Source organism: Synergistes jonesii (assembly GCF_000712295.1).
GTDB lineage: Bacteria > Synergistota > Synergistia > Synergistales > Synergistaceae > Synergistes > Synergistes jonesii.
The window spans coordinates 1-42,438 of the sequence record NZ_JMKI01000060.1; the positions used below are offsets into that span (position 1 = coordinate 1).

Annotated in this window: 59 protein-coding genes; 44 read left to right on the forward strand and 15 right to left on the reverse strand. The window is 52.0% G+C overall.

All coding sequences use genetic code 11. The features are described 5' to 3' along the window. Positions 1–75: 75 nt before the first annotated feature. The 3 genes from EH55_RS12915 to EH55_RS14035 form a co-directional block, all read right to left on the reverse strand. Positions 76–687 (reverse strand): IS256 family transposase, encoded by a 612-nt coding sequence (locus EH55_RS12915; RefSeq protein ID WP_051682928.1) that lies wholly within the window; start codon positions 685–687, stop codon positions 76–78. 108 nt (positions 688–795) lie between these two features. After that, on the reverse strand, positions 796–1,194 hold the full coding sequence (locus EH55_RS12920; protein WP_037978693.1) for a type II toxin-antitoxin system HicB family antitoxin: 399 nt from the start codon (positions 1,192–1,194) through the stop codon (positions 796–798). A 40-nt stretch (positions 1,195–1,234) separates the two neighbouring features. Beyond that, positions 1,235–1,366: a type II toxin-antitoxin system HicA family toxin gene (locus tag EH55_RS14035; RefSeq protein ID WP_236617147.1), complete on the reverse strand. Its 132-nt coding sequence runs from the start codon at positions 1,364–1,366 to the stop codon at positions 1,235–1,237. A gap of 425 nt (positions 1,367–1,791) precedes the next feature. Between EH55_RS14035 and EH55_RS12925 the strand changes: the two genes are divergently transcribed. Beyond that, a complete protein-coding gene (locus EH55_RS12925; protein WP_037978695.1) occupies positions 1,792–2,979 on the forward strand; it encodes a site-specific integrase in 1,188 nt (395 codons plus the stop codon). Between the two features lie 236 nt (positions 2,980–3,215). Here EH55_RS12925 and EH55_RS12930 read toward each other — a convergent pair whose 3' ends face one another. From EH55_RS12930 to EH55_RS13695, 7 genes are all read right to left on the reverse strand, one after another. Continuing rightward, the gene (locus EH55_RS12930; protein WP_160170755.1) at positions 3,216–4,853 is read right to left on the reverse strand and encodes a DUF2326 domain-containing protein; all 1,638 of its coding nucleotides are present in this window, start codon (positions 4,851–4,853) and stop codon (positions 3,216–3,218) included. A 52-nt stretch (positions 4,854–4,905) separates the two neighbouring features. Beyond that, positions 4,906–5,190 (reverse strand): ABC-three component system middle component 6, encoded by a 285-nt coding sequence (locus EH55_RS14925; protein WP_354378706.1) that lies wholly within the window; start codon positions 5,188–5,190, stop codon positions 4,906–4,908. Then, positions 5,153–6,109, reverse strand: coding sequence for an ABC-three component system protein (locus EH55_RS13685; RefSeq protein WP_051682929.1), 957 nt, complete (start codon positions 6,107–6,109; stop codon positions 5,153–5,155). The genes EH55_RS14925 and EH55_RS13685 overlap by 38 nt, the downstream gene beginning before the upstream one ends. Positions 6,110–6,170: 61 nt before the next feature. Next, positions 6,171–7,205 (reverse strand): FRG domain-containing protein, encoded by a 1,035-nt coding sequence (locus EH55_RS13690; RefSeq protein WP_051682930.1) that lies wholly within the window; start codon positions 7,203–7,205, stop codon positions 6,171–6,173. A gap of 315 nt (positions 7,206–7,520) precedes the next feature. After that, entirely contained in the window at positions 7,521–8,615 is a 1,095-nt protein-coding gene (locus EH55_RS12945; protein ID WP_037978700.1) for a Fic family protein, read from the reverse strand. 60 nt (positions 8,616–8,675) lie between these two features. After that, a complete protein-coding gene (locus tag EH55_RS12950; protein WP_037978702.1) occupies positions 8,676–9,767 on the reverse strand; it encodes a type I restriction endonuclease in 1,092 nt (363 codons plus the stop codon). Between the two features lie 28 nt (positions 9,768–9,795). Continuing rightward, positions 9,796–10,512, reverse strand: coding sequence for an XRE family transcriptional regulator (locus EH55_RS13695; RefSeq protein ID WP_051682931.1), 717 nt, complete (start codon positions 10,510–10,512; stop codon positions 9,796–9,798). Positions 10,513–10,670: 158 nt separating this feature from the next. On the opposite strand from EH55_RS13695, the gene EH55_RS12960 reads away from it, so the two are divergent. Both EH55_RS12960 and EH55_RS14930 read left to right on the forward strand, forming a co-directional pair. After that, complete coding sequence (locus EH55_RS12960; protein ID WP_037978703.1) at positions 10,671–10,904, forward strand: helix-turn-helix domain-containing protein; 234 nt, start codon at positions 10,671–10,673, stop codon at positions 10,902–10,904. A gap of 219 nt (positions 10,905–11,123) precedes the next feature. Further along, positions 11,124–11,306, forward strand: a complete 183-nt coding sequence (locus EH55_RS14930; protein ID WP_081839605.1) for a ribbon-helix-helix protein, CopG family — start codon at positions 11,124–11,126, stop codon at positions 11,304–11,306. Here the strand turns inward: EH55_RS14930 and EH55_RS14535 are convergent. After that, entirely contained in the window at positions 11,227–11,400 is a 174-nt protein-coding gene (locus EH55_RS14535; protein WP_169738450.1) for a ribbon-helix-helix domain-containing protein, read from the reverse strand. The genes EH55_RS14930 and EH55_RS14535 overlap by 80 nt on opposite strands. A gap of 130 nt (positions 11,401–11,530) precedes the next feature. Between EH55_RS14535 and EH55_RS12965 the strand changes: the two genes are divergently transcribed. Further along, a complete protein-coding gene (locus EH55_RS12965) occupies positions 11,531–11,677 on the forward strand; it encodes an Arc family DNA-binding protein (protein ID WP_037978705.1) in 147 nt (48 codons plus the stop codon). A gap of 425 nt (positions 11,678–12,102) precedes the next feature. On the opposite strand, the gene EH55_RS12970 is transcribed toward EH55_RS12965, so the two are convergent. Then, positions 12,103–12,471, reverse strand: a complete 369-nt coding sequence (locus tag EH55_RS12970; RefSeq protein WP_037978706.1) for a hypothetical protein — start codon at positions 12,469–12,471, stop codon at positions 12,103–12,105. 212 nt (positions 12,472–12,683) lie between these two features. Then, on the reverse strand, positions 12,684–12,863 hold the full coding sequence (locus EH55_RS12975) for a hypothetical protein (RefSeq protein ID WP_070110203.1): 180 nt from the start codon (positions 12,861–12,863) through the stop codon (positions 12,684–12,686). Between the two features lie 128 nt (positions 12,864–12,991). On the opposite strand from EH55_RS12975, the gene EH55_RS12980 reads away from it, so the two are divergent. The 26 genes from EH55_RS12980 (at position 12,992) to EH55_RS13090 (ending at position 28,297) form a co-directional block, all read left to right on the forward strand. Then, complete coding sequence (locus EH55_RS12980; RefSeq protein WP_037978710.1) at positions 12,992–13,252, forward strand: helix-turn-helix transcriptional regulator; 261 nt, start codon at positions 12,992–12,994, stop codon at positions 13,250–13,252. Further along, positions 13,253–13,441, forward strand: a complete 189-nt coding sequence (locus tag EH55_RS12985) for a hypothetical protein (RefSeq protein ID WP_037978712.1) — start codon at positions 13,253–13,255, stop codon at positions 13,439–13,441. It abuts the gene before it with no gap. After that, positions 13,425–13,643 (forward strand): hypothetical protein, encoded by a 219-nt coding sequence (locus EH55_RS14290; RefSeq protein ID WP_141730571.1) that lies wholly within the window; start codon positions 13,425–13,427, stop codon positions 13,641–13,643. The genes EH55_RS12985 and EH55_RS14290 overlap by 17 nt, the downstream gene beginning before the upstream one ends. 89 nt (positions 13,644–13,732) lie before the next feature. Further along, the gene (locus tag EH55_RS12990) at positions 13,733–14,062 is read left to right on the forward strand and encodes a hypothetical protein (protein WP_037978713.1); all 330 of its coding nucleotides are present in this window, start codon (positions 13,733–13,735) and stop codon (positions 14,060–14,062) included. Positions 14,063–14,378: 316 nt separating this feature from the next. Beyond that, positions 14,379–14,621 (forward strand): Clp protease/crotonase-like domain-containing protein, encoded by a 243-nt coding sequence (locus EH55_RS12995; RefSeq protein ID WP_037978715.1) that lies wholly within the window; start codon positions 14,379–14,381, stop codon positions 14,619–14,621. Next, positions 14,618–14,797, forward strand: a complete 180-nt coding sequence (locus tag EH55_RS14295; protein ID WP_141730572.1) for a hypothetical protein — start codon at positions 14,618–14,620, stop codon at positions 14,795–14,797. Before EH55_RS12995 ends, EH55_RS14295 begins: the two co-directional genes overlap by 4 nt. After that, positions 14,769–15,020, forward strand: coding sequence for a DUF3850 domain-containing protein (locus EH55_RS13700; protein WP_051682932.1), 252 nt, complete (start codon positions 14,769–14,771; stop codon positions 15,018–15,020). Before EH55_RS14295 ends, EH55_RS13700 begins: the two co-directional genes overlap by 29 nt. A gap of 324 nt (positions 15,021–15,344) precedes the next feature. Next, positions 15,345–15,764: a hypothetical protein gene (locus EH55_RS13005; protein ID WP_201769385.1), complete on the forward strand. Its 420-nt coding sequence runs from the start codon at positions 15,345–15,347 to the stop codon at positions 15,762–15,764. Beyond that, on the forward strand, positions 15,736–15,942 hold the full coding sequence (locus EH55_RS14300) for a hypothetical protein (RefSeq protein ID WP_141730573.1): 207 nt from the start codon (positions 15,736–15,738) through the stop codon (positions 15,940–15,942). The genes EH55_RS13005 and EH55_RS14300 overlap by 29 nt, the downstream gene beginning before the upstream one ends. Then, entirely contained in the window at positions 15,935–16,819 is an 885-nt protein-coding gene (locus EH55_RS13010) for a helix-turn-helix domain-containing protein (RefSeq protein ID WP_037978719.1), read from the forward strand. The genes EH55_RS14300 and EH55_RS13010 overlap by 8 nt, the downstream gene beginning before the upstream one ends. Next, the gene (locus EH55_RS13705) at positions 16,812–17,672 is read left to right on the forward strand and encodes an ATP-binding protein (RefSeq protein ID WP_051682933.1); all 861 of its coding nucleotides are present in this window, start codon (positions 16,812–16,814) and stop codon (positions 17,670–17,672) included. The genes EH55_RS13010 and EH55_RS13705 overlap by 8 nt, the downstream gene beginning before the upstream one ends. Positions 17,673–17,690: 18 nt before the next feature. Further along, on the forward strand, positions 17,691–18,224 hold the full coding sequence (locus tag EH55_RS13020) for a hypothetical protein (RefSeq protein WP_037978721.1): 534 nt from the start codon (positions 17,691–17,693) through the stop codon (positions 18,222–18,224). 193 nt (positions 18,225–18,417) lie between these two features. Next, complete coding sequence (locus EH55_RS13025; RefSeq protein WP_037978723.1) at positions 18,418–19,017, forward strand: tyrosine-type recombinase/integrase; 600 nt, start codon at positions 18,418–18,420, stop codon at positions 19,015–19,017. A gap of 210 nt (positions 19,018–19,227) precedes the next feature. After that, entirely contained in the window at positions 19,228–19,608 is a 381-nt protein-coding gene (locus tag EH55_RS13030; RefSeq protein ID WP_037978725.1) for an HNH endonuclease, read from the forward strand. 161 nt (positions 19,609–19,769) lie between these two features. Next, positions 19,770–20,243: a phage terminase small subunit P27 family gene (locus tag EH55_RS13035; protein WP_037978726.1), complete on the forward strand. Its 474-nt coding sequence runs from the start codon at positions 19,770–19,772 to the stop codon at positions 20,241–20,243. Beyond that, complete coding sequence (locus tag EH55_RS13040) at positions 20,212–21,909, forward strand: terminase large subunit (RefSeq protein WP_051682934.1); 1,698 nt, start codon at positions 20,212–20,214, stop codon at positions 21,907–21,909. Before EH55_RS13035 ends, EH55_RS13040 begins: the two co-directional genes overlap by 32 nt. A 15-nt stretch (positions 21,910–21,924) precedes the next feature. Beyond that, entirely contained in the window at positions 21,925–23,175 is a 1,251-nt protein-coding gene (locus tag EH55_RS13045) for a phage portal protein (RefSeq protein WP_141730574.1), read from the forward strand. Then, positions 23,172–23,921 carry an ATP-dependent Clp protease proteolytic subunit gene (locus EH55_RS13050; protein WP_037978727.1) on the forward strand — a complete coding sequence of 250 codons (750 nt, stop codon included), beginning with the start codon at positions 23,172–23,174 and terminating at the stop codon, positions 23,919–23,921. Before EH55_RS13045 ends, EH55_RS13050 begins: the two co-directional genes overlap by 4 nt. Continuing rightward, positions 23,922–25,226: a phage major capsid protein gene (locus EH55_RS13710; RefSeq protein WP_051682936.1), complete on the forward strand. Its 1,305-nt coding sequence runs from the start codon at positions 23,922–23,924 to the stop codon at positions 25,224–25,226. It abuts the gene before it with no gap. A 12-nt stretch (positions 25,227–25,238) separates the two neighbouring features. Beyond that, on the forward strand, positions 25,239–25,721 hold the full coding sequence (locus EH55_RS13060) for a hypothetical protein (protein ID WP_037978728.1): 483 nt from the start codon (positions 25,239–25,241) through the stop codon (positions 25,719–25,721). Positions 25,722–25,768: 47 nt separating this feature from the next. Next, on the forward strand, positions 25,769–26,092 hold the full coding sequence (locus EH55_RS13065; protein ID WP_037978730.1) for a head-tail connector protein: 324 nt from the start codon (positions 25,769–25,771) through the stop codon (positions 26,090–26,092). Further along, complete coding sequence (locus tag EH55_RS13070) at positions 26,089–26,409, forward strand: head-tail adaptor protein (RefSeq protein ID WP_037978731.1); 321 nt, start codon at positions 26,089–26,091, stop codon at positions 26,407–26,409. The genes EH55_RS13065 and EH55_RS13070 overlap by 4 nt, the downstream gene beginning before the upstream one ends. Next, positions 26,399–26,848, forward strand: coding sequence for an HK97 gp10 family phage protein (locus EH55_RS13075; protein WP_037978733.1), 450 nt, complete (start codon positions 26,399–26,401; stop codon positions 26,846–26,848). Before EH55_RS13070 ends, EH55_RS13075 begins: the two co-directional genes overlap by 11 nt. A gap of 1 nt (position 26,849) precedes the next feature. Next, on the forward strand, positions 26,850–27,266 hold the full coding sequence (locus tag EH55_RS13080) for a DUF3168 domain-containing protein (RefSeq protein ID WP_037978734.1): 417 nt from the start codon (positions 26,850–26,852) through the stop codon (positions 27,264–27,266). An 8-nt stretch (positions 27,267–27,274) separates the two neighbouring features. Next, positions 27,275–27,838 (forward strand): phage tail tube protein, encoded by a 564-nt coding sequence (locus EH55_RS13085; RefSeq protein WP_070110205.1) that lies wholly within the window; start codon positions 27,275–27,277, stop codon positions 27,836–27,838. A 15-nt stretch (positions 27,839–27,853) separates the two neighbouring features. Then, entirely contained in the window at positions 27,854–28,297 is a 444-nt protein-coding gene (locus tag EH55_RS13090) for a phage tail tube protein (RefSeq protein ID WP_037978735.1), read from the forward strand. Positions 28,298–28,323: 26 nt separating this feature from the next. Here EH55_RS13090 and EH55_RS13095 read toward each other — a convergent pair whose 3' ends face one another. Beyond that, complete coding sequence (locus EH55_RS13095) at positions 28,324–28,722, reverse strand: type II toxin-antitoxin system HicB family antitoxin (RefSeq protein WP_037978736.1); 399 nt, start codon at positions 28,720–28,722, stop codon at positions 28,324–28,326. A 40-nt stretch (positions 28,723–28,762) separates the two neighbouring features. Next, positions 28,763–28,942 (reverse strand): type II toxin-antitoxin system HicA family toxin, encoded by a 180-nt coding sequence (locus tag EH55_RS13100; protein ID WP_037978737.1) that lies wholly within the window; start codon positions 28,940–28,942, stop codon positions 28,763–28,765. Positions 28,943–29,035: 93 nt separating this feature from the next. On the opposite strand from EH55_RS13100, the gene EH55_RS13105 reads away from it, so the two are divergent. The 14 genes from EH55_RS13105 to EH55_RS13170 form a co-directional block, all read left to right on the forward strand. After that, positions 29,036–29,404, forward strand: a complete 369-nt coding sequence (locus EH55_RS13105; RefSeq protein WP_051682937.1) for a hypothetical protein — start codon at positions 29,036–29,038, stop codon at positions 29,402–29,404. Between the two features lie 17 nt (positions 29,405–29,421). Continuing rightward, a complete protein-coding gene (locus tag EH55_RS13110) occupies positions 29,422–29,775 on the forward strand; it encodes a hypothetical protein (protein WP_037978738.1) in 354 nt (117 codons plus the stop codon). Further along, entirely contained in the window at positions 29,768–33,406 is a 3,639-nt protein-coding gene (locus tag EH55_RS13115; protein WP_037978740.1) for a tape measure protein, read from the forward strand. Before EH55_RS13110 ends, EH55_RS13115 begins: the two co-directional genes overlap by 8 nt. Next, on the forward strand, positions 33,406–34,155 hold the full coding sequence (locus tag EH55_RS13120; protein WP_037978742.1) for a phage distal tail protein: 750 nt from the start codon (positions 33,406–33,408) through the stop codon (positions 34,153–34,155). The genes EH55_RS13115 and EH55_RS13120 overlap by 1 nt, the downstream gene beginning before the upstream one ends. Further along, entirely contained in the window at positions 34,155–35,375 is a 1,221-nt protein-coding gene (locus tag EH55_RS13125; RefSeq protein WP_037978743.1) for a hypothetical protein, read from the forward strand. The genes EH55_RS13120 and EH55_RS13125 overlap by 1 nt, the downstream gene beginning before the upstream one ends. 13 nt (positions 35,376–35,388) lie before the next feature. Beyond that, positions 35,389–36,198, forward strand: a complete 810-nt coding sequence (locus tag EH55_RS13715; RefSeq protein ID WP_051682938.1) for a glycine-rich domain-containing protein — start codon at positions 35,389–35,391, stop codon at positions 36,196–36,198. Between the two features lie 30 nt (positions 36,199–36,228). Further along, complete coding sequence (locus EH55_RS13135) at positions 36,229–36,657, forward strand: phage tail tube protein (RefSeq protein WP_037978744.1); 429 nt, start codon at positions 36,229–36,231, stop codon at positions 36,655–36,657. Positions 36,658–36,669: 12 nt separating this feature from the next. Next, positions 36,670–37,686: a hypothetical protein gene (locus tag EH55_RS14515; protein ID WP_037978745.1), complete on the forward strand. Its 1,017-nt coding sequence runs from the start codon at positions 36,670–36,672 to the stop codon at positions 37,684–37,686. A 20-nt stretch (positions 37,687–37,706) separates the two neighbouring features. Beyond that, positions 37,707–38,285: a DUF4376 domain-containing protein gene (locus EH55_RS13720; RefSeq protein WP_051682939.1), complete on the forward strand. Its 579-nt coding sequence runs from the start codon at positions 37,707–37,709 to the stop codon at positions 38,283–38,285. Positions 38,286–38,334: 49 nt separating this feature from the next. Then, positions 38,335–40,242: an NlpC/P60 family protein gene (locus tag EH55_RS13150; protein WP_037978747.1), complete on the forward strand. Its 1,908-nt coding sequence runs from the start codon at positions 38,335–38,337 to the stop codon at positions 40,240–40,242. Between the two features lie 235 nt (positions 40,243–40,477). Continuing rightward, positions 40,478–40,729, forward strand: a complete 252-nt coding sequence (locus EH55_RS13155; protein WP_037978749.1) for a hypothetical protein — start codon at positions 40,478–40,480, stop codon at positions 40,727–40,729. 1 nt (position 40,730) lies between these two features. After that, positions 40,731–41,054 carry a hypothetical protein gene (locus EH55_RS13160; RefSeq protein ID WP_037978750.1) on the forward strand — a complete coding sequence of 108 codons (324 nt, stop codon included), beginning with the start codon at positions 40,731–40,733 and terminating at the stop codon, positions 41,052–41,054. Further along, a complete protein-coding gene (locus EH55_RS13725) occupies positions 41,051–41,593 on the forward strand; it encodes a glycoside hydrolase family 108 protein (protein ID WP_051682940.1) in 543 nt (180 codons plus the stop codon). Before EH55_RS13160 ends, EH55_RS13725 begins: the two co-directional genes overlap by 4 nt. A gap of 174 nt (positions 41,594–41,767) precedes the next feature. Beyond that, the coding region (locus tag EH55_RS13170) for a hypothetical protein (RefSeq protein ID WP_037978751.1) at positions 41,768–42,438 on the forward strand (671 nt) is incomplete at its 3' end.

Sequence of the window (42,438 nt, forward strand, 5' to 3'; positions counted from 1 at the left end):
CCGCGATTACGGATCTCGTTAAGGACACCGACCCAGTACTTGGCGCTCTCATTCCGCCGACCACAGGCCAAGGACTCACGATGCCGTCCAGTCTTGTCCCAATAGCAACATAAACGGCTTTCTTGACGGTTCGGCCGTCTGCCTCACATTGAAATGCACGGCGTCCATAAAGACGACTGCATACTTTTTGGCCAGCGGCCGGTTCTGCCATTCTTTGGCAATCGGCAGAATTCGATCCGTCATTCGCGAAATCATTTCAGCAGAGGCATCCACACCGTAGATAGACTGCAGGTGAGCCGAGATATCCCGGGTCGTCATGCCTTTTGCATACATGGACAGGACCTGATCCTCTATATTTGAGATATCGGTCTGGTTCTTTTTGACTGACTGCGGTTCGAAGTCACCCTTGCGGTCTCTGGGGACGTCGATCGGGATATCTCCGGCCGAAGAGGTGACTGTTTTAGGGCTGTAGCCGTTGCGGCTGTCATCTGTATGCTTGTTCTTGTAGTCATATTTGCTGTAACCGAGATGGTCATCCATCTCGGCTTCCAGCATCTGCTGGATCGTATCTCCGAGAAGATCCCTCAGCATAGCCTGTACGTCCTGGGCGTCTTCCGGTTTGTAGTGGGAAAGGAGACTCTGAATAAGCGCTTTTCTTTCCGGTGTCAGTTTTCTCTGTCTTGCCATAAAAATATCCTCCTGGATTGAATTTATCTTAACACCAATCCAGGAGGCTTGCTTTCTTCTCTATGGAGTTTACACAGAATTTGTTATACTCTCGAGCCGGCTGCTTGATTACGAGCCGATTCTCTCTTCTAAAGCTTCCTGCAGGACCTGTGAGAAGTTGATATTCCGCGCTTCGGCTCTCGCATTCAGCCACGCGGGAATGGTCAGATTTTTTCGCACCGCCTTATTGCCGTACTTGGCGGCGTAGCCGTCCATGTCGAGGACGATAAGGTTTACGAAGCCGCCTTCCTTCGGCGCGACGTCCGACATTTTGCTGGGAGCCGGCGCGGCTTTTCCGTCTTCGAGTTCGTCCAGCACCCAGCCGGACGCGGCGTCCGTAGCCATCAGAATGGCGTCTGCGAGAGAATCGCCCTGTGTCACGCATCCCGGAAGGTCGGGCACTTCAACGGTGTAAGCGCCTTTCGTTTCTTCGCAGGGGTAGAAACAGGCCGGATAGATTAATTTCATAATAAACAGCCTCCTTTTATCGGCGGACGGCGCGGGGCTTCTAAAGCCCCGCCTGTTCCAATATCGACCTTACTGTTCTTTGGTCGAGATCCCCAGTGTGTCTCAGGATTGTGATTTTGCCGTTTTTTGTGGGGTGGATGTATCGATAATGGAAACCTTTGACGTTTTTCAACCTCCATCATCCATCCTTCAAAAGGATTTTTTCAATTTCCCGAAACCTCACATCCCTACCCCCTTGTGATTATATTATACGCATAACTGTCAAGAATATATAAAACTTTTTGACTGAAATGAAAAACGCGCCTTTTGAAATATTGGGGTAAATCGAGAATTTTCATAGATAAAACAAAAAGAGGCTTCCGTAAGGGAGCCCCTGTATTCACAAATGGCGCGCCGGACAAGATTTGAACTCGTAACCTTCGGATCCGTAGTTATTTTTTTTACGTTTTAGACTAATTTTAAACAATTGTAAAAGTTAATTTTTCTGTTGCTAATACTGAATTAACACACTTCCATTATTTTTTGAGCTTGCTATAATATTGCTCAAACGATATAGCTCGTGAGTACCCGGCGAGTACCGGAGGTGCGATTTTTTCAATGGCAAATATCAACCTTACAATCAATTACGTCGAAAAGCTCAAGCCTTCCGACAAGAAGTTCAACGTACGCGATAAACTCATAAATGAACTTATCCTGCGCGTTTCGCCCTCCGGCACTAAAACCTATTACCTTGATGTCAAGCTTCCAAATCGCCGCACGATGAAGAAGATCGGCGATGCAGTCGTGCTCACTCCACAGATGGCGCGAGAAAGAGCCAAAGAGATGCTGCTTCAAATTCAAGCCGGCGAAACCTTCAAACCGAAGCTCACTCTTAGAAAACTGCTCGATAAATATTATACTACTCATGAGCTGGAAAATTATAAAACCGGACAATACACCATCGATTGTATCAAAAAACATTTCACGTGGCTGTTCGACCGGCCTGTTGAAAGCATCACCTTCATCGAAATCGAACAATGGCGTTCGAAGCGGATAAAAACAGTTACGGCCGCGACGGCCAACAGGAACGTCGATATGCTCAAAGGCGCGCTGACATATGCATATAAGCACAAACTTATTGACAGCAACCCGCTGAAAGGCTTCCCAAGGCTTCCGGAGGCCGACAGCGAGGAGAAAGTCCGCTATCTTACAGATGAAGAATACGCAGCGCTCATGGTTGCGCTCGACGAACGCGAGGACGAACTGCGCGCCAAGCGCGCCCGTACTCGCGCCCACGCCAAAGGGCAGCATCTGCCGGATACCAGCGCCACAGTCTATGCCGATTATTTCAAGCCGCTGATACTTACGGCGCTCGGCACCGGCATTCGCCGTAACGCGATATTCCATCTGCTTTGGAGCGACATTGATTTTGACAACGACACTATCACGCTGCGCGCTTCATGGGCTAAGAATAAGAAGACGGCGATTATCCCGATGAGCAGGAAGGTCAAAGCCGTTTTAGAGGCATGGCGCAAGGAGTGCCCTGGCGAAATCGTATTCCCTTCGCCGAAAGACGGCGGTTATCTGGATAACGCAGATCAGTCTTTCGCGGTAGTTCTTAAAAAGGCCGGCATCAAAAATTTCCGTTGGCACGACATGAGGCACGACTTCGCCTCGCGCCTCGCCATGGCCGGCGTGGACTTGAACACTATCCGCGAACTGATGACGCACAGCGACATATCCACCACCATGCGCTACGCGCACCTGTCGCCGAATGTAAAGAAAAAGGCTGTTGATATGATATAAAGTCTATATGCCTATTTACATAATTCGATAAAATCATATAATAACCTTAAAGTTAACTTGTGAGGGATATAGGCTGGGTTCCCGAATGGGAGTAGGCGCTTGGCGCCAAGAATTCCCTTGCCCCCGGGGTTAACTTTTTTGTTTGCTTTTTATTTTCGCTATTATGTCAGGGGCTTTCTTGTATTCTTCCACGTTTTCAGATAGAACGATTTTATCCTGTGTAGGCCACATTCATTTTATTTATCATCGAAATAAATGCCTAATAACTTGTCTGTATCCTTTTCTCCAGATAACTTCATAATCACGCGTTCTTGTAATTTTTGCAGTATATCTTCTGACCAGTAAGGAGAGCTTTTTTCAAAATTCTCTGAGTTGATAGACATAATATACTGTTTCCCTGTATCAATGCTATTTTGATAAATAAATTCCATCCATTTTGCGCGATGTCCGGCGTCTATATCGGCAAATAGTGCATTATCATGCCAGACAAAGCCAAGATCATGGTTACTGCCATGGGTCAACAGCAGCCAGTCGTATGCTAAGGTCATCTCGTGCGTGATGCCGGTCGATTTGCCTGATTGAGCAGACACCTTTAAGTCGAATTGTATCTGGTTATTACCACCATTAGCCGTAATGGATATGCCAGCAGGTATATCCTCCCCGAACTGTAACATCAGCCGTTGAAAGAGTCCTGACTGACAATCGAGCGGAGAGCTCGCTACATACTTAGTCGCCTCGAAATTATCGTTTGCAATAATACTCCGTATTTTTGCCTGCTGCTGCTCCAGTGCCGCGATCTCCTTCTGAACTACTCCAAGCCGCTCTATTTCAAGCTCATGCATATTTTTTTCTTGTAGCAAAGCCTGATATTCATTTTCAGAGTGCCTATTCTTTAATTGTGCCTCCAACCGTTTCGCGGATTCCTTTAAATGCAAATATTCATTATTTAATCTTTCATTTTCTGCCTGTATCTGTTGCTTATCACATTCAAGCCTATGTGTCCTGTTTTCTGCCATTTGCTTATGAAAAACCTCTACTTTATCGAAATGCTCTAACGCACTTTCTTTGAAAAGCTTTTTCAATCCCTCATAGAGACCTTTTAGCTCATCTGCCGTCATATCTGGGGTGTAATCCAGGGCTTTGTTTATGGAAGCTAATTGATAATTATTTATCGAGATTTTCTGAAATAATGTTTCTATCTTTTCTTCTTTGTCTTTTATTTCTCTCCGAATATCATCAAAAGCTTCAAATATGTTCATATTCTCAAGCTGCGCCTTCAGTCTCTCTAATCGTTGCTTATGAGAAGCCAGATCTGCATCTATGCCCAGCTCGTTATTTCTGGAGTTTTTCTTTATCTCTTTATATTGTTTAATTTGATTTCTGATGTTATTCAGTTTTACAGCATTTAGTTTCTTTCGTTCTGCCAGAAGGTAGGCTGCACCCAACAAATAGAGAGAACGAATAGTTGCGTCACTGGGCTTCTGATCGCTGCTGACAGGATAAATTTCATCTGAAATATCCTCACGTCTGTGCCTCATGAAGCGAGTGATGAGACTTCTGAATGATAGACCGCTTACATTTTTATCAATTAAGAATGGTCCGTTTCCATCAAAAAATTTTTGTAGCCGAGCAAGCTTTATAGCCTTGTCATCCAAAGCAAGCGTATTATTACCGACTGAGCGTTCAATCCGATGATTTTGTCCATTTAACTCAAACTCAAGAAAGAACGACCATTCTTTTGGGATTTTCTTTAAACCTTCGTTGCTATTCGCAGCTAGACAGAAATTTACCAGGCGCAGCGCCGTAGTTTTACCTACGCCATTACAATTCCCCTTAAGAGAAGCATTTTCGCCGGATTGAGATGTCTCTCCCATAATGATAGACAGCCCAGTCGGATTGAACTGTATATCGTGGAACGATGGGTTGTTAGAATAAAGTTTTAACAGTTTCATGTTCTATCACACATACTCTGTCGTATGACGTAAAGTCGATTTTTTTTATTGCATACAGAGTGTCCAGTGCCAATATGATATAGTCCATCGATGGCTTAAACCTCCAACCGGAGCCCTCTGAATTCAAAGCCGCGTACAGTTCGTCCGCTGTCTTAGGCGTGTCAAGCATGGTAAGACAATGTCCAGCCAAAGCTAAGATTGACTGGTCTATCCTTACATGCTTATTGGGAATCAGGGCTAAATGGCGGTTCAAAAACATCACAGCTTTCAAAGTATTTTGTAAAAATTATCTCGGCTGCATAGTAATAGCTTTTCTGTGTTTCAAGATCCATATCTTTAACATCTGATGGCAACATAGAACGTATCATTTCATGATAACGTATGTCCGGCGCGTTAGCAGAATAGTCATGCACTTCGTCTATTACTTTGCAATATATTCGCCTTAATAAAGCTGCTATTTTTTGTTCTTCATCTGGTGAAGAGACAAAATAATCCTCCACATCACTAACATATTTGCTATTTTCCAATATTCTATCACGAATTTTTTGAGTGAGTCCATTGCTCCTAATTTTTTCTTCTAACTTTGGAGATACTAAAGGGCTATCAACATTTGAGCGGTGTTGCATATTTAGGAAATGAGTGAGTATATTTTTTAAATATTCATGATTAGGAATCCCGCTTCCATCAAGTGGGATATACTCTATAATTAGCATTTGCTTGTCTTGCTGAAGCTGGGAGAACATTTTGTACAAACGATCCATACCGATCGGATCGGCTGTTTGCAGATTAGGGTCCGAATCTTTTATTTTTGTAAGCTGCAAGACAACATTCGGATCGATTCCTCTCATATGATCGTTTAAAACAAAGTGGAAATGCTCGACTGGTCCCCAATGTTTTTTCAGCTTATTGTAGTCTGTGTTTAACTTTTGCACTGCGTATTGCGATACTGTTTGTTGGGACGTTGAAGGAGCTGGAGCGTATACTTGATAATATCGTTTTTCTTCTGTAATACACCCGTCATTACCGCCATCGCCTCGGTAGCTGGCAATTTTTATGAACCTTGAATCTATGGCTATCATTATATCTGAAAAAAATTCTTGAAATTCCACGCCGGATTTCTGATGCACACGCAGTTCAAAATAATCTCGTATCTGTCGTTCCATGATATGGGTTGACACTTTACATCCTCCTTGTTCCGAGCCAGTCCGCGTGCCCTGAAAAACGAAGTTCTATCTCTCTTTAGCTTACGTGTTGTTCTGTCTTGTTTTTGATTGGCATTATATCGTCCATTTGTACCTTTCTATAAGATGTCACCTTAGGTTGTAAGGGCTCAGTCTTGTATTTTAATTTTATTTCTTCTATGAGTTCCTGCATTTCTGGGAAAAGTGTTGATTTTGTAATATTCATACTTCCCAATTCTTCAAGCATTGTTTCTTTAACAGTATTTTTTATTTCATATAATTTAATGTCTACCCTTCTACATTTGTGCTCTTTTGAAGAGCGATAGTCTCTTGCTCCGAATAAGAGAAAACCTCCCGACTGAGCTTTTATACGCGGATTATTTATTTTAGCACTTACACAAATGCCCCCATTTAAATCTTTGTTGATATTTTTTACGTAATAGGAATTACTACAACTTGACCTTTCTTTATTTATCAGAGACATTAAATCCTTAACAGCCTCTTCTTGTTTTTTCTTTTCATCTTCACGCATTTTATATTCCATTTTTGAATTAAATTCGTCATTCAGTTTTTCAGTAAGTTCTTCTCCCATAGCAGGCACAATAAGACCCTTTTCTTTCATATCCGTGTTAAGCATGGCAAGATTTGCATACATTGATACAAGATAGTCATCAGGCGAAAATACTTTTGAAGCGTTTATGACAAAAAATTCTCCATTATTGTCTTTGTGTTTTTCTTCTATACAAGCGAAGTAAAGAGCAACATAAGGATTTAATGTTATGTCCAGTAATCTTGTCGGTAATCCGTAATGTTGAAGTTTTACCAAACTATCAAAAGTTGTTTTGTCTTCCTCTAAAAAATATGCATATTTAGAAAATGCATCTCTAACCATATTAGATTCGTTTTGTATATATCCATCATCTCTAAATAACGACGGAATAAGTTCATTATAATGCTTATTTTGCCCTCTAAAAAGCAAAGTCGAGTTACTTTTTTTTGAACAATTCTCCTTTTTGATTACGTCCTGAAATTCTTTAAAAGTCCCTATTTCTCCTACAAATTGTATATTCTTGTATTTTTCATTGTTTTTCATGAACAGTTGCCTCTCCTTCTTAATGACTTCAATTCGGTTTGCATCTCGTACTTTCAGTTTCCTGGCTATGGCTTGTGCTTCGGGTTTTTTACTTTTTCACCGTTACGGTTTTTCTCTCGCCCGGCGCGCTTCTGACGTCATTGCGAGGCTGGAAACGGCTGAGCATTTGGGAGCAGGGGGCCGTGGTGTAAAATAAATCCCGATGATCGTCTTTTTCCTTGCTTTTTTCTGGGTTGCTAATCATCTGCAATAAGCAAAAGATTTTGCTAATCGTAAAACGTAAAATACGCGTAGCAAAAAGTTTATAAAAGTAATTTATTTTTTTACGATATCCAATAAACTATGGAAACAGTATACGCTTGGCGATCTTCCTTTTCCAGTTTTGAGTTCTTTCACGATGTCATGCTTTTTTAATTTGCGTATGATTGTGGTTACCGTGGCTCTGGGGACATTGGCATTTTTGGCAAATTCTATAACATTAAATACCGGACTCCAGAAAAGACTGTCCAGTACCGCGACAGTAAATCGCGAGTGTGTTATGGACTGTATTCTACCTTTCATTTCCTCGTACAAAGCCATGATTTGACCTGCTTTCCGCACATTTGCCACAGCCTGCTCCGTAACGGCGTTTAAGAAAAATTCAAGCCATTCATTCCATTCTTTGTTGCTTGAGATATTGCGCAGTCTTAAGTAATACTCGTCTCTGTGTCCTTCGAGATATGAGCTTAAATAGAACATCGGCCGCGAGATAACTTTTTTCTGATATAAGAATAATGGGATAAGTATGCGCCCCAAACGGCCATTGCCGTCTTTAAATGGATGAAGCATCTCAAATTGGGCATGTAGAACTCCCGCTTGGATGATTGCGTCTTTCTCGTTTGCGCGGGCATATTGCTCCCAATTCTCCAGGAAACCAGAGAGCTGCATTGGGTCAGGTGGGATAAAACTTGCGTTTTCCATAGAACATCCAGCTGGACCAATCCAGTTTTGCTCGTTTCGCACTTCGCCGGGAGATTTATTTTGGCCTCGTACACTGTCCAGCAGAATACGGTGCATTTCCCGAATGAGATACATAGAAACGGGTTTGTCTTCGAGGTGTTTCTGTGCCGAGAGCAATGCCTTACGGTAATTAATGATTTCCTTGATATCTTCGTGGTTGCTTTTAGGGCTGACAAGACCGGCCTCATGCTCCAGAACTTCATCTACCGTTGCTTGTGTGCCCTCTATCCTGGAGGATAAAACAGCTTCTTCGTTCATTAGCGGCGAGAGCATTATTGTCGGATTTACAATACCGCAAAGTAACCCGTCATAACGCCCTAACATCATATTTGCCCGGGCGACAAATGTAAGTAAACGTTCGCAATCTATGATGCCCTTAAGTGGAAGCATTTCTGGAATATACGGTTCCATCAAAAATCCTCCTAAAAGTTCCTCCTACCTTGCAAATTCATAATGTCGCCCTCCTACTTGCTATTTATCATTACGGTCATTAAAATATTTTTCTGTTACTTTAACTAATTGTTCTGTATAATTATATAAATCACCTATATTCTCTAACGGATACCTTGTTTCTTTTTTTACTTCATCGAATATACCGACAGAAGCACCTTTAGTGTTGAAATATAGTCTGCAAATAGGTAGCCTGTTATTGTCATCGAAAATAATTCCGCAATAACTCTGCGTGTCGCGCATTGCCACACGGTCTATAGGGACAATCCGGCATAAGATTGCGCGGATTATATTAAAGGCGTCAATTTCTTCTTGGGTAGTTATAATTTTGCCTTTTTCATTCTCTTCTGCTGTTGGTGTTTCTGAAACCGTCTCTGGCGGCATCGAAGCAGAGGCTTTTTCTTCTTGTAGGGCAGAGGCGAGACGGTCGCTCACCCTATCGCTTATAAACTGCGAAAGAGCTTTTTTGGTGATTGCCTTAAATTTTTCTAAAGATGGAGCGGTAAGCCTTCTATCATACACCTGCTTCGTAAGCAACTTCGTAAAGTCCTCATCCGGATCGGCAAGCATATCTGCAAGATAGTTTTTCATCTCATTTGTATATTTTAATTCCTCAGCTGCGGGAATAATTGCATCAATGCTGAATGCATTTTTACTGTATTTTTTAAGCTCTCGAAGTGCTGTTTCATTCACATCGTTGATATTGAATTTCAAAAAAGGTTTATTATCCAATTGCTTTGATTCGTCAAGGTCTGCATAAAACTCATATTCTACGCCATTTGTAAGAATGCCGATCCTTGCGGGCACCACCATGAAGTAACGCGCAAGCTGTACACGATGGTCCTGTGTAAGATCACCACCGCTCCACTTACACTCAATTAACATTATGGGCTCATTGTTTTTCATAATTGCATAGTCAATTTTTTCGCCCTTGCGGTCAACAATATCAGCCACGAATTCAGGAACGACCTCTGCAGGGTTAAATACATCATATCCAAGTGCTTGGATAAAAGGCATCACAAGGGCGGTTTTTGTTGCTTCTTCAGTCTGAATACTCGCCCCCATGTTCTTATTGCGTTGAACAATAACTTTTATTGCGTCAATAAGCTCCATGATATATCCTCCTCTGAAATTATTTACTTTAAATCACTGGTTTCGGTTTTGAAACTCGGATTATTCGCAAGACCCTCCCATAGACTAAAAAGAACGAATCCACGTTGACTTGGATGTCCATGTAGTCCCTATTGGTAGAGCGAAGAATCGGCGGTTTGCCTTCTCCCTGGCTGACCATACCCTTCACCATGAGCCGCCCGTCCAAGCAGACGACCATGACATTGCCGCTCACCCAATCATGGCTGTGGTTGAACACGACGATGTCGCCGTCATGTATCTGCGGCTCCATGCTGTCACCCTCTACCGTCATGCAGCTGAGCGATTTGTCAGAATAAAATGCGGACAGCTCTGCGTCGAATACCGGCCACGTGCCGACGAATTCAAGCTCTGGCGCGTCGACGTCGTAGTTATTGCCGTTACCCGCCGAAAGGCGTATTTCTGGCGATACCATAGGCACCATCAGGATATTCTCAGGCGGTATGGGGCGCACGTTAGATTGAAGCTCCAGATCCGGCGTGCCCACACGGGACGCCTGCGGCGGCGTTGGATCGTCGGTCTCACCCATCAGATAGGCGACGCTGGTGTTGAGGGCGGAGGCGAGGCGCTGTTTTGTCTCATCGTCCGGCTCGTTTATGTTATTCTTCCAACGCGATAAGGTAGCCCCCGTAACATTAATAATGTCCAACAATTCATTAGTTTTTATTCTTATTTCCTTTTGTCTGAGAGAAATCCTTTCGCCTATCAAGCTCAACCCTCCTTTGTAATTATAAGGATACGAAAAGCGTAATATTTTGGCAATCGCGTTTCTTGTAATTGCATATTACATAAAACGAAATATGGGCTTTTAGACCTATTGAATTATTACATATTGCGTAATATTATGTAATGCAAGGAGGTGAGAAAATGAATTTAGACAGGATTATGAAAGATAAAAAAATTACGAATATCGTAATAGCAAAACGCTTTAATACAACAACTGCAACTGTATCACGCTGGCGCAATGGCGTAAATAATCCAGATCCAAGCATTCTGCCCGAGCTTTGTGATTATCTCGGCTGCACGTTGGACGAACTTCTGCGCGACGACGTAAACCCTACGTCGTCCCCGTCTGCGAAAACGGGCGGGGAGACGGCATAGCTGAGGCGCGGGAACTTTCCGAGGCGTATGCGGGATTTTATTTCGGCATCGAGGAAGCACTCGACCTTGGAGCAGACGGCCGCATCGACGAACCGGGAACTCGCGGCTCGGCTGAGCGGCTGATGAACGCACTATCCGCCGCGCTGGCGTAATTGGAAGGTGCACCATGACAATCGAATACCGGGCGAAACAAAAACTTCATGAAAGAGGGGTGGAGACGTGGAGAAAAAACAGAGCACGGTAATCAACATAAGGCTTGACGACGATACCGTGCGTAGGGTTGACGAGTGCGCGGCACGGGTGGATAGGAGCCGGTCAAATCTTATTCGGCATTTGATTTTAACAGGGCTGGATGCGCTTCAAGATAACGCTCGATTGCGTCCTTCAGCAACCAGCTCATAGTATTGCTAATGCTTCGGTCTTCGGCAGAGGCAATCAGCAGTAGTTTTTCGTCAACAGTATCATCGATTCTCATGTTCCTGACTTTTGTCGTCATTGTTACCACCTCCGGCTACAGAATATCATAAATAGTTGTGGTAATTGGTGGTAATATGTGGTTGCTTTTATCATATGTTTATGATATTATTTGTGGTAGAAACAACCACGACAGCATGGGAGGTGAGCCGATGGAACTGATAATCAGCCAGATACGATGGCCGGCGGAGGTCTACAGGCAGGTTAAGGAGCGCGCCTATCAGGAGCGCAAGAGCGTGAACAAGATGGTGGTCGAGCTGGTGCTAGAAGCGCTGGCTAAAGACAAGAAAGTGAGGTAATCACTGTGAATTACAGCGGAGAAGTTGAAATTATTTGTTACCCGGGCGGCAGCTGCCGTGTACGTATCAACATTCCGTTAGATTTTAGGCTAACCGAGGATGAAGCCGCGGAGAAGATGCGCTCGATTTGGGCAGAGTACGTTACCCCGCGGCAGAAAGGGCTCCCGCTCCCGCCAGAGCGAAAGCTGCCTTTTAAGACCGCTTGATTATTTTGTCAAAGCAGCCGCTGAGTGGGCGACAAAGCACCATGACAATCGAATACCGGGCATATTAAATTTAAGGGGGTGTGATATTGGAATCTACGCTTATTGCTGCAATAGAAAATATGACAGAACAGATTAAGCTGCTCCGTCAAGATTTTCAAGAATTCGAACATATAAATATAGAAATCGGAAATCCATCATTAACAAAAGAGCAAGAGAGAGCTATTGGCAATCAACTTCAACGTCTCCTGACAAGGTAAGGCCGACAATCTCATCAGTGAATAGTATTAGGCTGCCAATGTTGATTTCCCTAGAGCCGGTGATGATTTTTACATCTTTAAGGATTATATACTTGCCTTTAATACTTTCCTGAAGTTCCAATTCTTCTATCTTTTGATGAGTCTGTTCGACAACCGCCCTAATGCACTCCTCTTGCAGATTAGAGCTTCCTTTGTTAGATGAGGGTATTCCTGAAATCAATCCGGCAGAAGTAAGAAAGTTTAACCTCATATTTTTAAGAGGCGGCTCTTCTGCCCCAAACAGAGTAGAGAATGCACCAGTAAATGTTTCTTTACAAGTTAAATCTTTCAAAATGGGGCTCCTTTCATTTCTATAACCCCTATAAAAAACAAGCCCGGTATTCGATTGTCATGGTGCATATAGCACAGCGCAAAAGCTTGGAGGTGAGGATGTGGAGAATATAAAAAGCATATTGCATACGCAGCTACGGATAGATCCAAGCTTATGGAAAACGGTCAAGCACGAAGCCGTTGATAATAGCGTATCCACAAATCAAATGGCTATTATCTTGATTTCAGAGGCTCTGGAAGCGCGCCATGCTCATTCTCATAACGTTCTACCTCGGACTGGATGATCCTTGATGCGAAGGCGTTAAACGATTCGTCGTAAACAGCGGCTAAAATTTTAGCTTTTGCAAAGAGCCGATTATCAATTCTCAACTGAGTGGCAACAATGTCTGACAACTGCATAACCCCCTATGTAATATGATACTAAACAACCTATTGCATAGTAAAATAAGTTGTGCTAATATTCCAGATGTAATGTTGCTAATACACCTATTAAATTTAAGCTACAGAAAGGAGACAAAAAAATGACAGAGATTGAAACAAAGCTCGATTACCTGATCGAGCTGCTTGAAAAGGAGCAGCGGGGGCTGCGGCGTTTTCTTACGCGCGACGAGGCGGCGGAGTATATGGGTATGAGCGGCTATACGCTGGACGAATATCAGCGCAAAGGCACGCTGCAGATCCCGTCGGTGAAGATCGGCAAAATGGTGCGGTACGACCTGAAGGATATCGACCGCTACGCCGACGGACTGCCGAGAAGGGAGCGTGTGAAAGGGGAAAGGTAAATGATCATCACAGGCGGCGAACCCGGCCGCTGCGTATGCGGCAACAGACTGGTATCGGTGATATGCGCTAACAACAAGGTAACCGTGCTCTGCCCGCAATGTTACAGGCAGACGACGCGCCGGACGCGCAAAGAAGCGGCCGCGGCGTGGGACGAAAGAAGGAGGAAAGCGGATGTTAAAAATTTTTAGGAGATTATTCGCGGCGAAGAAAGGCGTGTTTCTGTCCTGCTCCTGCGGGACGAAAGAAAAACGCATCGGCAACGCGGACGGCATGGCGCGCTATACGGCGAAAGGCGCCCAGCTGCGAAATATGGACTGTTACGGCTGTCAGAGGCTCGGGCGCGGCTGCTGGGGGCCGAGGGTGGAAGTAAGAGGGCAAAGGGATGTCTGATATAAAGACGAGACGGTATATCTACCATGGCAGGGTGAGGCCCCTTGGCGTTTTTGCCCAAAAGAAAAGTTTGAAGGAGGCATCCTAAGATGCCGGAATTCGACGTCCCGGGGCTTGGCCGGGCGCGTATGGCTTTGACCGAGCTGGCGCGCAACCCGCGCGCTTCATACGGGCAGAAGCAGCTGAAGACGCAGCTCATCGAGTCCCTTTATACCGAGATACGCGCCGCGCGTATGGCCGGGCATACGTGGAAAAAAATCATGGAGTCTATCCGGAAGAGCGGCGTAGTTATAAGGTTTTCGTTGGTTTTTCTCCAGAAAAGCTTTGCCGAGATAGACAAACGGTACGAAAAAGAGACCGGTGTGAAGGCTCTGCCGCCGGCTACGTGCAGGCGAGAAAAGAAGAGCCCCTCGGCGTAAGCCAAGGGGGAGTGCGAAAAACAATTTGCAAATGAAATGGAAGCTACAACTTCCATTTCCAATTATATCACAATTGGGAGGCATACAAGATGTCGGCAAAAGCGGATACGGAATTTGATTATGAGATAGTGAATGATAAGATACGGCCCATTGCTGAAAAGCTCATTCAAAAATACGACAAGAATTCGTTCCAAAGACGAACTCTGCACCCTGTTTGCAGAAAATTTATATCTATCGGCCACGCGTGGGGCTCCAGATGAAGGGGGCAGTGTTGCCGCACGCCCCGGATTGTGTTTATGAAGGGAGACGAATAAAAATGAAACGCTACATAATAACTGAGAAGCAGCTCGACGAGCTGAAAAAGCTGCTGGAAAGGTACGAGGAGGGGTTGCCGACAAGGTATTGCGGTGGGAGCGCTGTTGATGACCTTGAGGCGGCGCAGGATTTGATCGACGAGATGGAGGAGTCTGTCGAAAAGGATTGGAACAGTCTTTTTGAGACGTGGCGCGATCTTAAATTCTTGATCGAGGACGTCGAGGGGCAGGAGGAAAGAAAATGAAAGCGCGAAAAGGCAAAATCGTAGAATGCACCGAGTCTGAGCTGTACGCATACTACCTTCGCCACGGCTGGGATGAACTCTACCCGTTCGACGAATACAAACGGAGATGCGAAGCCAACGGAACGAGAATTTTAGGGAGGAATAATGATGCAGCAGACACATCACTTGAAGCTTGATAAATACTACTGGGACGCAGTCAAGAGCGGCGACAAGCCTTTTGAGGTGCGCAAGAACGACAGAGGCTTTCAGAAAGGCGACGTCTTGTGCTTCCACAAATACGACTGTTCTGAGCCGAACAATGCCCGGCATTTGACTTTTATGATTGGAGGCGGCGATAAATGTGTAAACGTTATCTTTACCGTAATCGGACCCTTTACGTTAAAGCATATCAGTCCGTGAACGGCGTAAATTTTGCAACCTTTTTTGTCGATTCGAAAGGCTATGAGCGCATATTCCTTTTTGCCAACGAATTAACCATGCGCCATACGATGGAAGACGCACAGGCCGACCTGGACGCCTTTGCGCGGAAAAGAGGGCTCCATGAAGCAAAAGCTAAATAAAGAACGCCCTATCCTCTTCAGCGCTCCAATGGTTAGAGCGTTGTTAGAGGGACGCAAGACGCAAACGCGCAGGCCGCTGAAACCGCAGCCCGAAAAAGATAAAGCCGTGCAGGAATTTTACTCTGTCCGGTGCCCATTCGGGAGCGTTGGAGACCGCCTCTGGGTGCGTGAAACATACAAAATCGTGCCGGCGGCCGTCTGTCAATGCGGCGAAGGAATACGGCGGAAGGTAAGCCCGTCCGACCCAGACAGTGTGGCTGTATACAAATGCGAATGGGATCGCAGTCCCGCCGGCGGGCCTTGGATACCGTCGATTTTCATGCCGTATTGGGCCTCAAGGATAAAGCTGACGATCTTGGAGGTAAACATACAGCGCCTACAGGACATAACCGAACTGCAAGCCATGGAGGAGGGCGTAAAACCTTTATGCTGCTCGGAAAGCTATCGCGCCGCGTTCCGCCGCACCTGGGATTGGCTGCATAAACCTTACGGGCTCGCCGGATGGGACGCCAACCCCTGGGTGTGGGCTATCGAATTTAAGGGGGTCGAGGACGATGGAACGATACGTGCGACAGGAAATTAGAACTACGATGGACGGCGAGATGTGCGCTTCTGATTGCTACTTCTACTCGGAGAACAAGCGCAAACCCATCTGCTGGCTCGGTCGCGGCTGTGAACGGCTCCGCGACGGATACCGGACGGCTCTGTGCAAATATATGGAAGAAAACAATGACGTAAGGGGAACTGAAAAATATGCCTGAAGTGAACGAAAAAACAATGACCCCGGAAGAAACCACTTTACACATACAGGACACTCGCGATTTCTGGTTTGCGACCGTAGATATCTGCGTACTGCGCGACAAAACACTTTCCTTCAACGCCAAAGGTGTCTATGCCGTACTTGTCGCCTTTGTGGATATCGGTACCAGAGAATGGGCGCTCAAAACCGAAACACTCGCGGCGGAGTGCGGCGTCAGCCGCCGCACGGTGATGTACGCGCTCAAAGAACTTGAAGAGCACGGGTACATCAAACGTAATCGACGTTTTGCTGACGGACATCAGATTGCTTCAATGTATAAAATTATCGGACATAAGGCAGAGTGCAATATTTGCACCCAGCAGGAGCAGAAGCAGCCCGAACAACCAGAGTGCAAAATATGCACTCAGCAGGGTGCAAAATATGCACACCAATTACAAGAACCAGAATCAAATAATACATTACCTACGGTAATGGAGGCTGACGCCTCCGAAGCCGAGCCGGAGGATATCGGACTCATCGAAAAAATCCCTTTGGTGATGCGCCCAACGGCGGAATATTTATTGCTCAAAACGGGACGCAAGAGCCTGATACCCTCGGAGGTGGGTTCGCTGATGGCGCTTGAAAAAATACATCTGCCCGCGCGTATCCAGCAGGAAATCAATACCGCCGTGAAGCGGTTTAACGCGCGAGGGCGTCCACTGTCGGGCATCACCGCGGATTATCTTTACGAATCGCTTCGGCGCCAGAACTCGCGTGTGGCAAGAAAAAAGGCTCCGCCGGACAACAGCGCGGCACTGACGCAGGCGCAACAGGAGGAAGCCGAGCACGACAAGTACCTGTTTGAAAAATTCGGAAAGGGAGTCGAGCAAATTGAGTGAATACGCTAAAAAACTTGAAATACTTGAATGGGTGCGGCAGTCTTGCCCTCAAGCCTCTATGTGTGATATCCCTGACAATACGATAGAGCTTGAAATCGCAATGGAGCAAAAAGACTGCTATCAGCATTGCCCCGGCATCTCCGGTTGCAAACATCACGGGTATATTTATCTGCCAGTGCTATACCCTTACTCCGCGTCGCGCCCGCCGTACTACAAGACTGCCTGCACTCCCTGCAAAGTTCGAATCATGGCTGAAAAGAAAGCGGCGATCGAAACCTACGTAAAAAACTGTGGGATACCGGATCTATTTAAGCATGCGACATTTGAGAATTTCACCACCATACGGCGCACGCCTAAAATCGGGCTGGCAAAGTCAATAGCTCAAGACTGCGTGGCGCAGGAGCTCGCCCTCACCCTCATGGGTACGCCCGGCACCGGCAAGACGCATCTTGCCGCAGCAATGGTTCACGCGTGGCTCGCCAAGGGAAAGTCGGCGATATTTATCCCCGTTGTGGCTCTGCTGGACGAAATAAGGCGTGGGTATGGCCCCTACTCTCCGCTGCCAAAAATCGAGGACGCCATAAAAAGCACGGACTTTGTCGCCCTCGACGACCTCGGCGCACAGAAAGACAACGATTGGGTAACAGAGCGCCTTTGGGAGCTTATTGACCAGCGTTACCGGGAACGCAAGCCAATCACGATTACATCCAACGCTGTGAGCAAAGATCATCTCGTAATAATAGCCGGCGAACGCGGACCTCAGATTGTAAGCCGCCTGACCGATCAGACTTTCGGGCACTACATTGTGCTGGAAGACATCGATTATCGCAGCCTTAAGCGGCAGGATCGCTAAGCTGCTAAGGAGACTGCGATGGGCGAAAAAGTGCATCCTTCGGATCTGGTAGATTTTTTCAAATTCATTATTTCGAAGAGCGAAAACGGATTGGCTATATTGCTGGGAATAGCCCCGCCGCCTGGAGCTGTTCAAATGTATGAAATGCTCGGGGGGAATAAAGTGGAGTATGGCGTGCGTATCGACGGAGGCGAAAAAATTCCGCAGGCACAGAGGATACTTGAATCCGTTGAGCATCTCGAAGATATCATTAGCGCTGTTGGAGGCTGGAGGGAGATACACGCGGCAACTCTAAAGTTTAAGGCAGACTATCCCGACCAGTGGAAAATACTTGAAACACACGCTCTCTTCGTTCGTCCGGGTGGGCTCCTGCGGGACGGGCAGGGCGGTATGAGCGCGATCATCTGCCGCCGTCATAGTGATATAACGCCCAAAACCCTTCGCCGTCGCTACAAAAAAATCCTTCGCGCCCTTGCAATCTTTTTGTTGTCATGGAGTTATTCAGACGGATTCAACCTTAACTACTTTCCCAAGCACAAAAGGCTTAATTGATAAAGTATGGTGTCCGCACTAAGGGCCTTGCTGTGTCCCGTCAATAGCGTATACTTATAACGTCACATATTTTGCAATCACAATGATGCGAAGCCCCGGCAAGCCCAGCTTTTCGGGGTGTTTTTTATGTTTGGAGGCGAAGGAGTGCCCCGCCCTTCACAATGGGCGGGGCTTTTATAAAGAAGGTGATGGCTTGAAGTTAGTCCAGCCGATACGAAAGATCGCGCAGATAAAGCGCATGAAAGAAATAGCCTCGGTGCGGCCGAGGGACCTCTGTCTGCTGGAAATGGGTTTTCATACAGGGCTGCGCGTGCAGGACCTTCTTTCGCTCCGCATCTCGGATGTGGCACGGAAGATCGGCGGCAAGTGGCAGGTGGCACGCTCCTATGTCGTGAACGAACAGAAGACGCGCAAAGGAAAGCAAGTAGAAATCGTCAAGTCGGCGCGCGCCGCGATAGAGCGTCAGCTTGACGCGCTCGACGCCTGCGGCATGGCGGCGGCCGGGGGATGGCTCTTCCCGTCTCCATATAGGCGGGGGAGCAAACCGTTGTCGCGCCGACAGGCGGGAAGGTTGATAAAGGCAATCGCCATGCGAGCCGGCGTCACGGAGCCCGTCGCATGCCACTCGCTGCGCAAGAGCTTCGGATACCACGCGTTTCGCTCCGGTGTTGACATTATGTATCTAAAAGAGATTTTCAACCACTCCGATATCGCCGTCACAAAACGCTATATCGGGATAACTCAAGATGAACTAAACTCGGTCTACCAGCGGATCGGCGCGATAATGGCCTGACTTACCCTTCATTGGTCAAACCGCCGAAAATGGCCGGGCGAAAATACTCAAGTCCAGAAGTGAGAAAATCCGCTGTGTAGCCGTATATTTTTGAAATCGTCGCGGCGTCGTTCAAATGTCCCACAATATAAGATATGGGACATTGGTATCGTTTATGGACGTTTCTCGTGTTGTGGTAACTAAAAGTAAATAAAACAAGAGGTGATTCGAATGCCGAAAGCGGCGAAGAAGCCCTGCGCTTTTCCAGGGTGCGGCGTGTTGGTCGAATACAACAAACGGTATTGCTTCGCGCATAAATATTACGAATCAGACCGGCAGGCGGAAAGCAACCGCGCATATGACCGCAACCGTCCGGAACGTCATCGTTTCTACCACTCTCACGAGTGGCAGAAGATACGCCAGCGTTTTCTCGCGCGGCATCCTCTCTGCGAGATGTGTCTGCGGGATAACCGGATCAGCGCCGCGGTCATAGCTGACCATATAGTGGAGATTTCAGACGGAGGATCGCCTACAGACCCTGCAAACCTTCAGGCTCTGTGTGTGTTCCACCACAATCAGAAGACAGCGGCGGAGCGGAAAAAGCGCTGTTAGGGCACGAAAAATTGAGAGTTGCGACGTAGTTGATCCGTGGCCGTTTGTGGTAGGGCCACATGGGAGGGGGATGTCAAATCTCTGGTCGTTTCCACTCTTAGACCGAGCTCGAAACGCTGCGGAAACGCGCCCGAAATGTGGGAAAAGGAGGGGGGCGGAAAATGGCGACAAGGGGTAGGAAGCCGAAACCGGAGGCGATAAAGAAGCTCGGCGGCAGAAGCCATAAGAAGAAGGAGCCGCCGCTCGTCGAGCTGCCGATGGACGCTCTTACGGACGCCGGCGACTTGGCGATGCCGGGCGAAAAAGAGCTTTGGGCGAGCCTCGTCGAAGCGGGCGTGGCGAAGAAGAGCGACAGACAGGCGTTTGTGCGCTACATAGATATGATTTCGGTCTACGTGAAAGCCCGCAGTGACGTCGAGGAGCGCGGGGCGGTCTTGGACGTAGGCACGAAAAACGAGAGGAATAACCCTTCGTGGCGGATCATGCGGCAGGCGCAGACGGAGCTGCTTAAGCTCGAGGTGGAGTTCGGGCTTACGCCCTCGGCGAAACAACGCGTAATGAAGGCGCTGCTCTGCGACAACAAAACGGGAGGCGACGGCGGCTATGCTGCAATCAGGCGCGGGGCGTCCTCGTGAGAATTCCCTGCGCTGGGCGCTTCGCTATATAGATACAGCCATAAACGACAAGGTGCCGGTCTGTAACTGGGTGAAGCTCGCCGTCAGGCGTCACGTGGACGACCTGAAGACGGCGGGGAAGCGCGGTTATTATTTCGACGAGAAGGAAGCCGAACGGGTGCTGAAGTTCTTCTCTTTTCTGCACCACTCTAAAGGCGAGTGGGCGGGGAAGCCGTTCATCCTTTCGCCGTGGGAGCAGTTCGTGACTTACTGCCTCTACGGCTGGCGGCGAAAAAAGGACGGGCTGCGGCGTTTTCGCACGTCTTATCTTGAAGTTGCGCGCAAGAACGGCAAATCCACTTACGCGGCGGGGAACGGTATTTATCTGCTCGACGGCGACGCCGAGCCGGGCGCGGAGGTCTACACGGTCGCCACGAAACGCGACCAGGCGAAGATCATTTTCACGGAAGCGCAGCGCATGGTGCGAGGTTCGGCGGATCTGCAGAAATATATAACGGTCAACGCAAGCAATATGTACGTCGCAGATTCAATGTCGAAATTTGAGCCGCTGGGCTCGGACAAGGACACGCTGGACGGGCTGAACGTACACGGCGGGATAATCGACGAACTGCACGCGCACAAGACGCGGGACGTCTACGACCTGCTCGAAACGGCTACGGGCGCGCGGCGGCAGCCGCTTATCTTCTCCATCACGACCGCCGGCGTGAATCAGAACGGCATATGCAGGGAGAAGCATAACCATACGGAGAAGGTCTTGCAGGGGATTTTGCCGGACGATGAGTTTTTCGGCATGATATATACGCTGGACGACGGCGACGATTGGGAAGATGAATTTAATTGGATGAAGCCGAATCCGAATCTCGGCGTCTCCGTGCATGTCGACGACCTGCGCATGAAGGCGCGCAGGGCGAGGCATTCTCCGGCTTCGCTGAATCCGTTCCTGCGGCTGCATATGAACGTGTGGACGAACGCCGAAAGCGTCTGGATAACGCCGGACAGATGGAATGAGACGGCGGGCGAGGTCGACGCACAGGCGCTCGCGGGGTGCGAATGCTACGGGGGGCTCGACCTTTCGACGACGACGGATATTTCAGCGCTGACGCTGACGTTCCCTATGCCGGACGGCTCGTATAAAAATCTCTATGAGTTTTGGATACCGAAGGACCGCATCGAGGAGCGCGTGCGGCGCGACCGCGTGCCCTATGACGTATGGGTGCGCGACGGTCTGATCCATGCGACCGACGGGTCGGTGATCGACTATGACTTCATCGAGCACCGCATCCTCGAACTGTCGCGGCTCTATAGGATGCGCGAACTGGCCTATGACCCTTACAACGCGACTGAGATAACCAATCACCTGATAGACAACGGCATTGAAATGGTCGTTTTCAGGCAGGGGTTTGTGAGCGTTTCGCCGGCGGCGAAACAGCTGGAGATACTCATCATGTCGCAGAAGTATCATCACGGCGGCAATCCGGTGATGAACTGGATGATGAGCAACGTTGTCATCCGACAGGACCCGGCGGGCAACATAAAGCTCGACAAGGAAAAAAGCCGCGAGAAGATAGACGGCCCCGTCTCGGCGGTGATGGCGATAGGGCGCGCCACGGCGCAGGGCGGCAAGGCGCCCAGCGTTTATGAGCTTCGCGGCGTGGTCTCAATATAAAGGAGGCGTTGATATGTGAGTTTATTGACGAGGTTTAAAAAGGCGCTGTCCGCGCTGAGAGAGGAGCCGAGGGACCCGATAGAGCGTTGGCTCATGGGGCTGCCGATGTTCAAGACGCTTTCGCAGGCGGGGGTAGAGATTGGGGAGTCCGACGCGGTGAAGATAATGGCCGTATATGCCTGTATCCGCGTGATCGCTTCGGAGATAGCGGCTACGCCGGTCCAGTTCCTGCGCAACACGCCTACCGGGAAGGAGCGTGTCCCTGGGAGGCTCGCTTCGCTTCTGCGCTACGAGCCGAATCCGGAGATGACGGCTTCGGATTTCAAGAGGACGATGACGCTCAATCTGGAGCTGTGGGGAAACGCCTACGCCGAGATAGTGAGGAACAGGAGCGGGGAGATAACCAGCATCTGGCCGATTCCCGCGTGGCGCGTGACGAAGAAGCGCGACGAAAAGAAAGACCTCTATTATTCGGTCATGGTCGAGGGCGGAACGGCTGCGACGCTGAAGGACTCACAGATGTTGCATCTGCGGGCGATGGGCTCGGGCGTCGTCGGCATGAGCTTCGTAGCACTGGCGCGCGACGCGCTGGGGTTGGCTCTCGCCGCCGAGGTCTACGGCTCCAATTTCTTCAAGAACGGTGCTATGGCCTCCGGCATCGCCACTTATCCGAGGGCTTTGAGCCAGGAGGCGCTCGATAATTTCAAGACGTCGTTCCGCGAGAGCTATGAGGGACTGACGAACGCGCAGCGCATCATGTTCCTTGAGGAAGGCTTAACGTTCCAGCAACTGACGATCCCGAACGACGCGGCGCAGTTCTTGGAAACACGGACGTATCAGATGTTGGAGGTCTGCCGCTTTTTCGGCGTACCGCCGCACAAGATAGCGATACTCGACCACGCGACGTTCAGCAATATCGAACATCAGAGCATGGAGTTCGACCAGCAGTGCATCCAGCCGCGAATCATCCAATGGGAGGAAGAGCTGCGGCGCGTGTTGCTGACGAAGGCGGAAAAAGAGTCGGGATATTTTTTCAAATTCAATCTCAATTCGCGCTGGCGCGTGGCCCTCGCCACCAAAACGGCCTATTACACCAGCATGCGGCAGAACGGGATTCTCAACGCCAACGAGATCCGCGAGCTCGAGGATATGAACCCGATACCCGCGGAAGACGGCGGCGACGATTATCTTATCAACGGCAACATGATCCCGATCACGGCGGCCGGACGACAGGACGCCCCTGGTCAGAAAGGAGGAGGCGAATGAAGCGAAAGTTTTCGATCGGCGCGCCGCTTTTTCTCACGCCCGGCGACGACCTGCGGAATTACGTGGAAGATTGGCTCGATGAGCCGAAAGACGTGCGAAGGGCGGCCGCCGACGACATCGACGGCGCGGTGGTCGACGCGGGGGTGATGACGCTGAGGCTGAACGCCTATGTGACGGCCAATATGGTGCAGTATTTCCACGCGATAGAGAACAGTTACAACTCGAAGATCGCGGGCCGGTGCAATGAGGTCAGGATTTCCCTCAACACTTACGGCGGCACTGTGGCCGACGGTTTTGAGATCGTCGATATGGTGCGCGAATGGAACGCCAGACGCGACGTAAAGATATCGATGATCGGCGCGGGAGCCGTCTACAGCATGGGGGTCCCCATCATGCAGGCGGCGGCGAGGCGGTATTCGTATCCCAACGCCGAGTATCTGATTCATCCGGTGTCGGCGATTCTTTACGGGACCCGCGAGCAGATAGAGGACGGGCTGACGAGCGTGAAGAACAGCGAGGCGGCCATCGTCAATCTCATCGCCGCGCGATCCGGTATGTCGGCGAAAGAAGTCTCCGAGATGATGCGGCGCGATTCGTATCTCACGGCGGAGAAGGCGCTCGATCTGGGGCTGATCGACGAAATCATAAATCTCGACGACGACGGCGGCGAAGAAGACGCGGCGCAGGCTGATAGGCGCGCGCAGGAGATGCGGGCGCTGGAAATTTATCTTACGGAGGCAATGTAGATGGACAAAGTTGAAAAGCTTAGGGACATCGTGGCGAAAATGAAAGAAGTGAACGCCGCGGGGAATGTGGATCAGGCGAAATGGGATGAGCTTCAGAAGGAGGCGGCGCAGCTCAAGGCGGATATCGCGGCCGAAGAAGAGCGCCGCAGGTCGCTCGAAGAGCTCGACGGATTTGTAAACGAGGCGCCGGAGCCGGCTTCGGGACGTCCGGGCGTAAAGGCGCCGCTGACGCCCAAGGACAAGAACGAGCGCCCGTTCAACACGCTCGGCGAGCAGTTGCAGGCCGTGGCGCGCCTTTCCGGGCGCGAAGACGTGAATTACCCCGTCGACCAGGCCGAGAACCGCATGAAGGCGGTAAACGCCGCCGCCGGTGTATCGACTACGCTGTCGGGCGAGGTCGGATTCCTCATTCAGACGGATTTCGCGACGACTCTGCGAGAATCCGCCGTGGAAGAGGGGCAGCTCTCTTCGCGCGTCGACCGCCAGCCGATAGGGCCGAATTCCGACAGCTTCGAGTATATGGAGGCCAAGGACAAAGACCGCAGCAAGGGGCCCTGGGGCGGCGCTTTCGCCGTCTTCCGCAAGGGCGAGGCGGAGGAGATGACGGGCGGTAAGACGGCTGCTATGGAGCCGCGCGACGTCCGCCTGGAGGATATGTACGGGCTGCTGTACGTGACCAACCGTTCGCTGCGCGACGCGACGGCGCTGACGGCGCTGATCCAGCGCGGATACCGCGCGAACTTCGCCTTCAAGCTCGACGCGGAAATATACGAGGGCACGGGCGCGGGGCAGTGCCTCGGATTCATGAACAGCCCGGCGCTGGTGACTGTCGCCAAGGAATCGGGGCAGGCGGCGGATACCATCGTGAAGGAGAATATCCTGAAGATGTTCTATTCGATGCCGGCGAGGTATGTCCAGCGCGCGGTGTGGCTGGTGTCGCAGGTCGGAGTGCAGGAGGCCCTGCCGCTCCTGATGCTGGGGGACGTGCCGATCTATATTCCGCCGACGGGCCTGAGCGGTGGGCTGTACGGCACGCTGCTCGGCAGGCCGATAATCCCCTGCGAGCGCTGCCCGCAGATAGGGGATAAGGGCGATATCATTTTCGCCGACCTGAGCCAGTATCTGCTGATCGAGAAGGGCGCGACGGAGATCGAAACGTCGATCCATGTGAAGTTCGTGACGGACGAGACGGCTTTCCGCTTCATCCAGAGGAACAACGGGCAGCCGTGGGATTCGTCGCCGTATACGACGCTAAAAGGGAACAAGAAGATGAGCCCGTTCGTCTGTCTGGCGGAGAGGGCGTAAGGAGGAATCGACATGGGTAGATTTTCACTTGCGGAAGAGACGCGGATCGTAGAAGCGATAGCCCCCTGCACGGGGGCTGCCGCGGCGGCCGGGGACTATATAAATATGAGATATACGCCGCGCGTCGCGATAGTGGTGCATATCGCCCAGGGCAACGCGGCGACGGTGGCGCTCACCATCGAACAGGCTAAGGCGGCGGCCGGCACGGGATCAAAGCCCATAACGGAGGGAGTGCCGATATGGGCGAACGAGGACTGCGCCGCCGACGACAAGCTGACGGAAAAAGACAAGGCTGTAGGCTTCACCACTTCGGCGGCGCTAAAGAACAAAATAGTCGTCTTCCACGTTGATACCGACGTTCTGGACAAGGCGAACGGCTATGAGTGGATATGCGTCAAAGCCGCCCAGTCCAACGCCGCCAATCTGATTTCGGCCGAGTATATAGTAGGAGATCTGCGTTACGGCGCGCAGGACAGCCCGTCGCTCATCTCCTGAATTTATGAGGGGCCCCGCGCCCCTCTTTGCTTATGGAGGTGAGGCAAATGACGGAGCCGATAACGCTCGCGGAGGCGAAGAGCCATCTGCGCGTGCTGTATGACGACGAGGATGCGTATATCGAGATGCTGATAGCGGCGGCCAGGGAATATGCGGAAAATTATCAGAACCGCGTGTACGTCGAACGGACTGACGTCAATGGCAATCCCGTTGAGGCGGAGGCTATGCCGGCGATGGAGAAAGCGGCCTGCCTGCTGCTCATCGGTCACTGGTTCGAACACAGGGAAACGGTGAATATAGGGAGCACAGCGACGGAAGTTCCGTTAAGCGCCACCATGATACTCAACCTGCGAAGGAATCTGCCGATATGAACCCCGGGCGCCGCGACAGGAAGATAGCGATCGAGCGCCCCGTATCGACGCAGGACGATCAGGGCGGGCGCGCGAAGACGTGGCGGACCGTCTGCACGGCGTGGGGCGAATTCAAACGCCCGCGCATGAATACAGCGGTGGTGCAGGGCGGGGTCGCCGCCGTGATCGCGCAGGAGATAGTGATCCCCGCGTGCGACGTGCGCCCCGGGTATCGGGTGGTTTACGACACGAGGATATACCGCGTGCTCGGCGTGAGCGCCGACGACAGGCGCTATGTCACGCTCGTCTGCGAGGAGGTCGAGCATCATGCGGGTTGACGTTACGGCGTCAAGCGCCGCTATACGCAAAGCGCTCGGGGATATAAGTATCTATGACGCTAAGTCGCGGCTCGGGCTGGAAAGGGCGATAAATAAAGCGGTAAAGCGCATGGCTTATCGCACGCGGGCAAGGGTGCCGCGCCGGCGCGGAGTTTTGCGGAGGTCTATTTTCATGTCGTTCAGCCGCGTAAGGTGCAGCGGCGAATTCGGTGCAAAAAAACCGCATGCGCATCTCGTCGAACGGGGAACACGCGGGCACTGGATAAAGCCGAATAAAAAGAAGGCGCTGAAAATCGTCGACCAGCACGTTCGGCGCTTTGTCCGCCGCGCCGTCTATATCCCTGCGATTCCCGCCAGACCTTTTGTAGAGCCGGCGTATAAGGCGGAGGAGCCGAAGCTGATAGACGAAATAGCGAAGGTCATGAAGGAGGCGCGTTAAAATGCTGATAAACCGTATCCCGATGTGTACGTTTCAGCGCGCGGTCTACGCGCTGCTGACGGCTTACCAGACGACGCCGGTCTATGACGACGTCGGCGATACCGAGACGGCGGATGTCGATTATCCCTGCGTCTCTTTCGGCGCCTACCGATGCGAGCCGAACGGGGCGAAGGATGTCGTTATCTTCGACGTCACGCTCGATCTCGAGATATGGTCGAATTATGAAGGTAAAAAAGAGATAAACGAAATAGCGGACGATTTGGCGGCGGTCTATACGTCATATGGGCTGGATTTATCCGGCGACGGGTTTATCGCCGTCGCGCAGGGCATCGAGTCGCTTGAAGCGTTTCCCGAGGAGGAGCACGGCTATCACGGGACGCTGACGGTCGCCGCCAAGATTCAGTATAGGGGGAGGTGACAGGGGATATGCCGGTGACATTGCCAGACAACCCGAATACGTCTAATGCGCAGGTCGGGAAGGATTTTTTGTTGAAGATAAATCTCGGCGACGCGTCCTATCCCACTTGGACGATCATCGGCGCCCAGCGCAGCACGGACTTGAACAGGACGGCTGACAGCATAGACGTATCGCACAAGACGTCGGGCAGCTGGAAGGGCTTCAAAGCGGGGCTCCGCGGCTGGAGTATCGACTTGGGCGGGCTCGTGCTGCTGGGCGATACGGGGTTGGAAGCGCTTGAGGCGGCGTATGAGCAGGGGATAGAGATCAACGTCTGCTTCATGTATCCGGACGGCTCTATCCAGGAGGGATGGGGCTCTATCACGGAGCTTTCGATATCCACGCCGCACGACGGAGCTGCCGAGATTTCCGGCACCATAGAAGGCAACGGGCAGCTCACGCCGCGCCGCGTAATAGAGGACGGCGGAGGCGCGCGCGTCTACGCTGGGGCGCAGGATGAGACTATAGACGGCGGCGTCGCGGACACAACGGACTACGGCGCAGTCGTAGACGGCGGCAAGGCCGCAGACTAAAAGGAGGAATAAGATATGCCGGTAATACTGCCGACCAACCCGAATACGTCGAACGCGCAGATCGGGAAGGATTTTCTATTAAAAATAAACACGGGGCAGGCGGTAAGCCCCACATGGACCACGGTCGGGGGGCAAAGGTCGGCCGATCTGAACCGCAACGCGGACAGCATAGATGTTTCGCATAAGACGTCGGGCAGCTGGAAGGGCTTCAAGGCGGGGCTGCGGGGCTGGTCGATAGACTTGGGCGGGCTGGTGTTGCTCACCGACGCAGGCGTCGAGGCGCTGGAAACCGCCTTCGTGCAGGGCAAGGAGGTCAACATAGCGCTCTTTTACCCGGACGGCACGAAGCAGACGGGGTGGGGCTCCATAACGGAGTTTTCCATCAGCAGCCCGCACGACGGGGCGGCCGAGATAAGCGGAACCATAGAAGGCAACGGCGCGCTTAGTGAAAGGACGTAAAGAAGCGCCCCTGACGGGGCGCTCTTTTATACGCCGATTTTCTCTTCAAGCGCTTCTTGCAAGACCTGCGAGAAGTTGATGTTCCGCGCTTCGGCTCTCGTATTCAGCCACGCGGGAATGGTCAGATTTTTTCGCACCGCCTTATTGCCGTACTTGGTGGCGTAGCCGTCCATGTCGAGGACGATAAGGTTTACGAAGCCGCCTTCCTTCGGCGCGACGTCCGACATTTTGCTGGGAGCCGGCGCGGCTTTTCCGTCTTCGAGTTCGTCCAGCACCCAGCCGGACGCGGCGTCCGTAGCCATCAGAATGGCGTCTGCGAGAGAATCTCCCTGTGTCACGCACCCCGGAAGGTCGGGCACTTCAACGGTGTAAGCGCCTTTCGTTTCTTCGCAGGGGTAGAAACAGGCCGGATAGATTAATTTCATAATAAACAGCCTCCTTTTATCGGCTGACAACGCGGGGCTTCTAAAGCCCCGCCTGTTCCAATATTGATCTTACGGTCCTTGGGTCGATATCCCCCGTATGTCTCGGGATTGTGATTTTGCCGTTTTTTGTTGGGTGGATGTATTGATAATGGGAACCTTTAACGTTTTTCAATTTCCATCCATCTTTCAAAAGGACTTTTTCAATTTCCCGAAACTTCATATCCCCGCCCCCTTTGTGATTATATTATACGCATTATGCGCATAGTTGTCAAGGGCGTATAGAAACTTTTTTGAAAAAATGGAGGAATCTTAAATGAAAAAATCGGTACCTTTTGAAGTGTTCGGAGCGAATCAGTTCATCTACTTCGACATCATGCGCCTCGCGCAATTGGAACAGGCGATGGGGCGCTCTATATACCAGATCATATCCAGCGGCGAGGCTGGGATAAATTTCTGCCTTAACGCGCTGACGGTCGGGCTGCGCCATCATTATTCAAAAGCCAGCCCGCAGCTGTTCGCGGAAAAAATCGACAAATATCTGGAAGAGGGCGGCGAGCTTGACGACATCGCAGTTCTCATCGTGAAAGCCATAATCCTCAGCGGCATCTTCGGCAAGGGGATAACGGACGAAGAAGAGGGCGAAGAAAAAAACGCGCTGGCGACGGCGGGGCAGTCCGAATAGACAGCTTTGCCGACTGGGTGGCGTGGGCGGAGCCCGTCGCCTACGGGGAGCTCGCGCTGAAGCCGAGGGAATTCGAGCGGCTGCAGCCGCATGAATATTATGCGTTGTGTGACGGGTATGAATATAGGCAGCGCCGGCGCAGGGTAGAAGTCGGGAATGAGATTTTTGTCTACTCTTATTTTGTCGCACATTTATTGAATATTTCCGGCAAGTATTTGAAAAAGAATATTTCGCCGAAAGAGCTGTGCAAGCCGCTGCTCGACGCCATGAGCGGCGGGGAAAAGCGTAGTGTGCAGGACAGGAAACAGGATGAGGAGTATCTGCGCAGGATTTTCGATCTGCCGCCGGAAGGGGTGAAGGAAGATGGCTAAGATAGCGGATCTGCTGGTAAGGATATCGGCGGACAATTCCGATTTGCGTAGGAAGTTGGACGCTACGCAGCGGCAGATAAAAGACAAGTTCGGGGGCAGCGCCATCGCGTCGTCGCAGAAAGCGCTTTCAAAGCTGAAATACCTCACGGCCGGATTTATCGGCGCAGGAGTCGCCTCCATAAAACTCGCCGCCAATGTGGAGCAGACGAAAATGGCTTTTGAAACTCTGCTCGGCTCGGCGGAAAAGGCTGACGCGATGGTGAGAAAGCTGACCGATTTCGCCGCTAAAACCCCCTTCCAACTGCCGGGCGTCACAAAATCCACACAACAGCTGCTCGCCTACGGCTTTACGGCCGAGTCGGTGATCCCCATGCTCACTTCCGTCGGCGATGCCGTAAGCGGGCTGGGCGGCGACGATGAGATGATGCAGTCCGTGATCCGCGCGCTGGGACAAATGAAGGCTAAGGCCAAGGTCAGCGCCGAAGAGATGAAACAGCTCGGAGAGCAGGGGATAAACGCCTGGCAGTACCTTTCGGAGGCGGCGGGGAAATCCATCTCCGAAACGCAGGAACTCGCCAAAAAGGGAGCCTTCAACGCCGAAGCGACGATAAAAGCTATCCTTGACGGCATGGCCAAGCAGTTCAAGGGTGGCATGGAAAAACAGAGCCAGACCGTCAACGGGCTGCTATCGACGATAAAAGACAACGTCGTAGGCGCAGCTCGCGTCATAGGCGAGGGGCTTACCGACGCCTTTGACCTTAAAGGCGTCCTTAAGCGGACAAACGCCTACTTGACGCAGTTTACGGCGTTGGCCGAAAAGTCCGGCTTTGGGAAGGCGCTGAAAGAGATGGTGCCCGACTCGCTGAAAATGGGAGTTATAGGTTTGGCTTCCGCCTATTCCGCCAAGCTCGCGCCGGCACTTTACATGGCGGCCACGAACGCCGTGAAGGCGAATTCCGCGTTCCTGCCGATGATAGGGATAGTCGGGGGGATATACTTCGCCATCGCCGAACTGAGCGGCGTGACCGACGTTTTGAGCCCGCTGGGCGAATCCTTCCTGCAAAGCGGGATCGCCGCTATTGGCGCTTATAAGGGCATATCCGTAATGACCTCCGCGCTGCAATACTGTAGGACGGAATGGGTCAAGGGGACGTTCTTTCTTAGAGACGCGACAAGCATAGTGGCAAAAATGGGCAACGCTTTTACCACTGCGCGGTTACACGTTATAGAAGCCGGCGGCGCCATGGGTGCGCTTAAAGGAACGGTTTACGGGTTAGCGGCGGCTTTCAAGTCGCTTTTGGCATGGATGGGCCCCGTTGGCTGGATGGCGCTTGCCATCGGCGGCGGCGTCTGGCTCGGCATGCAGGCGCAGATGAAGGAGGCGGAGCGCCAGGCCGGCATAACGCAGGCGGCTATAGAAAAGGTGAACGGCGAGTTTGCCAACGCCGATTCGAGCGCGATAGAAAAGGCGATAAAAGCTTCTGAGAAAAAGCTCGCGGATCTCGAGGCGCAGGCGAAAAAGACTACCTCGGCGATGAGCGTGACGGCGAACGTAAATACCGGACATAAAAAAAGAAGCACGTTGAAAAACGTACAGGGCAACAAGGAGAACCTTGAAGCCGTAGGGAAGGTCAGGGATCAGATCGCCGCTGAAAAGGCGAGGCAAAAAGAGCTCGGCGAAATATACAAGCGACGCAAAGAGCTTGAAGATCAGCTGAACAACGTCGGCAATCTCGGCAAAATACAGCTTCCCGACCTTCTCGGAGCAGGCGGCGACGACAAGGCCGCCAAGAAGCAGCAGCGTGAATATGAGCGGCTCGTCGAAAAGGCGAAGGATACGTCCGACCGCATCGAAGATGAGTGGATAGAGATGACGGGCACGAAGATGGACGTGCTCGACAAATGGTACGCCGACGAAACGAAGGCGGTAAACGAGAACTATCAGCGCGACCTGACGCGGCTGGAAGAGACCTACTCGGAGAAGCGACGGAAGATACTGCACGACGAAGCCAAAGAGCGCCAGCGGACGATGGAGGAGATAGTGCGCGGCTATTCCGACATCAGGGGCGAGCTCGCGAAAGGCTCGCTCGAAGGGGCCGACCTCGACCTCTACGAGATGAGGAAGGAGGCGGAAGACTCCTATCGCAGCGTCAGCGACTTCTTCGCGAAGATCATCGCCGACTACGCCGACGGCACGGAGCAGCAGAAGCAAAACATCAGAGATGCGCTGAAAAAGGCCGGCGTCGAATTCGTGCAGACGGAAAAAGACACGCTCGACTTCACCGCCGAGCTGAATGCGGTGCACGTGGAAAAGGAAAAACAGCTCTACGACGACTTCGTCCGGTACTATAGCAAGTGCAAGGATATACAGGCGAACATCGACAGGGCGTATAACAACAACAGCTTCGCGCAGCTCAAGGCGGCGTTGAGCAGGGAGAACGCGCTGCGGCTCTCGGCCTTCGAAGCCCAGCGCAAGTCCATGGAGCTGTATCAGGACTCCTGGACCAAGGCCAACGTCTCCGGAGCCGAGCAGGCGATAGACGTGCTGGACGGAACGCGCGACTCCTTCAAGACCTTCTTCTCGGACGTGCTCACAGGCGCAAAAGACTTCGGCGAAGCCTTCGGCGACTTCTTCAAATCGCTCTGGGCGGACATCGTCGATTCCTTCGCCGAAAAATGGAGCAACCAGATAGTCAACAACCTGCTGGGAAATATGTTGGGGCAGGAGGGCGGGCTGCTGGGTAACCTTTTCGGATTTGACTCTAGTCAAATTCAACAGCAAATCGCTCAGGAGACGACGTTGTCCTCATTAAAAATCGCCAACATTTCGGCAGAAACAGCCGCGTTCACAGCCGGAGAGGCAACGAAGTCGGCCGCAACTATTGCGGGAAATGAAGCAATTGCCGCGGCCGCTGCGGCTTCTCTTGCAGCGCAGACAGTAGCGTCATCTGCGGCCGCTGCCGCAATCGCTTCTGCGTGGGCTCCGGCCGCAGCCGCCGTTTCTCTCGCTTCTTTTGGAAAGAACGCCGCCCCGGCGATGGCTGGGATAACGGCGACTCATGCCCTGTCTCAAACTCTTGCTAAGGGCGGAGGCGGCGCAATAGGCAATAGCGTGAAAGGTGCCGCTGCTTTCGCCTCCGGCGGCTGCGTCTCCGGCCCCGGCTCGGGCACGTCCGACTCCATACCGGCGATGCTCTCCAACGGCGAATACGTCGTCCGGGCGTCGGCTGTGGAGCGGCTGGGCGTGCCTTTCCTGGACAGGCTCAACTACGGCGGCACGGATATTTTCAACACCGTCAACCGCTTCGCCTCCGGCGGCTGCGTCGGCGTGCCGGTGATAAAGTCGTTGGACATGCCCGGCTTCGCCGCTGGCGGCTATGTCTCGCTCGCGGACGCTTCCATCACCGTGCCGGAGTTCCGGGCGGAGCCTGAGCGGATCGATCTGGCGGCGCTGTCCGTCCCCGCGAAGCTGCTCAAGGCGCTCGTCGCCGGGCATACCGGCGAGCGGCGGGACGAAGCGGCCGAAATGGAAGTGAACATATACGGCGACATCAATAACAGCGCCGACGAAAAGCGGCTGCTGAACAAAATGAACGCCAAGATGCGCGCGGCGCTGATGGGGGGATACTGATGGAATACCTCAGGCTGGTGAAAGACGCCGACGAATGGGCGCTCCCTCCCGACTCCTGGATAGGCTCTATGCCCGCCTCGACTCGGTCGGATACGCAGGCGCGGGCCTTTCAACACGGCTCGGTCAAGACCGGCAGCGGCAAGGTCGCCGAGCGCGTCCTGCCGCTTTCGATACTCGTTTCAGCCGCCACGCAGGCGGAATATTTAGCTAAGGTGGACGAAATCAAGCGGCGGCTGTACCGCGAAAACCAGCGGCTCTACATCGCCCCCGACCGCCACATCAACCTGGCGGTATTGGACAGCCTCGAAGAGAAATTCGACAAAGGCTTCCTGCTGCGGCAGGCGGTGCTCACGGCGGAGTACAAATGCACAGATCCCTTCTGGCACGCGCCCCCAACGACGATGACCGTCTCTGCTACCGGTGCGCCGCGCGTCTTCACCGTTTCAAACGGCGGCAACGTCGATACGGCGCCGGTGATAACGGTCACGGCCCCGGCCTCCGGCGCCGTGCCGGACGTGCGCATATCCAACGCGGCCAACGGGCGCGAGTCCGTCTTTCGCGACCCGCGGCTGGCGAACGGCGCCTCTGTGGTGATAGACAGCGCCGCTGGGACCGTCGCGCTGGCCGGCGGGAACGCCGTCAACGCCTTCTACGGTGCCTTTCCCCGGCTCGAGCCGGGGAACAACCTGCTGACTTACACCGGCGCGCGCTGCACGATACAGATCGCCTACGAGCGGAGGTGGCTGTGATGTCCTTCATATACGGCCGCCCTGACCGCTACGGGCGGCGGATATACGCGGGGAAAAGCTACGTCGGCGCGAAAAACGCCGTCGTGCTGCCGGAGATAGAGGGGCACGTCGCAGTCGACTTCTACAACGAACAGGGCGTGAAGACGTACTCGCTCACCTCCGACATGAAAGAGAGCCCGCTGCTCAAGCTGGAATTCGAGAACAACGAAAACGGCTGCGCGGGCTTTACGCTTGAACTGGCGCGGGGGCACGGCATAGACATAACGCTCGGGCAGAGGGTAGACGTCCGCCTGCTTGGCGGCGCCGCCCCCTGGTACAGCGGATACGTCCAGACCATGCCGATGCGCGCTCTGGATACGGAAAAGGTGCAGACCTACGCGGGATACGGCTACTTCGCGCGCCTTGGACACATCATCGTCGACAAAATATATGAAGATACGGAAATCGCGAAAATCGCCGAGGACGTGATCCGGCGGTATGTAGAAGGCAACGGCGCGACATACAACGGCTCCAAGCTCTACTTCACCGGATATGCGGCGACGAAAGTCAACTTCGCGCACGCGACGGCCAAAGACGCGCTGCAGCAGCTGTCTGAGTTCGCCGTCAACTACGTCTGGGGAGTGGACGAATATCGCGAAGTCTTCTTCAGGCCCCGCCGCGACGAAGTGAACGACTACATGCGCCTCTGGGTGGGCGAGCATGTCGAAAGCGTCGAGACGGAAGAGGACATAGAGAGCGTGGAAAACGAAATCCACGTAGAGGGCAACGTCGAAACGACGGACGAAGAGGGGAACATAACCACGACCAAAGGGATATTGGCCGTCTGCCGGGACAACGCGAGCATAAGGCGGTACGGGCTGCGCGCCGCGGTAAAGACGCTCCCCTCGGCGCTCAAGGCGGAAGACGCCAGACAGTGGGGCGAAAGCGAACTCGCACAGAGCAAAGACCCTGGGCGCAGCGTGTCGCTCGGCGGCATCCGCCCCGAGATAATAAGGCGGCGGATAACGCCGGACGGGCTCGCGAGCATCACGAGCGAAGACGGGGCGGATGTGGAAGTCTTCCCGATCTCCTCGGTCAAATACATCTGCTCCAAGTCCGGCATCTCCATGGAGATAGGGCTGGGCGAATACAAGGCCGGATTCGAACAGTCCATCTTGAAAATGAAGCGCGACATCATCAACGCCGAACTGCTCTCGCGAGCAGGCGAAACAGGCGGATAAGGAGGTCGATACAGTGGGCGCGATAAACTACAGGCTCAACCCGTTCACCGGTGCGATGAACGCGGTGTTGATAACCAACGAAGAACACATAATCCCGTCCGTCTCGCCGTACTGGGTGCGGCTGAACGAAGTGCCGCTGAAGGAGTCGCCTTCGTCGATGAAGGTATACCTTTTCACCGGCAGCGCGTTCGTGCAGATGAGCGAGGTCGCGGCGCAGCCCGCCAGCGGCCAGTTCTGGCCGGACTATTCCGCGGCGCCGGGCGGCGATACGGAATGGAACACCGGCTTGCTGCTCTTTTCTTCCGCGCAGGCGGGCATGAAGATCCGCGTCAACTACAAAGGCACGGGAATGCCGGTCGCCGCGGAAAGCGAGGAAAAAATACACGGCGTCGCGCGCTTCGACACGCCGGGGAACTACACGTGGGACTGCCCGCACGGCGTCACTAAGGTATACGTCACGGCCGTCGGAGGCGGGGGCATCAAGGGAAACTCTCATCCGGACGGCGGTCCGGGCGGATTGGGCGGCAACGGATATTCCTGCTTTAAAGCGCCGGTCGCCGTCGCTCCGGACGCGTCATACGCCGTACACGTCGGCGCCGCGGCATATCGAAATATGAGCGGGGGCGGCGGGATAGTCGACGCGGAAGACACGACGTTCGGCTCCCTGCTCACGGCGGCGCATGGAGAGAACGGCGGCAACGCGACCGGCGCTGGCCCCGGAACGGACGGCGCCGGCGGTTGGAACATCCTCCAGTACGGCGTCGGGCAGGGGCAGCCCTACAGCGCCGCCGCGGACGGCGGGCTGCTGATAATCGAGTGGTGAGCATCATGTTGTGACTGGGAGTGATAAAAAATGAAGATGCCAGAGCGCGACATCAACCGGCCTATGCAGGGCAAGGATTTTTTAGTCGAAGTCTATATTCCGGGCGTGCTCGGCAAATGGTGTGTTTTTGGCGGACAAAGGGACGGCTCCCTTGATGTTGAAGCGGATGTCGTCGACATGACGGAAGCGCGCTCTGACGGATGGGGATACGCGCGCGTTGCGGCTCGAAGCTGGAAGATGGATATAGATACGCTGTTCATGCTGACGGACGAAGCGCGCGACTACATACGTGTCGCCGCCGCGATGGGCACGCCCGTGTACTTGCGCATACGCGATTCCATCGGCGCCATGCGCACTGGACGCGGTATCATCACGGATACGAGCGAGGACTGGGCGCATGACGAAGCAGCGGGATTCTCGATCACGATAGAGGGCCTCGGCCCTCTAAATAATACATAGGAGGCTAATAAAATGGCGTATAAAACAATAAAACTTCGCGGTGACACGGCAACTAACTGGAGAACAAAGAATCCTATACTTGCAAACCGTGAAATAGTCTGGGAAAAGAGCACTTCCGGCAAGATACGTTTCAAGATAGGCGATGGCGTGACGCCGTATAACGATCTTGCTTATAACACAGATGATTCATATTCAAACAAAAATTATCTGCACAACTGGGATTTCCGAAATCCTGTATTGCGTGGGGGGGATAATGATGTTGGACCATGGACAATAACGCGTAAATACACAATAGCGCGCTGGCTTATGTATGGATCGGGAACAGTATCGTTAACTCCCCAGGGAATAATGTTAACACCTATCAACAATGGCAGTGTATATTTAGAACAGTCGATAGAAAATATGCAAGGATTTTTAGGGCGCATGGTATCCGCTGGAGTGAATGTTGTTTCTGGAGAAGCTCGCTTTGGAATTGTGCTTGCTAACGATAACTACTCGATATCCGGCTCCGAGGCGGAGATATTAACCTCTAGAAAAGGCGGCCCTGGAATTATAAATGTATTCACAATGCTTCCTGCATCGAGCGGAAAAACATATCTGAAACAATATATAGCCGCGGATTCCTCCTCTGGCCCCGTGGTAATAGAAACAGCAAAATTTGAAATCGGTTCAAAATGCACAATAGAGTATGACAGCATGGTTGATGCAAATGAAGAGTTTATAGCGTCGGCGAGATATTCACAATTCTTTAGTGTCAATCAGCGTGCACGTATGGTCTCATACGGCACGAAATATATGGATTTTCTTCTTCCAGGATTTGTCCCGATGCGTATATTACCGACAATAGAAAGCGGTGAATTTGATATACGAAACTTAAGTGGGAGCACGGCAGGACTTGAGACTACGCCATCTTTCATAAGCAAGACGCCGAATCTCATTCTTCGTCTCTCAACAGAAGAAGCACATGGGCTTACGGATGGTATCGTTGTAGCGAAAAGTGGCGGCGTGCTTGTGTCCGCGGATCTATAACTTAAGATGGAGGTAAAAATATGTATGCAGTATACGTAAAAATCGACGGCGAACGCAACATCACGATGGTAAATTCCGACACCTTCCTCGGCGATCCTGTACCGGAGGGCTGGATAAAGGTGGACGAAGGCACGGGCGACGCCTACTTCCTGGCGCAGAACAACTATCTGCCGCAGCCGCTCGTGACCGACGACGGCAAATACCGCTGGCGGCTCGACGGCTCCGGGCAGATAGTGGAAAACGACCTGACGCCGACGCTCGACGAACTGAAAGCCGTCAAGCGCGCTGAGATTGCGGCGGCACGCTACGCGGCTGAAATCGCGGGCATCGCGCTCAACGGCGCTCTGATACGCACTGACCGCGAAAGCCAGGCGCTCATCACAGGAGCGGCACTTGCGGCGTCACAGAGCGAGGACGAAACCTACAGTGTGACATGGAAAGCGAAGAGCGGCTTTGTGACGCTTTCAGCCGCGCAGGTCATAGCGGTCGCACAGGCGGTGCGTCAGCACGTGCAGAGCAGCTTCGACAGAGAGGCGGCTTTGCAAGCGGCGATTGACGCGGCGGCGACGGAAGCGGAGCTCAACGGCATTACGTGGTAAATAAGTGGGCGGGGCGAAAGCCCCGTTCTTTTTTAAGGGGGTATTTCCTATGACGGAAAGCATTGTAAATAAGAATCTTGTTAGGCATTCTCAATGGTGTTGGTTTACCGGTTTCCGCAATGCATCTGGCGAGGTCTGCGACGCGCCGGACGACAGCAGCAATGGTTATTATCACAGGTATTTTCTGCGCAGCGAGATGATTCCGGTGGAGGGCGGAAAAGGCTATACGCTTAAGGCCTGGAGTGCAGTCTGCCTCTGTGCGCTAAGTTTTTTTGATGAGACCGGAACATTTTTGTCGAAGAATACAAGCTTGTCGCAAAGCGCGCTTCAGGTGGGGGCGAGTTTTACATCTCCGTCAGATGCGGCGTATATGGAGATTCTCAGCTGGTTGCCTATGCCTCCTTCAGGATATCTTTTTACTTGCTTGGAGGATGTGGGATATAAGCATTTGTATAAACTAGAGGAAGGGAGTTCTCCGACGGCCTTTACGCCTGCACCTGAAGACGCGCAGGACCAGTATATCCCTAAGTTCAACACAAGACCTAAAAATGACCCTGAAGCGGCGAGACAGCTTGTCTCTTGCGCGGAAAGTTATATAGGGCATGGCTGGAAATACGGGAACGCTCAAACGTTGCACGACACTATGACGCCTACAGGACCGTCCGTTTCATATCTGAAATCAGACGGCGTGAAGCAAATAGACTGTCTGACGCTTGCTATGCTGGCGGTTGGCGGTATCCCGTATTTCCAGAGCAAGTATTTCTGCAGCTCTTTTCTGTGGCGCTCAGCGAAATATTACGAGTGGGGCCTGTATTCTCAGCAGAAGTTTCTGGAGGGCTTCGCACGCTGGATATACGAAAACGGTTGGGAAATCGACCCTGGGGAGAATTACCGTAATTTGCAAGCCGGTGATCTGGTTTTCTGGGGAATGAATTACAGAAAGACGAATTACGAAAAGACTAAAACGAGCTTCCGCGGAATCGATCATGTAGGAATGTTTACAGGACGCTGGCTAAGAGATACGGTACCGGCTAACGGCCGTTCTGACGATGGGCTGCTGCATCCGCAGACAATTGAAATATCCAATACCGGGAATATAGTCGTGAATAACTTCCTTGACAGAGTAAGCAGCGAATCAGGGGGAAGCTCCCCGCCTGCCGGATGCAGCGTTGAGTTTATCCAGATGTTCGCGCGCATCCCGCTTTCAAGTCCGTATACGGAGTATGACAGTAACGCACATATGAACACGAATAATGTAATTTACAGCTCGCATTATCAGCCATCTGTGGTAGTTGAGGGCAACGGTAAGCGTATCAATATCGATATTTACGGACGCAATGCGGCTATATGGGAACGCGGTGATATAAGTGCCAACGGCGTTGTGGAGACATCCAATCAGCACCAGTTACATACGAACCTGGTTCCGGTCTTCTGTGTAGCGAAGAACTTAGAGCGCCTGAGAGAACTAGGGTTTATCGTCTATCACTTTTTCTGGTATGACGCGGATGAAACGTTTATTTCTGAAACGACGGCATGGGCGGATTCTGTGCCGGAGGGAGCGGCTTATTACCGTCTGCGCTACCGGAAAATAAACGCAACGCCGTGGACGGACGAAGACATCGCACTTTTTAAGAAACATCAGGCAATACAGCCGTACTGGCGCGGCAATGCGCAGAGCGGCACTGGGACGGCTCTTGACGACGGAGATGACCCCTCGGTCGCGCAGTATCCACAGGGATATCACAGTTACGCATACCTTGAGACCGTCATTCCGAGCGGCAGTTACATCGGCCGCCACAACGGCAGATACGCCCACACGAGCGACGGCCTCGTATGGACGGAGCTGCCAGAAGCCGACCAGGCTAAGCTCGTGGCGCTGCGCATCGGCGACGGGGAAAACAATATCTATATCCCGAACGGGCAGCACGTGAAGCTGACGAGACGGCGGATAGACTGATGTAACTGGAGGTGTCGGCTGTGGCTTGGGTGCCAAGTGACAGGGTGTCCCGCTGGCGGAGACCGGCGGAAATATGGAGCGCCGGGATATCCGCCCGAGCTGATTTTGGTGGTTGTGAAGGAGCGAGAAATAAGAAATGGACGTAAAAATGGCTGTGGTCTGGGCCGGCGTGATAGCCGGCTCTTGTCTTTTCTGGCGGGGCGTGATCACCCTGCTTGCGTAGGGGGAATGAAAAATGAACATCACGCTGGACGTCATAATCGCTGGGATAACGATTGCCACGTTCACCGCCGCTGTTATGCGCGTGACGGTGATACGGCCAATAAGCGACAAGCTCACGCAGATAAACGACTCGATAGTCTCCCTGCGCAACAAGCTTGAGGAAATCGACCGCCGCAGCAACGACCTGCGCGTGCGTATCGCCGCGATAGAGACGTCCATCAAGTCTCTACAACATCAGATCAACGACCTCAAGGAGGGAAAATGAAATGTGGATGCGAATAAAAAAGTGGCTGCTCGTCAACGCCGAACGCGTCGTGCCCTCGCTGCGCCTTTGGGCGCTGCAGCTGGTACTGGAAGCGGAAGAGAAAATACCCGGAAAAACCGGTGCGCAGAAAAGGGAATACGTCGTGCGGAAGCTCGATGAAGCCGTTCGTTTGCCATGGTGGCTGGAACCGTTTGACGCTCCTCTCTTCGGTTTGCTGGTAGACATCATTTGCAACCGGCTAAACGAAAAACATGGGCATGTATGGAACAATCTTTTGGCGAAGGAGATCATAGCGACAACTTTTGCCAAGGAGCAGCCTCGGTGAGCTGGGACCGCGCAATAAGCTTCACGCTGCCGTGGGAAGGCGGACTTTCGAACCATCCGGCCGACCGCGGCGGACTGACGAACATGGGCATAACGCAGACGACCCTAAACAGGGCGCATAAAAAAGGAACGGTGAAACACAACAACGTGCGTGCTTTGTCGAAGGACGAAGCACGCATAATCTATAAAGCTTTCTACTGGGCTCCGTTTGCCTGGGACAGATACACGGAGCCCATAGACATGATCCTCTTCGACTGTTGTGTGAACCACGGCATGGGCGGCACCGCCGACATCGTTCAAAGAGCTTGCGTGTCGTTGGGAGCGTCCCTCATGATCGATGGCAAATGGGGCCCGCAGACGCGCGGCGTCCTGTATGAAGTTGCCTGGAAAAATGGGCTAGCGCTCTCGAAAATGCTGATCACCAAGAGGCTCGCCTTTTATGATCGCATAGTCGTCGCCAGACCGTCGCAGAAAAGCTTTTTAAAAGGCTGGCGCAATAGGACGCTGGCGCTGGCGAAGACGTGCGGCGTGCGTGTGTGACAACAGATAGATTGCGGGGCGGACGCCTTTGGGGGTCCGCTTTGCTCTTTATATGAAAGGACTAAGGGGCTAGGCACGAAAAAGTATTTTATTGCTCTATTGATGTGATTACAGTGCATTAAAGTGTTATAATTTTCAGACAACCAAATTTTAGTTTATGGGAGGGAATTACATATGGCAAACGAAAATCTTATCAGCCACAGACGACATTTATGGGCAGAAGGTGCGGTTCTGGGGGCAACTGGAGAGATATTGAATAATGAAAGTATGCGGTTGTCCTATATACACTCAGATTTCTTCCCCATAGAGAGTGGGGCTGCCTATACTTTCCGTTCCCTTGGTCCATGTAAGGGATTTTTAGTATTCTTCGACGCTGACAAGGTATACTTGGGGGTAAGGGCTCCAAATCTGGCTGCGCAGCAGCAAGAAGGAGGCTATACCTTTACGTCACCAAATGGGGCTGCCTGGTTCCGTGTTACGAGTTCCGTGCGTGACAGCAACGATACACTGCTGCGCTCTACCATTTATGACCTTGGCTATAAGCACCTTTACAAGCTGGAAAAGGGATCAGCGGCCACATCGTTTATCCCGTCAAAGCGCGATAGCCAGGAACCTGTTTATCTGGAATCCAGCGAAAGACCGAAAAACAACGCAGAAGCGGCAAGGCAATTGGTCAGTGTGGCTGAGAGTTACTTAGGTAGAGGCTGGGTCTATGGGCAGGAGCCTTCCAGACAGGATACATATACGTTGGAAGGACCACCGGCAGAAAGTCTGGTAACCGAAGCTGGCATAAAACAGATAGACTGTATGACACTAGCCGTGCTTGCTATAAACGGAATTGATTA

Excerpts from the sequence above, each read along its gene's own strand:
- EH55_RS12915 (WP_051682928.1), bottom strand. The coding sequence starts at position 687 with ATGGCAAGACAGAGAAAACTGACACCGGAAAGAAAAGCGCTTATTCAG.
- EH55_RS12920 (WP_037978693.1), bottom strand. The coding sequence starts at position 1,194 with ATGAAATTAATCTATCCGGCCTGTTTCTACCCCTGCGAAGAAACGAAA.
- EH55_RS12925 (WP_037978695.1), top strand. The coding sequence starts at position 1,792 with ATGGCAAATATCAACCTTACAATCAATTACGTCGAAAAGCTCAAGCCT.
- EH55_RS12930 (WP_160170755.1), bottom strand. The coding sequence starts at position 4,853 with ATGGGAGAGACATCTCAATCCGGCGAAAATGCTTCTCTTAAGGGGAAT.
- EH55_RS14925 (WP_354378706.1), bottom strand. The coding sequence starts at position 5,190 with ATGTTTTTGAACCGCCATTTAGCCCTGATTCCCAATAAGCATGTAAGG.
- EH55_RS13690 (WP_051682930.1), bottom strand. The coding sequence starts at position 7,205 with ATGAAAAACAATGAAAAATACAAGAATATACAATTTGTAGGAGAAATA.
- EH55_RS12945 (WP_037978700.1), bottom strand. The coding sequence starts at position 8,615 with ATGGAACCGTATATTCCAGAAATGCTTCCACTTAAGGGCATCATAGAT.
- EH55_RS12950 (WP_037978702.1), bottom strand. The coding sequence starts at position 9,767 with ATGGAGCTTATTGACGCAATAAAAGTTATTGTTCAACGCAATAAGAAC.
- EH55_RS12960 (WP_037978703.1), top strand. The coding sequence starts at position 10,671 with ATGAATTTAGACAGGATTATGAAAGATAAAAAAATTACGAATATCGTA.
- EH55_RS14535 (WP_169738450.1), bottom strand. The coding sequence starts at position 11,400 with ATGACGACAAAAGTCAGGAACATGAGAATCGATGATACTGTTGACGAA.
- EH55_RS12965 (WP_037978705.1), top strand. The coding sequence starts at position 11,531 with ATGGAACTGATAATCAGCCAGATACGATGGCCGGCGGAGGTCTACAGG.
- EH55_RS12980 (WP_037978710.1), top strand. The coding sequence starts at position 12,992 with ATGACAGAGATTGAAACAAAGCTCGATTACCTGATCGAGCTGCTTGAA.
- EH55_RS12985 (WP_037978712.1), top strand. The coding sequence starts at position 13,253 with ATGATCATCACAGGCGGCGAACCCGGCCGCTGCGTATGCGGCAACAGA.
- EH55_RS14290 (WP_141730571.1), top strand. The coding sequence starts at position 13,425 with ATGTTAAAAATTTTTAGGAGATTATTCGCGGCGAAGAAAGGCGTGTTT.
- EH55_RS12990 (WP_037978713.1), top strand. The coding sequence starts at position 13,733 with ATGCCGGAATTCGACGTCCCGGGGCTTGGCCGGGCGCGTATGGCTTTG.
- EH55_RS12995 (WP_037978715.1), top strand. The coding sequence starts at position 14,379 with ATGAAACGCTACATAATAACTGAGAAGCAGCTCGACGAGCTGAAAAAG.
- EH55_RS14295 (WP_141730572.1), top strand. The coding sequence starts at position 14,618 with ATGAAAGCGCGAAAAGGCAAAATCGTAGAATGCACCGAGTCTGAGCTG.
- EH55_RS13700 (WP_051682932.1), top strand. The coding sequence starts at position 14,769 with ATGCAGCAGACACATCACTTGAAGCTTGATAAATACTACTGGGACGCA.
- EH55_RS14300 (WP_141730573.1), top strand. The coding sequence starts at position 15,736 with ATGGAACGATACGTGCGACAGGAAATTAGAACTACGATGGACGGCGAG.
- EH55_RS13010 (WP_037978719.1), top strand. The coding sequence starts at position 15,935 with ATGCCTGAAGTGAACGAAAAAACAATGACCCCGGAAGAAACCACTTTA.
- EH55_RS13020 (WP_037978721.1), top strand. The coding sequence starts at position 17,691 with ATGGGCGAAAAAGTGCATCCTTCGGATCTGGTAGATTTTTTCAAATTC.
- EH55_RS13030 (WP_037978725.1), top strand. The coding sequence starts at position 19,228 with ATGCCGAAAGCGGCGAAGAAGCCCTGCGCTTTTCCAGGGTGCGGCGTG.
- EH55_RS13035 (WP_037978726.1), top strand. The coding sequence starts at position 19,770 with ATGGCGACAAGGGGTAGGAAGCCGAAACCGGAGGCGATAAAGAAGCTC.
- EH55_RS13040 (WP_051682934.1), top strand. The coding sequence starts at position 20,212 with ATGCTGCAATCAGGCGCGGGGCGTCCTCGTGAGAATTCCCTGCGCTGG.
- EH55_RS13050 (WP_037978727.1), top strand. The coding sequence starts at position 23,172 with ATGAAGCGAAAGTTTTCGATCGGCGCGCCGCTTTTTCTCACGCCCGGC.
- EH55_RS13710 (WP_051682936.1), top strand. The coding sequence starts at position 23,922 with ATGGACAAAGTTGAAAAGCTTAGGGACATCGTGGCGAAAATGAAAGAA.
- EH55_RS13060 (WP_037978728.1), top strand. The coding sequence starts at position 25,239 with ATGGGTAGATTTTCACTTGCGGAAGAGACGCGGATCGTAGAAGCGATA.
- EH55_RS13065 (WP_037978730.1), top strand. The coding sequence starts at position 25,769 with ATGACGGAGCCGATAACGCTCGCGGAGGCGAAGAGCCATCTGCGCGTG.
- EH55_RS13070 (WP_037978731.1), top strand. The coding sequence starts at position 26,089 with ATGAACCCCGGGCGCCGCGACAGGAAGATAGCGATCGAGCGCCCCGTA.
- EH55_RS13075 (WP_037978733.1), top strand. The coding sequence starts at position 26,399 with ATGCGGGTTGACGTTACGGCGTCAAGCGCCGCTATACGCAAAGCGCTC.
- EH55_RS13080 (WP_037978734.1), top strand. The coding sequence starts at position 26,850 with ATGCTGATAAACCGTATCCCGATGTGTACGTTTCAGCGCGCGGTCTAC.
- EH55_RS13085 (WP_070110205.1), top strand. The coding sequence starts at position 27,275 with ATGCCGGTGACATTGCCAGACAACCCGAATACGTCTAATGCGCAGGTC.
- EH55_RS13090 (WP_037978735.1), top strand. The coding sequence starts at position 27,854 with ATGCCGGTAATACTGCCGACCAACCCGAATACGTCGAACGCGCAGATC.
- EH55_RS13095 (WP_037978736.1), bottom strand. The coding sequence starts at position 28,722 with ATGAAATTAATCTATCCGGCCTGTTTCTACCCCTGCGAAGAAACGAAA.
- EH55_RS13100 (WP_037978737.1), bottom strand. The coding sequence starts at position 28,942 with ATGAAGTTTCGGGAAATTGAAAAAGTCCTTTTGAAAGATGGATGGAAA.
- EH55_RS13105 (WP_051682937.1), top strand. The coding sequence starts at position 29,036 with ATGAAAAAATCGGTACCTTTTGAAGTGTTCGGAGCGAATCAGTTCATC.
- EH55_RS13115 (WP_037978740.1), top strand. The coding sequence starts at position 29,768 with ATGGCTAAGATAGCGGATCTGCTGGTAAGGATATCGGCGGACAATTCC.
- EH55_RS13120 (WP_037978742.1), top strand. The coding sequence starts at position 33,406 with ATGGAATACCTCAGGCTGGTGAAAGACGCCGACGAATGGGCGCTCCCT.
- EH55_RS13125 (WP_037978743.1), top strand. The coding sequence starts at position 34,155 with ATGTCCTTCATATACGGCCGCCCTGACCGCTACGGGCGGCGGATATAC.
- EH55_RS13135 (WP_037978744.1), top strand. The coding sequence starts at position 36,229 with ATGAAGATGCCAGAGCGCGACATCAACCGGCCTATGCAGGGCAAGGAT.
- EH55_RS14515 (WP_037978745.1), top strand. The coding sequence starts at position 36,670 with ATGGCGTATAAAACAATAAAACTTCGCGGTGACACGGCAACTAACTGG.
- EH55_RS13720 (WP_051682939.1), top strand. The coding sequence starts at position 37,707 with ATGTATGCAGTATACGTAAAAATCGACGGCGAACGCAACATCACGATG.
- EH55_RS13150 (WP_037978747.1), top strand. The coding sequence starts at position 38,335 with ATGACGGAAAGCATTGTAAATAAGAATCTTGTTAGGCATTCTCAATGG.
- EH55_RS13155 (WP_037978749.1), top strand. The coding sequence starts at position 40,478 with ATGAACATCACGCTGGACGTCATAATCGCTGGGATAACGATTGCCACG.
- EH55_RS13160 (WP_037978750.1), top strand. The coding sequence starts at position 40,731 with ATGTGGATGCGAATAAAAAAGTGGCTGCTCGTCAACGCCGAACGCGTC.